General features: G+C 69.2%; 55 protein-coding genes, 1 tRNA gene and 5 pseudogenes (1 of these 61 cut by a window edge). 20 read left to right on the forward strand and 41 right to left on the reverse strand.

The features are described 5' to 3' along the window. Positions 1-117: 117 nt before the first annotated feature. Positions 118-327 (reverse strand): hypothetical protein, encoded by a 210-nt coding sequence (locus ACIPUC_RS00665; RefSeq protein WP_446585999.1) that lies wholly within the window; start codon positions 325-327, stop codon positions 118-120. A gap of 39 nt (positions 328-366) precedes the next feature. Continuing rightward, entirely contained in the window at positions 367-741 is a 375-nt protein-coding gene (locus ACIPUC_RS00670) for a hypothetical protein (RefSeq protein ID WP_446586000.1), read from the reverse strand. 417 nt (positions 742-1,158) lie between these two features. Between ACIPUC_RS00670 and ACIPUC_RS00675 the strand changes: the two genes are divergently transcribed. Both ACIPUC_RS00675 and ACIPUC_RS00680 read left to right on the forward strand, forming a co-directional pair. Continuing rightward, positions 1,159-1,446 carry a hypothetical protein gene (locus tag ACIPUC_RS00675; protein WP_446586001.1) on the forward strand — a complete coding sequence of 96 codons (288 nt, stop codon included), beginning with the start codon at positions 1,159-1,161 and terminating at the stop codon, positions 1,444-1,446. 760 nt (positions 1,447-2,206) lie between these two features. Beyond that, on the forward strand, positions 2,207-2,332 hold the full coding sequence (locus ACIPUC_RS00680; protein WP_446586002.1) for a hypothetical protein: 126 nt from the start codon (positions 2,207-2,209) through the stop codon (positions 2,330-2,332). A 4-nt stretch (positions 2,333-2,336) separates the two neighbouring features. On the opposite strand, the gene ACIPUC_RS00685 is transcribed toward ACIPUC_RS00680, so the two are convergent. Together ACIPUC_RS00685 and ACIPUC_RS00690 are read right to left on the reverse strand one after the other, a co-directional pair. Next, positions 2,337-3,098 carry a maleylpyruvate isomerase family mycothiol-dependent enzyme gene (locus tag ACIPUC_RS00685; protein WP_446586003.1) on the reverse strand — a complete coding sequence of 254 codons (762 nt, stop codon included), beginning with the start codon at positions 3,096-3,098 and terminating at the stop codon, positions 2,337-2,339. Between the two features lie 388 nt (positions 3,099-3,486). Beyond that, entirely contained in the window at positions 3,487-3,927 is a 441-nt protein-coding gene (locus tag ACIPUC_RS00690) for a GNAT family N-acetyltransferase (RefSeq protein ID WP_446586004.1), read from the reverse strand. Positions 3,928-4,710: 783 nt separating this feature from the next. On the opposite strand from ACIPUC_RS00690, the gene ACIPUC_RS00695 reads away from it, so the two are divergent. After that, the gene (locus ACIPUC_RS00695) at positions 4,711-5,067 is read left to right on the forward strand and encodes a hypothetical protein (RefSeq protein ID WP_446586005.1); all 357 of its coding nucleotides are present in this window, start codon (positions 4,711-4,713) and stop codon (positions 5,065-5,067) included. Positions 5,068-6,162: 1,095 nt separating this feature from the next. Here ACIPUC_RS00695 and ACIPUC_RS00700 read toward each other — a convergent pair. From ACIPUC_RS00700 to ACIPUC_RS00715, 4 genes and pseudogenes are all read right to left on the reverse strand, one after another. After that, a complete protein-coding gene (locus tag ACIPUC_RS00700; protein ID WP_446586006.1) occupies positions 6,163-6,828 on the reverse strand; it encodes a hypothetical protein in 666 nt (221 codons plus the stop codon). A 286-nt stretch (positions 6,829-7,114) separates the two neighbouring features. After that, the gene (locus ACIPUC_RS00705) at positions 7,115-7,291 is read right to left on the reverse strand and encodes a hypothetical protein (protein ID WP_446586007.1); all 177 of its coding nucleotides are present in this window, start codon (positions 7,289-7,291) and stop codon (positions 7,115-7,117) included. Positions 7,292-7,828: 537 nt separating this feature from the next. Then, positions 7,829-7,921: pseudogene (locus tag ACIPUC_RS00710) on the reverse strand (site-specific integrase); the annotation flags it as partial. 139 nt (positions 7,922-8,060) lie between these two features. Next, entirely contained in the window at positions 8,061-8,717 is a 657-nt protein-coding gene (locus ACIPUC_RS00715; RefSeq protein ID WP_446586008.1) for a DUF4190 domain-containing protein, read from the reverse strand. A gap of 736 nt (positions 8,718-9,453) precedes the next feature. Here ACIPUC_RS00715 and ACIPUC_RS00720 point away from each other — a divergent pair. After that, entirely contained in the window at positions 9,454-10,293 is an 840-nt protein-coding gene (locus ACIPUC_RS00720) for an aldo/keto reductase (protein WP_446586009.1), read from the forward strand. 191 nt (positions 10,294-10,484) lie between these two features. Here ACIPUC_RS00720 and ACIPUC_RS00725 read toward each other — a convergent pair whose 3' ends face one another. The 4 genes from ACIPUC_RS00725 to ACIPUC_RS00740 form a co-directional block, all read right to left on the reverse strand. Beyond that, on the reverse strand, positions 10,485-10,607 hold the full coding sequence (locus ACIPUC_RS00725; RefSeq protein WP_446586010.1) for a hypothetical protein: 123 nt from the start codon (positions 10,605-10,607) through the stop codon (positions 10,485-10,487). Between the two features lie 99 nt (positions 10,608-10,706). Beyond that, positions 10,707-11,255 carry an MOSC domain-containing protein gene (locus ACIPUC_RS00730; RefSeq protein WP_446586011.1) on the reverse strand — a complete coding sequence of 183 codons (549 nt, stop codon included), beginning with the start codon at positions 11,253-11,255 and terminating at the stop codon, positions 10,707-10,709. Further along, positions 11,252-11,797 carry a Clp protease N-terminal domain-containing protein gene (locus ACIPUC_RS00735; protein ID WP_446586012.1) on the reverse strand — a complete coding sequence of 182 codons (546 nt, stop codon included), beginning with the start codon at positions 11,795-11,797 and terminating at the stop codon, positions 11,252-11,254. Before ACIPUC_RS00735 ends, ACIPUC_RS00730 begins: the two co-directional genes overlap by 4 nt. Positions 11,798-11,799: 2 nt before the next feature. Beyond that, entirely contained in the window at positions 11,800-12,042 is a 243-nt protein-coding gene (locus tag ACIPUC_RS00740) for a hypothetical protein (protein ID WP_446586013.1), read from the reverse strand. A 328-nt stretch (positions 12,043-12,370) separates the two neighbouring features. Here ACIPUC_RS00740 and ACIPUC_RS00745 point away from each other — a divergent pair, with 328 nt between their 5' ends. After that, positions 12,371-13,102: a hypothetical protein gene (locus tag ACIPUC_RS00745; protein WP_446586014.1), complete on the forward strand. Its 732-nt coding sequence runs from the start codon at positions 12,371-12,373 to the stop codon at positions 13,100-13,102. Positions 13,103-13,186: 84 nt separating this feature from the next. Here the strand turns inward: ACIPUC_RS00745 and ACIPUC_RS00750 are convergent, their stop codons facing one another. The 4 genes from ACIPUC_RS00750 to ACIPUC_RS00765 form a co-directional block, all read right to left on the reverse strand. Next, the gene (locus ACIPUC_RS00750; RefSeq protein ID WP_446586015.1) at positions 13,187-13,528 is read right to left on the reverse strand and encodes a hypothetical protein; all 342 of its coding nucleotides are present in this window, start codon (positions 13,526-13,528) and stop codon (positions 13,187-13,189) included. A gap of 314 nt (positions 13,529-13,842) precedes the next feature. After that, entirely contained in the window at positions 13,843-14,241 is a 399-nt protein-coding gene (locus ACIPUC_RS00755; protein ID WP_446586016.1) for a tyrosine-type recombinase/integrase, read from the reverse strand. Beyond that, entirely contained in the window at positions 14,241-14,912 is a 672-nt protein-coding gene (locus tag ACIPUC_RS00760) for a response regulator transcription factor (RefSeq protein ID WP_446586017.1), read from the reverse strand. The genes ACIPUC_RS00755 and ACIPUC_RS00760 overlap by 1 nt, the downstream gene beginning before the upstream one ends. Positions 14,913-14,916: 4 nt before the next feature. After that, positions 14,917-16,071, reverse strand: a complete 1,155-nt coding sequence (locus ACIPUC_RS00765; RefSeq protein ID WP_446586018.1) for a sensor histidine kinase — start codon at positions 16,069-16,071, stop codon at positions 14,917-14,919. A gap of 112 nt (positions 16,072-16,183) precedes the next feature. Between ACIPUC_RS00765 and ACIPUC_RS00770 the strand changes: the two genes are divergently transcribed. After that, positions 16,184-17,716, forward strand: a complete 1,533-nt coding sequence (locus tag ACIPUC_RS00770) for a hypothetical protein (RefSeq protein WP_446586019.1) — start codon at positions 16,184-16,186, stop codon at positions 17,714-17,716. A gap of 607 nt (positions 17,717-18,323) precedes the next feature. On the opposite strand, the gene ACIPUC_RS00775 is transcribed toward ACIPUC_RS00770, so the two are convergent. Together ACIPUC_RS00775 and ACIPUC_RS00780 are read right to left on the reverse strand one after the other, a co-directional pair. Then, a tRNA-Gly gene (locus ACIPUC_RS00775) sits at positions 18,324-18,442 on the reverse strand. Between the two features lie 389 nt (positions 18,443-18,831). Beyond that, positions 18,832-19,809 carry an ArsR/SmtB family transcription factor gene (locus tag ACIPUC_RS00780; protein ID WP_446586020.1) on the reverse strand — a complete coding sequence of 326 codons (978 nt, stop codon included), beginning with the start codon at positions 19,807-19,809 and terminating at the stop codon, positions 18,832-18,834. Between the two features lie 84 nt (positions 19,810-19,893). Between ACIPUC_RS00780 and ACIPUC_RS00785 the strand changes: the two genes are divergently transcribed. Continuing rightward, the gene (locus ACIPUC_RS00785) at positions 19,894-21,027 is read left to right on the forward strand and encodes an alpha/beta fold hydrolase (protein ID WP_446586021.1); all 1,134 of its coding nucleotides are present in this window, start codon (positions 19,894-19,896) and stop codon (positions 21,025-21,027) included. 490 nt (positions 21,028-21,517) lie between these two features. On the opposite strand, the gene ACIPUC_RS00790 is transcribed toward ACIPUC_RS00785, so the two are convergent. Further along, the gene (locus tag ACIPUC_RS00790; protein ID WP_446586022.1) at positions 21,518-22,162 is read right to left on the reverse strand and encodes a DUF4360 domain-containing protein; all 645 of its coding nucleotides are present in this window, start codon (positions 22,160-22,162) and stop codon (positions 21,518-21,520) included. Positions 22,163-23,355: 1,193 nt separating this feature from the next. Between ACIPUC_RS00790 and ACIPUC_RS00795 the strand changes: the two genes are divergently transcribed. Further along, positions 23,356-23,796, forward strand: a complete 441-nt coding sequence (locus ACIPUC_RS00795) for a hypothetical protein (RefSeq protein WP_446586023.1) — start codon at positions 23,356-23,358, stop codon at positions 23,794-23,796. 292 nt (positions 23,797-24,088) lie between these two features. Here ACIPUC_RS00795 and ACIPUC_RS00800 read toward each other — a convergent pair. Beyond that, a pseudogene (locus ACIPUC_RS00800) lies at positions 24,089-24,172 on the reverse strand (histidine phosphatase family protein); the annotation flags it as partial. Between the two features lie 497 nt (positions 24,173-24,669). Further along, positions 24,670-25,296, reverse strand: a complete 627-nt coding sequence (locus tag ACIPUC_RS00805) for a hypothetical protein (RefSeq protein ID WP_446586024.1) — start codon at positions 25,294-25,296, stop codon at positions 24,670-24,672. 263 nt (positions 25,297-25,559) lie between these two features. Here ACIPUC_RS00805 and ACIPUC_RS00810 point away from each other — a divergent pair, with 263 nt between their 5' ends. After that, positions 25,560-25,958, forward strand: coding sequence for a hypothetical protein (locus ACIPUC_RS00810; protein WP_446586025.1), 399 nt, complete (start codon positions 25,560-25,562; stop codon positions 25,956-25,958). Between the two features lie 222 nt (positions 25,959-26,180). Here the strand turns inward: ACIPUC_RS00810 and ACIPUC_RS00815 are convergent, their stop codons facing one another. Beyond that, a complete protein-coding gene (locus tag ACIPUC_RS00815; protein ID WP_446586026.1) occupies positions 26,181-27,089 on the reverse strand; it encodes an NAD(P)-dependent oxidoreductase in 909 nt (302 codons plus the stop codon). A gap of 84 nt (positions 27,090-27,173) precedes the next feature. On the opposite strand from ACIPUC_RS00815, the gene ACIPUC_RS00820 reads away from it, so the two are divergent. Beyond that, on the forward strand, positions 27,174-27,545 hold the full coding sequence (locus ACIPUC_RS00820; protein WP_446586027.1) for a winged helix-turn-helix transcriptional regulator: 372 nt from the start codon (positions 27,174-27,176) through the stop codon (positions 27,543-27,545). On the opposite strand, the gene ACIPUC_RS00825 is transcribed toward ACIPUC_RS00820, so the two are convergent. The 6 genes from ACIPUC_RS00825 to ACIPUC_RS00850 all read right to left on the reverse strand — a co-directional run bounded on the left by ACIPUC_RS00825 (position 27,534) and on the right by ACIPUC_RS00850 (position 32,762). Further along, entirely contained in the window at positions 27,534-27,749 is a 216-nt protein-coding gene (locus ACIPUC_RS00825) for a hypothetical protein (RefSeq protein WP_446586028.1), read from the reverse strand. The two genes, ACIPUC_RS00820 and ACIPUC_RS00825, sit on opposite strands and share 12 nt — an antisense overlap. A gap of 187 nt (positions 27,750-27,936) precedes the next feature. Beyond that, the gene (locus ACIPUC_RS00830) at positions 27,937-28,158 is read right to left on the reverse strand and encodes a helix-turn-helix domain-containing protein (RefSeq protein ID WP_446586029.1); all 222 of its coding nucleotides are present in this window, start codon (positions 28,156-28,158) and stop codon (positions 27,937-27,939) included. Then, positions 28,158-28,649, reverse strand: a complete 492-nt coding sequence (locus tag ACIPUC_RS00835) for a DUF2975 domain-containing protein (protein ID WP_446586030.1) — start codon at positions 28,647-28,649, stop codon at positions 28,158-28,160. Before ACIPUC_RS00835 ends, ACIPUC_RS00830 begins: the two co-directional genes overlap by 1 nt. 1,050 nt (positions 28,650-29,699) lie before the next feature. Continuing rightward, positions 29,700-31,208: a DUF4246 domain-containing protein gene (locus ACIPUC_RS00840; RefSeq protein WP_446586031.1), complete on the reverse strand. Its 1,509-nt coding sequence runs from the start codon at positions 31,206-31,208 to the stop codon at positions 29,700-29,702. 316 nt (positions 31,209-31,524) lie between these two features. After that, positions 31,525-31,848 (reverse strand): hypothetical protein, encoded by a 324-nt coding sequence (locus ACIPUC_RS00845; RefSeq protein ID WP_446586032.1) that lies wholly within the window; start codon positions 31,846-31,848, stop codon positions 31,525-31,527. A gap of 371 nt (positions 31,849-32,219) precedes the next feature. Further along, the gene (locus ACIPUC_RS00850; protein ID WP_446586033.1) at positions 32,220-32,762 is read right to left on the reverse strand and encodes an ArsR/SmtB family transcription factor; all 543 of its coding nucleotides are present in this window, start codon (positions 32,760-32,762) and stop codon (positions 32,220-32,222) included. 56 nt (positions 32,763-32,818) lie between these two features. Between ACIPUC_RS00850 and ACIPUC_RS00855 the strand changes: the two genes are divergently transcribed. Then, positions 32,819-33,724 carry a S41 family peptidase gene (locus tag ACIPUC_RS00855; RefSeq protein WP_446586034.1) on the forward strand — a complete coding sequence of 302 codons (906 nt, stop codon included), beginning with the start codon at positions 32,819-32,821 and terminating at the stop codon, positions 33,722-33,724. Positions 33,725-33,904: 180 nt separating this feature from the next. Here the strand turns inward: ACIPUC_RS00855 and ACIPUC_RS00860 are convergent, their stop codons facing one another. The 4 genes from ACIPUC_RS00860 to ACIPUC_RS00875 form a co-directional block, all read right to left on the reverse strand. Further along, positions 33,905-35,080: a HEAT repeat domain-containing protein gene (locus tag ACIPUC_RS00860; protein ID WP_446586035.1), complete on the reverse strand. Its 1,176-nt coding sequence runs from the start codon at positions 35,078-35,080 to the stop codon at positions 33,905-33,907. A gap of 332 nt (positions 35,081-35,412) precedes the next feature. Further along, positions 35,413-35,736 carry a DUF427 domain-containing protein gene (locus ACIPUC_RS00865; RefSeq protein ID WP_446586036.1) on the reverse strand — a complete coding sequence of 108 codons (324 nt, stop codon included), beginning with the start codon at positions 35,734-35,736 and terminating at the stop codon, positions 35,413-35,415. A 64-nt stretch (positions 35,737-35,800) separates the two neighbouring features. Beyond that, positions 35,801-36,112: an NIPSNAP family protein gene (locus ACIPUC_RS00870; RefSeq protein ID WP_446586037.1), complete on the reverse strand. Its 312-nt coding sequence runs from the start codon at positions 36,110-36,112 to the stop codon at positions 35,801-35,803. A gap of 105 nt (positions 36,113-36,217) precedes the next feature. Next, a complete protein-coding gene (locus ACIPUC_RS00875; protein WP_446586038.1) occupies positions 36,218-37,096 on the reverse strand; it encodes a trypsin-like serine protease in 879 nt (292 codons plus the stop codon). 479 nt (positions 37,097-37,575) lie between these two features. On the opposite strand from ACIPUC_RS00875, the gene ACIPUC_RS00880 reads away from it, so the two are divergent. Both ACIPUC_RS00880 and ACIPUC_RS00885 read left to right on the forward strand, forming a co-directional pair. After that, positions 37,576-38,430: an SAM-dependent methyltransferase gene (locus ACIPUC_RS00880; protein WP_446586039.1), complete on the forward strand. Its 855-nt coding sequence runs from the start codon at positions 37,576-37,578 to the stop codon at positions 38,428-38,430. After that, a complete protein-coding gene (locus ACIPUC_RS00885) occupies positions 38,427-39,524 on the forward strand; it encodes a terpene synthase family protein (protein ID WP_446586040.1) in 1,098 nt (365 codons plus the stop codon). Before ACIPUC_RS00880 ends, ACIPUC_RS00885 begins: the two co-directional genes overlap by 4 nt. Positions 39,525-39,578: 54 nt before the next feature. Here the strand turns inward: ACIPUC_RS00885 and ACIPUC_RS00890 are convergent, their stop codons facing one another. From ACIPUC_RS00890 to ACIPUC_RS00915, 6 genes are all read right to left on the reverse strand, one after another. Beyond that, positions 39,579-40,961 (reverse strand): cytochrome P450, encoded by a 1,383-nt coding sequence (locus ACIPUC_RS00890; protein WP_446586041.1) that lies wholly within the window; start codon positions 40,959-40,961, stop codon positions 39,579-39,581. Continuing rightward, the gene (locus ACIPUC_RS00895; RefSeq protein ID WP_446586042.1) at positions 40,958-41,578 is read right to left on the reverse strand and encodes a GTP-binding protein; all 621 of its coding nucleotides are present in this window, start codon (positions 41,576-41,578) and stop codon (positions 40,958-40,960) included. Before ACIPUC_RS00895 ends, ACIPUC_RS00890 begins: the two co-directional genes overlap by 4 nt. Beyond that, a complete protein-coding gene (locus ACIPUC_RS00900; protein ID WP_385340231.1) occupies positions 41,559-41,918 on the reverse strand; it encodes a DUF742 domain-containing protein in 360 nt (119 codons plus the stop codon). The genes ACIPUC_RS00895 and ACIPUC_RS00900 overlap by 20 nt, the downstream gene beginning before the upstream one ends. Further along, positions 41,915-42,319, reverse strand: coding sequence for a roadblock/LC7 domain-containing protein (locus tag ACIPUC_RS00905; RefSeq protein WP_446586043.1), 405 nt, complete (start codon positions 42,317-42,319; stop codon positions 41,915-41,917). The genes ACIPUC_RS00900 and ACIPUC_RS00905 overlap by 4 nt, the downstream gene beginning before the upstream one ends. A gap of 6 nt (positions 42,320-42,325) precedes the next feature. Further along, a complete protein-coding gene (locus ACIPUC_RS00910; RefSeq protein ID WP_446586044.1) occupies positions 42,326-43,801 on the reverse strand; it encodes a sensor histidine kinase in 1,476 nt (491 codons plus the stop codon). Positions 43,802-44,441: 640 nt separating this feature from the next. Beyond that, positions 44,442-46,838 carry a SpoIIE family protein phosphatase gene (locus ACIPUC_RS00915; protein WP_446586045.1) on the reverse strand — a complete coding sequence of 799 codons (2,397 nt, stop codon included), beginning with the start codon at positions 46,836-46,838 and terminating at the stop codon, positions 44,442-44,444. 863 nt (positions 46,839-47,701) lie between these two features. Here ACIPUC_RS00915 and ACIPUC_RS00920 point away from each other — a divergent pair. The 3 genes and pseudogenes from ACIPUC_RS00920 to ACIPUC_RS00930 all read left to right on the forward strand — a co-directional run. Further along, positions 47,702-47,971: pseudogene (locus ACIPUC_RS00920) on the forward strand (IS110 family transposase); the annotation flags it as partial. A 125-nt stretch (positions 47,972-48,096) separates the two neighbouring features. Next, complete coding sequence (locus tag ACIPUC_RS00925; RefSeq protein WP_446586046.1) at positions 48,097-48,477, forward strand: FKBP-type peptidyl-prolyl cis-trans isomerase; 381 nt, start codon at positions 48,097-48,099, stop codon at positions 48,475-48,477. Positions 48,478-48,856: 379 nt separating this feature from the next. Continuing rightward, positions 48,857-49,750, forward strand: a complete 894-nt coding sequence (locus ACIPUC_RS00930; protein ID WP_446586047.1) for an AraC family transcriptional regulator — start codon at positions 48,857-48,859, stop codon at positions 49,748-49,750. A 182-nt stretch (positions 49,751-49,932) separates the two neighbouring features. Here the strand turns inward: ACIPUC_RS00930 and ACIPUC_RS00935 are convergent. Further along, positions 49,933-50,104, reverse strand: a pseudogene (locus tag ACIPUC_RS00935) (transposase); the annotation flags it as partial. Between the two features lie 131 nt (positions 50,105-50,235). Between ACIPUC_RS00935 and ACIPUC_RS00940 the strand changes: the two are divergent. The 3 genes and pseudogenes from ACIPUC_RS00940 (at position 50,236) to ACIPUC_RS00950 (ending at position 52,828) form a co-directional block, all read left to right on the forward strand. Beyond that, positions 50,236-50,646: a RidA family protein gene (locus ACIPUC_RS00940; protein WP_446586048.1), complete on the forward strand. Its 411-nt coding sequence runs from the start codon at positions 50,236-50,238 to the stop codon at positions 50,644-50,646. Between the two features lie 117 nt (positions 50,647-50,763). Continuing rightward, positions 50,764-50,905: pseudogene (locus ACIPUC_RS00945) on the forward strand (NF041680 family putative transposase); the annotation flags it as partial. 414 nt (positions 50,906-51,319) lie between these two features. Continuing rightward, on the forward strand, positions 51,320-52,828 hold the full coding sequence (locus tag ACIPUC_RS00950) for a non-reducing end alpha-L-arabinofuranosidase family hydrolase (protein WP_446586049.1): 1,509 nt from the start codon (positions 51,320-51,322) through the stop codon (positions 52,826-52,828). A 465-nt stretch (positions 52,829-53,293) separates the two neighbouring features. Here the strand turns inward: ACIPUC_RS00950 and ACIPUC_RS00955 are convergent, their stop codons facing one another. Next, the gene (locus ACIPUC_RS00955) at positions 53,294-54,154 is read right to left on the reverse strand and encodes a hypothetical protein (RefSeq protein WP_446586050.1); all 861 of its coding nucleotides are present in this window, start codon (positions 54,152-54,154) and stop codon (positions 53,294-53,296) included. A 160-nt stretch (positions 54,155-54,314) separates the two neighbouring features. On the opposite strand from ACIPUC_RS00955, the gene ACIPUC_RS00960 reads away from it, so the two are divergent. Next, complete coding sequence (locus ACIPUC_RS00960) at positions 54,315-54,926, forward strand: class I SAM-dependent methyltransferase (RefSeq protein WP_446586051.1); 612 nt, start codon at positions 54,315-54,317, stop codon at positions 54,924-54,926. Here ACIPUC_RS00960 and ACIPUC_RS00965 read toward each other — a convergent pair. Beyond that, positions 54,898-55,543, reverse strand: the 3' portion of a protein-coding gene (locus ACIPUC_RS00965; RefSeq protein ID WP_446586052.1) for a DUF6454 family protein. 239 nt of this gene lie beyond the right edge of the window; the window shows 646 of its 885 coding nt (coding positions 240-885); its start codon lies off the right edge, out of view; it ends in the stop codon at positions 54,898-54,900. The two genes, ACIPUC_RS00960 and ACIPUC_RS00965, sit on opposite strands and share 29 nt — an antisense overlap.

Raw genomic sequence — 55,543 nt, forward strand, 5'->3', positions numbered from 1 at the left:
CCGGGCCCCCCCCTGTGACCCCCCCCCCCCGGGGGGGGGCGCGCGGGGGGGGGGGGGCCCCCCCCGGGGGGGGGGGGGGCCCCGCACTGCTGCGCCGGTCAACGGCTCCGCCAGGCTTTAGGACTCAGCCGCCGCGCGCAGGCTCATCACGTACATCTCGGAGTCGTCCTCGAACAGGGTCACCCGCTCAGCGCCACCATCGAGAAGCTCCTTCCACACCTCACCGATCCACGCCTCGGCGTCCCCCTGCGTCGTGAACTCCTCCGGCTCCACCGCAGGGGACGTCTCCGTGCCGTCGGCCTTCTCAAATCGCCACGACCAAGCCACGATTCTCCTCCACCCAAAGATCCACTGGTGCAGCCGAGACTAGCGGTGGATAACCGCGCACGGCTCGCCTTGCACGACGTTGAACTCCACGCACAGCTTCGTGCAGTGGGGGAAATTCTTCCCGCCCTTCCACTTCCACCCGACCGTGTACAGCTTGGTCAAGGCCGCCGTGACGGGGGTGGCGTCCCTCCACCCGGTCAGCTCGGAGCGGTACCCCTTCGGCATGTACGTGATCAGGCGGCCCCGTACCCCGGTCCCGTGGCCCTCCAGGTGGGCGCCAACGTCATCGACCCGCAAGCCCTTGCCGTAGACGGACAGCCCAACCTTGCCGTCACTGGCCTTCGCATCCGCGCGCGCGGGGGCGGCGACGGCCACCAGGGCCGCCGCCGTAAGCATGTGGATCGTCTTTCGCATGACCGGTCGACCTGGTGGAGGGCCAGATGGTCACCCGGCCCGGCCGACAGCTTCGGGTTCACGTCGCATAGCGCCGGTACACGCGGATCGGCCGCTCTGCCACGCACACCGCCCCGGTGCGGAGGATCAGCGTGCGGGTCGCCCCGTGCCGGTAGCGCAGGTCGGCAATCGGGACCAGCCAGCCCCGGCCAGGACGTAGTCGCCGATCCGGAGTTCATGGGGCGGGCAGTCCAGCGGTGCCGTTCCCGGCGGGATCGGCACCGTGGTCTGCGGGGCGGCCGGGTGCTCGCCCAGCGACGCGCACGCGGCGGTCCGGGCGATTCACTGGAAGCCGCCCGCGTCCATGAGCCGCAGCACCAGCGGCGACGGGTACCCCTTGACCACCTCGTCCCCGCGCCTCCCGCGGGGAATGAGTACATGTACACGGGCGCAGCCGACATCCAGCGCCGCGTCTCCGGCGAACTGGTCGTCATTCAGCAGCAGCTCGACAATCCGCGCCTGTGGTCGTCGAGAACAGTTTCCCCCACCCGAAAGCCGGTCACCGGTGCGCCTCCGGTATCCCCGACACCCTGCCGTCGGTCGCCGCGGCCCTGGCCGCCGCCGGTGGCCTCGCCCGCGTCACGGCCCTGCCGGCCGTCGAAGGCCCTGCTCGACCGCGTCGGCCTGGGCCTGCTCGACGACGCGAAGGGGACCGACGGCCGGTGACCCTCCCCAACCCTCCGAGACGGCCGCGGTGGCCGTCGAGCTGGAGCGGATCCGCGGCACGATGGAAACCGGTTTCGCTCCCGCGTCGACGGCGCGCTCGCCCTGCTCGTACACCGCAGCGCAGCGCAGCGAGCAAACCGACAAGTAGCTCGCCGACCATGAGGCCCGCTTCGACACCCTCGAACGCAACCGGTGGCCACTCCACAAGGTCGCCGCCCTGGTCGCCGCCCTCGACCTGCTGCTCGCCCTGTGGCAGGCCGGAGCAGCCCACTAAGCATGGCCTGTCTGCGTCCTCAGGATCGCCCTTCCGAGCGACATCGCGGCGCGCCCCGTGCGGGATTCACCAGGCAGAGGGAGAGCACGGTAAGGCTGTTCGGACGCACCCCTGCTCATGGAAGAGGATGAAATGGTTCTCGGCCCTACCCTTCCCCTTGGCCTTGGCATTGCCGGCATCCTCGGCCACATCATCGCAGCCCTGGGCTTGCTCCGTTAGATCAGAAGCAGGCCGGACGAACCACGCTCCCGTACGGCCTGAGTGGCCGTACGGGGGGCGCTTTCTCACGTTGCTTGGCACCTACACAGCAGGCCGCGGTGGTGGCGGAAACTGCTCAGGCCATACCGCCCGAACCGCGGTTCACCCTGCCGTTTCCACCAGCCCTTGTCCTCGACCGCGCCCACAACTCCGCTGCCTCGTTGGGCAGGACATGACGACCAGCTAAAGCCTGGTCGTGGCCATATCCCCTTCCTGGCTGATTCGGCAGTGCTTCGGGAGGCGCTCGGGCCCGAGCTGTACGAGGCCGTACTGGCCGTTCGCCGCGTGGAGGCGGAGCTGTTCGCGATGTTCACCGACGCGGACGTCATCGAGGCCGTCCGCTGGCGGTATTGACCGGCTACTCCTCGGGCTCCCAGGCGATCAGCTGCTCGAACACCTGCTTGTTGCCCTCGATCTTCAGGTCGCTCAGGGTGAGGCGGCCCCAGACGAAGAGGAGCAGCTGCTCAGCCGTGCCCGTGGCCGAAGCGGAGGCGGGCGCGGCGTCGTCCGTGAGGGGTGCGGGCCAGGCGCCGGTGCCGTCCAGCGTGAGGAGCCAGGAGCGGCCCTCGGTGGCGTGGTAGTGGATGGTGGCGGCCTCGTGCGGCCAGGCCGCCGGGGTGGAGTTGCAGGTGTCGAGAAACTCGGCCACGCCGTCGATCGCGGCGTCCGCCGGCATCGGCTGCACGGCGCCTGCGGCGAGCTGGGCGTCGTAGGTGTGCACCAGCACCTCGTGCACCCGGCGCCGGGCGACTCCCCAGGCATTGGCCGACGACACGCCGGCGCCCCACCACGCCCAGCACTCGCGCTTCGGGCCAGCCTCGCGCAGCGCACTCAGCAGCAGCTCGTTCGACTCGGAGTACCAGGCCAGCAGCGCCTCGAGCTCGCGGGGCACCTCCGCGGCATTCTTGGCCGGCGGAGCCTCGGCCGGGCCCGCGGCGACGATCGCGGCCCACCAGCGCTGGCCCGTACCCAGGTGCTGCACCAGATCGAACAACGTCCACTCGGGGCAGGACGGCACCGGCGCGTCAAGGCCGGGCGCGGCCGCAACCGCACTCCGGAACGCGGCCGACCGCTCGTCGATCAGTTGCAGCAGGGCGGAATACTCAAGACTCTCTGTCACATCGCTTATCCATCAACCCAGTTCAGCCGACCGCACCCTATTTTCCAGGCCGTCAGCTGCGGGAGTCAGAGCACCTGGTACAAAGCCTGGTCGTAGCCATATCCCCTTCCTGGCTGGCGCGTTGAACGATTCCTGGGGCAGGGGGAACGGTCCTCCGTGGATGGTGCCGGATGACCTGTCGGGGCGGATCGAGCCGTTGCTGCCGGTCAGGCAGCGGCGTCCGCGCCATCCCGGCCGGCTGCCACTGGACGACCGTGGTTGCCTGCAGGGCATCCTGCTTCGTGCTGCACACCGGGATCCAGTGGGAGTGGCTGCGGATCCGCGGAGTGACCGGTCGCTCCCATCACCGGCTGCGGCAGTTGTTCGCCGACCGGGGCTACGACTCTTCTTATGCCAGCTTCTTGAACATGTGGACATCCTCAGCTCCGCCTGGGATTCCCAAGGTCCGCCCGGTCTCGACATATCCGTGACGCTGGTAAAACCCCGGAGCCTGAAACGTGAAGGACGATACGCAGGCGCGGTCGCAGCCGCGCCGCCGCGCCTCTTCCTCGGCGGCCATCAGGATCTTCGATCCCCACCCGTCCATGCGGCTCTTCTCACGGATCCAGAGCATCTCGATACCGAGCAGCCCGCCCCACGTCCAAGCGGCAAGGCCCCCGATAAGCTCGCCGGCGTCATCGACATACTTCACGGACAGTGAATTTTGATCGGCTGCAGTGGTTCCTGTTGCCGGGAAATTGACCTCGTCCAGGCCTCGGGACAAGCGCTCGTTCAGCTCCGCGTCGGCCTGGCCGACACTCAACGTTCCACCGGTGTGATCATGTGCCATGCCGCAGAGTGTGACACGCAGGCCGCTGCCCCCGCGTCCGGATTCTGGTGCAGAGAAGGTGGCAGCGCGCACACGGTTCGGACTGGGAAGGAGCCCAGGTCGTGACAACCGAGGTGCGGGGAGTGGGGGTGCTCATGAGCGGGCTCCTCTCGGCTGGTGAAGAGGCTGCCCGTTAGGGAACTTGGACATCCTTCTGGTCCAGGCGATCGTGCCAGCCTTCGTCACCGCACCTCGGACGCCGCGAGCACATGGACGACACCCTCCAAGCCGTCGCGGTCTGCTCGCCCAGCAGCAGACCGCAGACCGGATCCCGGCTCGGCAGACGTGAGCACTGAAGCGGCACCGACGCCTTCGACGTCTCACCGCTAACCGTGCACGAGCTCGTTAGGTGGTGGGGAGGAGATCGGCGACGAGGACGGCGAATTCTTCCGCGAGGCGTACGGAATCAGCCCCACCGAGTTCCGCGCGCTGAGCGTCAACGATTCCTGCACCGAGCGTTCAGCGTGACGATCGATCCCGGCCTAGATTCGACGACGTCAGATCCCTGGTCGAGCGGCCTGTACGGCTGGATCCTGACGGTGCCAGTGCGCACGCGGGACGCGTCCTCGGAGTGTCGAAGCACTGACCACCGCAACGGAAAACCATGCTGAAAATGCCGACCCACCGCCCGACCTGCGGACGGACAAGCCCTCTCCAAACAGATCATCAAGCAGCCTTCCAGGCTATCCGATCAACACGCAAAATCGTCAATACTAGTCATTTGGGGGACTCGTGATAGGCACAATGAAGAAGATGCTCATGGGCGTGGCGGCCGCCGGTCTGGCCACAGCTTCCGTCGTCGGTACAGCCAGCACCGCAGCCGCCGGAACCAACGGCCAGCAGATCGTCTACCGCAACACACCGGGCGGCGTCCTCCCCTACTCGATCCGGATCACCGGGACAAACGAGAGGGGCCAGTCCGTTTCACAGTGCTTCTACACCGGCGGCAACGAGTGGACGAACCTCACCGGTTATTGGTGGGTCGGCAGCGTCTCCTACACCGCCTACTACAACTACAAGTGCACCGCTGCCGCGATGTATTCCGGCAGCATTTGGGTCCCGAAGGAGCGGACCGGCGACTGGGTGCAGATCACGACCTGAGGCTCCTTGGCGAAACCCGGAGGCCGCCGCGGCCTCGCCCAAGGCGTAGACCCGCGGCGGACCGACCTCTTACTGGAAGAATTGTGACGTCCTGGAGTACATCGACAGCGCGGGCGCCCGAAAATCCGGCACGAAGATCGAGAGGCCCGGTCACCTCATCGACCTCCTCGCCAACAGGGCATCCGGTGAGACCACCAAGTTCCAAGTCAGCCCCAACGGCAAGGTCCCGTCTACGTCGACATCACGATCAACTGACGCTGATGGGCGGCGGAAACCCGCCTCCGGCTGCACGCCGGCCACTCCGGAGCTGGCCTTCCGACATCGGCCTCGGCCTCGGACCAGCCTGGGCAGGAGCGCGCCTCGCCGCTGTCGGCACTGCCTGCGGGGCCGGCGCCCGCAACCGTCGCAGCCCCTGCAGCTGTCGCGGCGGCCCCGCCGAGGAGAAGCCGGTATCGGCACGACCCCAGCAGGTGACACGGCTGGTGCAGCAGGACGACCGCCCGCACACCCGGGTCCGAGTCGAATGGAAGAGGACGTCGTCGGCGAAGCCCAAGCAACCGCGTTCGACGGTTCGCGCTCCGAAGACCAAGCCGAAGGCGAAGAAGGTACGGCCGCCGGTGCCCTCGATTCCTCGGCGGTCACAGCCCAGCCCAGTGCCTGGGGAAGCTGGACATGGCCGAACTCTGCCGTGCCTCTCACGGCGTCACGAGTCCCGCGATCACGCAGTTCTGCGGGTCCTCGCTCTGGTAGCCGGACCCCTCGCCACTCAGCCGGACGGCTCGGCGCGACGGACACGGGCCAGGACGAACACCGTGTCTTCGGCCGGCGGCTGCGATGGCAGGGGGTCAGGATGTGGTCCGCCCTCGACTCCAACGTCCCAGCTGCGCGCCTCGACCAGGCCGTCCGCGTACAGACAGGGCCAGGACCGCGTCGTCGGGCAGTGCGATCTCGGCCGTCCGGAAGCGAAAGTCCCCGCCACCCCCGACGCCGAGCGGGAGTCCCCGACCGTCCCGACGGCGCCGCGCTGCGACAGGCGGCGCCACCTGCGAGCGAAAGCGGGTTCAGGCGCGCCATCGTCCGCGCGCCGTGTCCGCGTCAGTCTGCTGCAGGGGACTCGGCATCGGGGAAGCGGATGCTGGAGCGGACCCGCTCCTGGGTCTGGGCCACCGCCTTCTCCTTCGACCCGGCGCCGAGGGTGAGGACCTGAACGAGGTGGTCGCCGTCACCGATGTAACGGGTGAGGGCGACGGCGTGGTCGCCCCCGTCCTTCGGGACGAGACGCGCGTCGAGGACGGGACGTCCGTCGAGCGTGCTCTTCTTGACGTCCGTGATGGTGAGGGCGCTGCCGCCGAAGTCGTCCTCGAGCACCGCGAGGAAGGCCTTCAGGTAGTCGTCGAGGGGCCGCCGGCCGCCCGGTACGTCATGGACGATGAAGGCAACGATCCCTTCCGGGGTGTCCAGTTCGTACGCGCGCATGGTGACGGTCTCGCCGTCCACGGGCAGTTCGTCCTCCTCGAGCGTCGCCCTGCCCGGCAGGTCGGCCGTGATCCCGCTGGGGAGGTCCTTGGTCTCCATCCAGTCCCGGGCGGGTACGACGGTCTCGAGGGGATCGCGTCCTGCGGCGGTGGCGCTGTGCGATGTCGCCGCCGCGGGGAACGCCGGGGTGGAGGGCAGCAGACCTCCGCCCATCAGCGCCGTCGAAGCGGCGAGCACCAGGAGACACCGCGAGCGAGCGCGGCGGGGCTTGCGCAACGTTTCCATTGGTCAACCCTCGCAACGGGCCACACCTGGCGGGGCGGGCCGACCGCCATGGCCGGCGGAGCCTCTTCGGCAGATCAGAGGCCGCCTCCGCTCATCGTCACGCGCGTGCCAACGCCCCGCAAACCGGGCCGCGGGGGCTCGGTCGGCACCCGGCGCGGTGGGGCGGGGGCGGCCTGCCCTTCCCTCGACCTAACCACCGAGGAACCGCAGGCCCCGGTCAAGACCCGCCACTTCACCAGCTTCAGCCGCCGCCAAGGGATGTTGTCGCTGCCGAAGACACGGCGGATCAGTAGAGGTCGTACAGCAGCTCGGTCATCGCGTTGCGTGCGTCGACTGCTGCGGGAGCCTGTGGTCCGGCCGGGGGCGGGGCCGGCCCCTCGCGGGAGGGGCGAGTACGGGTGCTGCGGCTCGCCGAGAACATCGGCTTCCCCGTCACGGGGTCCTGGGCGACGGGGAGCCGCACACGGACTCCTTCGCCCTGGACCAGGTCGGCTGCATCCTGCTGTCCGCCCTGCGGGATTGGACGCGCGACTCCCCCACGACGGCCGTACTGGGCATCGCCCGCAGCATTCCGCTTCGGCCCGCACGGCCGTCAGGTCGAGCACCGGCTTGTCGTCCAGGCGGTCCGGCTCCGCATCGGGGTCGGTGTCCGGGAACGGCACGAGGAGCTGCTCGGGCATTGCGGCCTGCTGGTGTGCGGTGACGTCGCACATCGCCTGGCCCGTGCGGCGGGCGGTGCGCAGCTGGGCTGCGAGCATCGTGGAGGCGATGACCGCGCGGGTGTAGCGCAGCGGGACGCGGGGGATGTCCCACTCTCCCGTGTCCCGCGGCAGGTGGGGGCGTCAGGGTCGCGGGGGCCGGCCGGGGACGACTGTTCCGGGTCGGGTGCGGCCGTGGGGGGCCGCCGACGGGTGGGAGGTGGGTCGGCCAGGCCCAGGCGGGCGGTGTAGAGGCGCTCGTCCGACATGAGGCCGCGCATGGTCTTGGGTTCGGTGATGTTCGGGGCGAGCAGGCTGGTGAGGTCGGCGATCGCATCCGGGGGCGGCTTGAAGTAGCGGCGTACGTTCTCCGGCTTCTCGTGCCGGGGCCGGGCTTGCGGTGGACGCATGCCGCTGGTCGAGGTCGCTGACGGCTTTCGCTGCACCCGCCGCGGGGCCCGCCCGGCCCGACATTTCGAGACCATCACGCGCGTGACCGGTCAGCCCGTGCGCCGGATCCTCGGCTGAGGCGGCTCAGGAGCCGGTGGCGCGGACCGAGCCGGTGCTCGTGCCGCCGGGGTGGCCCAGGAAGCAGGTGACACGGCGGTCGTCGGCGTCCCAGTTGCCGGACCGCGGGTAGTAGTAGTAGGTCTCCAGGTTCGACGGAATCTTCGCGGCGCCGCCCACGTAGTCGTTGAGCGCCGCGCCTCCGCACCTCTCGTCGGCGATCGAGATGATCTTCTCCTTGCCCGGGTACGGCCCCTCTTCGAGGTCGAAGACGGCGTACGCCTCCCCCTCATGGGCCTGCTCGCAGGGCACGATGGTCACCGAGAAGGCGGCCTCTGCCTCTTCCTTGTCGGAATCCTTCAGATCCTTCAGGCTGTCATCCGTGTTGAAGCAGTCCCCGACGCGGATGTCCGCCACTTCGCTGGTGCCCGATTCGGTCACCTTGCCACTGCTGTCGCGCTCCGGGCCGTCCACGAGCACACCGGTGACCCCGACGGCCAGCGCGAGCAGCATGGCCGCACAGTTGATGGCGATGGCCGCGATGGCCAAGCCCCTGCCCTGCTCGCCGCGCTCGCGGATCTGTTTGAGGGCGATGAAGCCGAGGACCAGCGCGACGAGCGGGATGCAGGTGAGCGACAGGACGAACGCCACGATGGCCAGCACGTTGGTCTTCTGTGACGGCAACGGCCCCTGTGGCGGCGCGTTCCACCCCTGCGGCCCACCGTACGGACCGGGCTGCCCCGGCCGCCCGTACGGCCCCCACTGCGGATCGGGCTCGGGGGAAGACGGCGGTTGCGGAGGTCTGGACATGCGCGGACCCTCCTTGCACAGAGGATGAAACGCAACGAACAGCCGGCCGGTGGCTTTTGCCCCTCCTACGCTACGCCCGGCACCCGGGGGAGCGCCTGCGGACACCGGCTCGAACCGCATACACGTTCGAGTCCAGGCGGATGGCCGCTCGTACGTGTGTGCCGGGCGATGCGAAAGCTGGCGGAGCAGGGTCTGGCAGATACGAACGGCAAGCAGGGCAAGGAGCTGTCAGAGGCTTCCGCCGATTCCGAGCAACCTGTCCACGTTGTTGCCAACGGTGTGTGGGACCGCCAGGCCGAGGGCGTGCGCCAGCTCGCGCTGGCCGGTGACCGGATAGGGGTCCTGCACAACGACGGCAACGCGAGGCTCTCCATTGCGAACACCACCCCTCACGGCACCGCAGACGCGCCAGGCGGCGCAGCGGGAGTGTCACGGCGAGACGGGAAGTTCCGTACGCTGCCGGGCCGGGCTCGTCAGCGGCTTCCGCCGCCGGGGTGCCAGTTCGCTCAGGTACCTGTTGTTCCGATCGGTGGGCCCCTTGCCCGTGGACGCCTTTTCATGGCCAACTGGGCTGTTAGCGTTGCTGATTGAGCGAGGGGGAAGACAGTACGTGACATCGACTGCGTTTCGTATCGGCGGGGATCTGAAAGTACGGCGGCTGGGGTTCGGGGCGATGCACTTGCCGACGGAACCCGGTCCGGCCCGCGAGGCCTCTCTCGCGGTCGCCCGGCGGGCCGTCGAGCTGGGTGTCACGCTGATCGACACCGCGTATATGTATGGCGCGGGAGCCAATGAGGCACTTTTGGCTGAGGCCCTGCACCCTTATCCGGATGGACTGCTGATCACCACCAAGGTCGGCGTGGCGCGATCGGGCTCCTCAGGCGAGTGGAAGCTCGACGGGCGTCCGGCCGTGCTGCGGGAGCAGGTCGAGCATGCGCTCCGCCGACTGCGTGTCGAGCGGATCGAGCTTCTTCAACTGCACCGCATTGACCCCGAAACGCCGCTGGTCGACCAGGCCGGGACGCTGCGGGACCTGCAGGCTGAGGGCAAGATCGGCCGAATCGGGCTGTCCGAGGTCACTGCCGACGAGCTCAACCAGGCGCGGCAGATCGTCGAGGTCGTGAGCGTGCAGAACCGATATAGCCTGCTCGACCGTGAGCACGAGCCGGTGCTCAGGGCATGCGAAGCGGAAGGTATCGCGTTTCTGCCGTGGCGCCCCGTCGCCTGGGGGCAGTCAGGGGCGCAGGCCGAGGTCGCTGCCGTGGCGAGCGAGCTCGACGCCACCCCCACTCAGGTGGCGCTCGCCTGGCTCCTCGGCCACTCACCCGTCATCCTCCCCATCCCTGGCACTGCCAGGATCGATCACCTGGAGGAGAATCTCGTTGCGGAGCGTCTCGAAATGACTCCGGCGCATCGCGATCGCCTCGACCGTCTGTCCGAAGTGGCGTAGTGCTCCGCCCTTTCTGTCATGACCGAAGCCGGCAATCGACGAGATGCGCCTTCGTTCGCGGGATGAGCGGGGACTTCAAGACGCTTGAGCAACCCGGAGCTCAGTGTCGGGTGACGCCGGTTTCCTCGGGCAGCTGAGAAGTCGACGACAACCGGCGGGCGACCGCTGCTGCGCCAGTTACGGGGGCGGAGTCACCGCGCACGATGGTGACCGAGCAGGCCGCAGTGGTCCAGCAGGGGCCATCGCGCGAGCAGCCCGCACGCCAGGCCCGGGGTGCTGCGGCCCATCACCGACGCCCAGGTCGAAGAGGTCATCGTCCACACTCCGGAAGAGATACCGGCGGGCGGAACGCACCGATCCAAGCGGGCGCTGGCCCAGGGTGTCGTCCAGGTATGCAACGACCCAGCTGCTTCCTAGACGCGCTCCAGCGCGCGGTGCGGATGAGCTGGGAGTTCCACCACTACGGAGTCATCGGGACGGATGGTCCCGGTCTGGCGGACCACGGCCATGACGCCGCATTTGAAGGTGAACTCGTCGGAGAGCGGGTCCAGGGCGAACATCTCTCCCAGGAGACCTGTCCGGAAGTCGTTGATCTTCGAACACGGGTTGCGCAGTCCGGTCACCTCGACCACCGCTTCGGCTCCGAGCCGCAGCAGAGACCCGGTGGGCAGGCCGAGAAGGTCCACCCCTCGGGTGGTGATGTTCTCGCCCAGCCCGCCCGCTGACACGTCGAACCCCTTGAGCGCGAGTTCCTCGAAGAGTTCTTCGTGCATCAGGTGGACCTGGCGCAGGTTGGGCAGGTCCGGCTCGTAAGTCATGCGGAACTGGTGGCGGATCGTCGCGCCCGCGTGGACGTCCCCCTCCACACCGAGGCCGGCGAGCAGGGTGATGAACGGATGGTTGGGCTTGCTGAACGAGTACGAGGCGTTGCGGCTCACCGCGGTGATCCGGCCTGCGTTCACGGCCCCTCCGGCGCGGCCTGGGTGAGGACCGTCTCGCGCAGGGCTGCGGGGTCGACCTGGAGGGCGGCCAGGACCTTCAGGGCGTGGCCTTCAGGCACGGTCAGCAGGCCGAGCAGGATGTGTTCGGTGCCGAACCTGTCGCGGCCCAGTGCCTGGGCCTCGCCCAGGGTGTTCTCCAGTGCCTTGCGGGCCTCGGGGGTGTAGGCGGGCCTGGGGAACTGGAAGGCGCCGGGTCCGAAGGAGGTATCGGCCTGGCGTTGGATCTCCGCGACGTCGATGCCGATCGACGACAGGGCATCGCGTGCGGGCTGCCCGCCCACGGCGACGATCCCGGCCGCCTCCAGGACGCGCACGGTCTCCTGCCGGGCCCGCGCCAGGCCGATGTTCTGCCCGCGCAGCACGCCGGCGGCCGTCCCGCCCTCCGCGGCAAGCAGGCCGAGCAGGAGATGCTCGGTGCCGATGAAGTCGTGTCCCAGGGCGATCGCCTCGTCCTGGGAGGCCGCAACGGCCTGCTTCCCGCGATCGGTGAAGAACTCGAACACTGCTACTCCTCCATGCCCATGGCTTTGCGCCTGCCCGCGTGCTTTTCGTGCACCGACTGCCTACTGACGTTCAGGTGCGTGGCGATGCTCTGCCACGACCAGCCGTGCCGGCGGGCATTGTCGACGTGCAACCGCTCCAGCTCCTCCAGCAGACGGCGCAACGCGACGACGGCCTGCAAACCGACAGCGGGATCCTTGTCGGTGACCATTCCGGCCAGCGAGGCCGGGGTGTCCTCAGCTCCCATACCTGTCAGGCTGCCCTGACAGAGCCGGGCTGTCAAGGAACCCTGACAACCAGGAGGCGGCGGCCAACGACCCCACAAACGCCGGCTGTCGGCGCTCGACGCGAGGGCGGATCTCTTGAGATGAGCGCACGGCGAGCAAGCCCGTGTCACCCCGCCCTGCGCCGCTCAAACAAGGATCCCCTCTATCCCGTGACGCTCGGTGATCAGCACACCTACCTTGTGCCGGAACCTGAGAGGTGACGGCATCAAGGTCTCTGCAAAAGGCGGAAAGCCACGGGCAAGTCGGGCGTCGAGTCGTTGTCAGCGGCCCGGCCTATGCTGCTGACTCATGATCGAGAACAGGCTTGGTGCCTTGTTGGAAGCCGGATTCACCGACCGTCTGGACGAGCGCGACAGGATGCTGCTTGCACGCCGGGCTCTTCTCAAGTCCTGTTACGAGAAGCCCTCCCCGCTTCTCGCGGACAGTTGGTGGTTCGCGGTGCCAGGCGAGCGCTACGAGGGCCTGTTCACGGCCCTGGACCTGCACGACCGGTTCCCTGTCACGCTCGACGAAGGGGCAGAAGTCGTGCGGCTGCCGCACAGGCCAGGAGCGTTTCCGGTGTTCGTCACGCCGGAACTCGACGGCTGGCGGCTAATCATCGGGAACCTGGATGTCGCGGTCGGCGTCGACTGGGACGAGTGGATGAGCACGGTGGAACGGCTGAGCGCCCAGTGCGGCGAAGCGCAGATGTTCTTCGAGGACGAAGCGGGTGGATCGAACGTCTGGGTGGTCGCCGAGCATGGACGCATCCGGCGCCGGTATACGCGCGAGGACGATCCCGAGTGGGTCGGTGAGCCACTGCCGTGGGAGGACCTGCGCGTCGACGACGAGGACTTCGATCCGGAGTATGACGAGGCCGAGCCCAACGAGGGCACGGCGGACGCCAACACTGCTTGCAACCATCTGTCGGTGGATCCCACCCAGATCGGCGCCGACACCGAGATACGCGGCCACGGCTGGCTGGTGCTGACCGCACCGGGAGTCGGCCACAGGGACTTGGGCAGCCTAGTCCGCAGCTGAGGGCTGTCCGGCGGCTCTCGGTCTCCCAGAACCCCTGGAAGCGTCCACGCCGGCCACGGATGACCAGACCGGCGCCGGCGGCTGTCAGATGGCGTCCAGGAGCCAGGGCTCCAGGCCCGTCGTAGTGCGGATCAGGTGGGTGAGGGCTTCGTCGGAAGTGGCGGTGACGCCGGCGTGTCGCGTCGAGGCTGCCGTCAGGTAGCTGCCGGCGTCCCAGACGGCCAGCTGGCCGCGGCTCAGCCGGGCGGAGAGCTGATGCCCGCCGAATGCGTTGACTTGGGCTTGGCCGTTCTTCACCTCCAGGGTGCACGGGATCCAGGCACCATCGGCGTTGCTTTCGAGCTCCACGGGGATCGTGGTGTCCAGGTGGGCGGGCCAGCCGCGCAGCCGTACCGCCTCGGCCGGACGAGGATGCGCAGCATCCACGGGTGCCACGCCTCCGCCGTCGGCTGGTAGCGGTGGAGGTTGCCGAAACCGTGGTAACCCAACCCCGGCAATAGCAGCCCGCACCGGCCCGTCGGACCATGGCAAAGCCCCGGGACGGGGGGCGCCCCGGGCCGGTCGCGGCACCGCAAGGGGGAGCGGTTGTGCATCTGACGCGACGATTGGTCGACGTCAGACGGAATAAGCGATTCAGCAGCTGCCCGGTCACGGCCGCATGCAACCGGCGCGCGCCATCGCGGCCGCGACCGGTCAGCCGCTGGAGGGCTGTACGCCCTCGCCGAACCCCGGCACGTCGGCTACAGGGACGTCCAGGCGCAGTCGTACGAAGCCCAGTGGGTGTCTCCACACCCCGCGGTCGGTGGCGGTGTCGGCGCTGATCTCCGCCACCAGCTCGGGGGACGATCAGGACCCATGCCGCGCGGTGACGGCACCCGCTCGACCGCCGCCCGTACCCGCCTGGGGTCCGGGAACACGTACGGGGCCTGCGAGTCGATGCTCTTCTGCCCGAGCACCACCTGCACCTCATCCGGAGCACCGCCGGCGTCGGCAACGTTCGACGCGAACGCCCGGCGCGCCATGTGCGCGCCCAACCTCCGATCCAGGCCGGCCCGGACGCTGAGCCGTTCCAGCAGCTCCCCGATCGCCTCCGGCGACATCGGCTCACCCAGCGGCTCGCGGAAGAGATCAGGGTCCATCAGACGGTCGGAGCGTCGGTGATGCGATACCCCACGCCGGGCGTCGTCGTGATGACCGGCGGGCTGCCCAGCTTGCGGCGCAACCGGCCGATGGTGACGGTCACCGTGTTGGTGAACGGGTCGGCGTTCTCGTCCCACACTTGTTCCAGGAGATCCTCGGCGCTCAGGAAACCTGGACTGGCACGCAGCAGCGCCTCCAGGACGGCGAACTCCTTGGCGGAAAGCTCCTGCGGACGGCCGTCGCGGAGGGCGGTGCGGCGTACCGGGTCGAGTTCGAGACCGGCGGCACGCAGCGTGCGGGCCTGGGCGGTCGGCCTGCGGCGGGCCAAGGACCGAATGCGCAGGATCAGCTCCGGGAAGTGGAAGGGCTTGGCAAGGTAGTCGTCGGCTCCGAGGGTGAGACCGCTGACCCGGTCGCCGGGCGCCCCGGCCGCAGTCAGCATCAGCACCATTGCGCGGTCGTCCCGCTCGGTGATCATCTGGCAGAGCGTGTCGCCGTGGATGCCGGGCAGGTCGCGGTCGAGGACCACCACGTCGTACGCGTTCCGGTCGAGCTTGGCGGCGGCGGCCAGACCGTCATGCGCGACGTCGACGGCCATCCCCTGATCCCGCAGTCCCTCGGCGACGACCTCGGCGAGCGACCGCGCGTCCTCCACGACCAGAACCCTCACCGTGTCACCCTTCCGAACCGGCTGCCGACGGCAGCGCCGCCGCAACGCACAGGCCGCCCTCCGGCCGGGCCAGGAGGGAGAGGTGGCCTCCGTGCGCTGCGACGATCGCTGCGACGATCGACAGCCCCAGGCCGGAACTCCCTTCCGATCCCGTCCGGTCGGCGCCGAGCCGCTCGAACGGCTCCGTCAGCCGGTCCACCTGGCCCTGGTCGAGGACGCGCCCGCCGGTCTCGACCACGAGGCGTGCCTCGGTGTCGTCGTGCGCGGTGGAGATCCGGATCCAGCCGCTTTCCGGGTTGTGCACGATCGCGTTGTCGACCATGTTCTCCACCATCCGGGACAGCAGCGCCGGACTACCCCGCGTCCAGGCGTTCACCGGCACCTCGTCGTCGACGGTCAGCGTCTTCGCGGCAATGTCGGCGGCCCGGGCGGTCAGCGCCTCCCGCGCCAGCTTGCCGAGCGACACGGGGGTCCGGTCGGCGAGGGTGCCGTGCTGTGCCCGTGCAAGGACGAGGAAGCCGTCCAGCAGGTGATCCACCCGGTCGAGCTCGGTCCGCAACCGGCCGGCGAGCGCGACGGTCTGCGCCGCGGGCTCCGGTTTGGCCACGGCAACGTCCAGCGATGCCCGCATCGTCGCCAGCGGCGTACGCAGTTCGTGCGAGGCGTTGCCGACGAACCGGCGCTGCGCGACGAATGAGGCTTCGAGGCGTTCCAGAAGACCGTCGACCGTGTCGGCGAGCTCCTTGACCTCGTCGACGGGTCCGGCCACGGCGAGCCGCTGATGCAGGTTCTCCGCGGAGATCCGCCGTGTCGCCGCGGTGATCAGCCGCAGCGGGCGCAGGACCCGGCCGGCCAGGACCCGGCCGAGCAGGAGCGAGACGCCCACCATCACCACCAGCGCGATAAGAGAGCCGACCAGGAGCTGGCGGTTCTGCTGCGCATGCACGTCCGAGAGTTGCCTCTCCAGATCCCGGATCTGCTGCTCGGCGGCGGCGAGGTCGACCCGGCCGCTCGGGGGCTGTTCGGCGGCGACGCTGGTGATCCGGCCACCGGACATCAGGTAGGTCAGGGCGAGCAGTACGATTCCGGACCCGAGGAACCCCGTAGCGTACAAGATCGTGAATCGCCGTCCGACGGTCCCGCTCCGCAGCTTGCCCATGGTCCTCTTCCCGCTCAGTTCCGGTCGGACTCAGGATGCCCCGCCGCACCTAACAGCGACATGACAAGGGCCGTTCGGACCACGTTATGGCCGGTTCCGTAGAACCGAGTCCATGCTTACGACCAACGAACCACTCCGGCGGGAGTGGAGCAGATTCCGACGTCCGGGCCGGCTGATCGCGATGGCGGCCGCGGCTCTGGCCATCGTCACCCTCGGCCTGTTCTACGCGTTCGGCAACCACGCGTCCTGCGACGGCCCTTGCCCGGCCGAACCGACCGGGCCGGACGGCTCCCTCGTCAGCGATCAGTTCTACTTCCTGCATCGGGATCTGGGCGAGAACGGCAGCATCACGGTCCGGATGACGTCCATGACGGGCACGATCACCTACCCGCCGCCGAACCATGACCAGATCGTCCCGGGCCTGGTGCCGTGGGCGAAGGCCGGGATCATCATCAAGGACGGTGTCCGCCAGGGGTCCTCGTACGCGGCGTTGATGCTCACCGGCAGCCACGGCGTGCGGATGCAGTACGACTACCGTCATGACATCGCAGGCAGCGACGGCGGGGTCTCGGCCAAGTCGCCGCGCTGGCTGCGGCTGACGCGGTCGGGCGACACCATCACCGGCTACGAGTCCGCCGACGGCCAGCGGTGGGCGAAGGTCGGCACGGCGCAGCTGCCCGGGCTGCCCAAAACAGTGCAGGTCGGCCTGTTCGCCACCTCTCCCGGAGACCTTACGCTGCGGCCTGTCGGCCTCGGCGGCGCCACGGAACAAGTGCGCTTCACGCAGGCCAGCGGTGCCTTCGACAACGTCGACCTCAAGGGCGCACCCGCCGCTGACGGCTGGAGCAAAGACGCCGTCGGCGAGATGAACCGGAGCGACTGGGAGAAGTACCACAAGGCATCCGGGGCGGTGGAGGAGAACGGCACGATCACTGTCACCGGCATCGGCGACATCGGGCCGGGAGGTACCGAGGGTGGCGGCCGCCCGGTGGAGCGTACCCTCGGCGGCCTGCCCCTCGGACTGCTCATCGTGCTCGTGGTCGCCGTGCGGTTCGTCACCTGCGAGTTCCGCCGCGAACCCACGGGCGGCGCGCCAGTCACCCGCCGGGTGCTCACGGCGAAAGCGGTCGTCGTCGGAACCGTCACGTTCGTGACCGGTCTCCTCGCCGTGGGCATCGTGATACCGGTCGGCGTGGCGATCCTGAAGGGGAACGGGATCTCCGTCATCGCAGTGTCCGCGCTCACCGGAGTGCGGGTCGTCGTCGGTACGGCCGCCGTGCTCGCCCTCGCCGCCGTACTCGCGCTCGCGCTCGGCGCCCTGCTTCGGCGCGCCTGGCTCGCGACCCTCGTCGCCGTCCTGGCGATCGCGGTCCCGTACGTTGTGACTTCCTTCCCGCTGCTGGCCGACGGCCCGTCACAGTGGCTGCTGCGGCTCACTCCGGCCGCCGGCTTCGCCGCCCAGCAGACCCTCATCGAATATCCGCAGGTCATCGCCCACTACACGCCATCCGCCGGATACTTCCCGCTTCCGTGGTGGGCCGGGATCGCTGTGCTGTGTGCGTATGCGGTGATGCTTCTGGGGCTTGCTCTGAACCGCCTGCCGCAAAGCGGTGAACGGGCAGAGCAACCGGTGGACCACAGGTAACCCTTGACGGCGCAGGAGCCCGCGAGTTCCTGCGCCGTCGCGGGCTGCCGGAACGCGGCGACGTTGTGCTCATGAGCGGGTTCCTCTCGGCGGACGGCACTGTCGTGAACCGTTTCATGCGGCTGACGGGTCACATTGACCTTGGTCATCCAGCTGCGAATGCGGCCAGCAGGGTGTCCGCCCGGACTTCCAGTTCGGGCGTCAAAGTTCCCTTCACGGCCACCATGAGCTCGTCGCCGCCGACAGCGCGGGCAAGCCGAGCCTCGACCTGTCGATGCTCACCGACCAAGGGATACGAGTACCAGCCGTCGGGCCGCTCGTCGTCGGTCGCCCCGACCGCCAGGGCACCGTCTCCCAGTCGGTGCCGAAGCGCTCCCCGGTGGCCGCTCTGGCCCCGGGCGAAGGCGCGGCGCGCACAGGATCGCTCCGACTTCGCCGACGGCTGGCTGCACCGCATGTAGCTACACCCCTCGCGTAGCTGCGGCTCGGCACGGAGCAGCATTTCCGCCAGCCGTGGCTCTATTCACGGGTCGCGGCTCTGGCACAACTTCTGTGGACCCGGCGCGGTGCGGCAAGTCCGCGCGCTGGACCAAATCCAGGTCGGTTGCAGTGCCGACGGGATTTGAACCCGCGGACAGATGGAAGCAGGTCCGCTCCGTCTCCGTCAGTCGCCGCGGGAGGGACCTCGCCCACGGCGATCGCAATGGGCCGCTCTGCCACGGCACTGCAACCTGCGGGAATGCGCGCACCCCCGCTGCGACTCAGGGTAGAGACACCGTTCGCTGCGGACGAATCTTTATCCGGGAAGCCGGAGGCCACTGCCATGGGTCCACAGAAGTTGTGCCAGAGCCCGGGTCGGGGAGTCAGTTGATCACGGGTCTGGGAGGCACCCAGATGCGCGCTCAGGTGATGTTCACCAGTTTTGGAGTCCCTGCGGTTCTTGCCAGGACATCCTCGGGATGCTCCTGGCGTCGAGATCGGCACTCAGGGGGCTCGAGGTGCGGCGGAGGGGCTGCACTTGACGCCCTGCCGATCGGCTGGGCGGCCGTTGCTGCGACGGACGGACAGGAATGGTGCACACCGGGGCGTGCGGCAAGCGCGTCACCCTGCCCGGGTCAGCCGTCGGCGGTGCCGCCGGTCAGCAGCAGCTCCGCCAAGGGCGTTCGCGCGTGGTGCACCGAACGGCCTGTGCGCGTGGTTGTGAGGAGACCAGCGGCGCGTAGGGCCGATGCGTGGGCTGAGGCCGTGGCGTTGCTGACGCCGATGCGGCGGGCCAGTCCTGTGGTCGTACGTGCTTCGTCCAAGGAGCGCAGGAGCGCGAGCCGGGTGCGCCCGAGGACTCCCGCGAGGGGCTCGCCCGCTTGGCCGCCCCTCTCCGGGACGAGCGGCAGCCCCCGGCCTGCCGGGTAGGTGAGCACCGTCGGGCGGTCCGGCAGGTGCTGAACGAGCGGGTCGCGACGCCAGTGGAATGTCGGGCGCAGGATCATTCCCCGTCCCCCGAGGTGTATCTCTCGCACACCCCCGGCGCCCGGCCTGGGCCATTCCCAGACTCCGTCGCGCAGCCGTGACCCCGGTGCCAGGTCGGTCAGGGTGGCGCCGAGGCCATGTTCGGCGACGGCTAGGGCATGGCGGGTGAACTCCCGCCTGTGCAGGTCCTGGACCAGGGGCCAGACCGGCGCGATTACCGTCTCGTGGGCCGCCCGCTGTGCTCGGCCGAGTGTCCGCCAGGCGTCGGCGTCCCCGCCGTGCAGGGCACGGATCCATGGTGGGGCCGGTCGTCGCGCGTACACCTGTTCGATCCCGGCCCGCACGGACTCCGGGCGGGCGGCCCTGATCAGCGCGACCCCCTCGTCCAGCGTGTCGCCGAGGACATCGAGAAAGGCGGGGGCCAGCCCGTCCGGCACCAGGTCCGCGAGCGGTCCGACCGCGCTCGGCAGGCTCCGCAGCAGTCTGTTCCGCCAGCGCCCGAACAGCAGTTCCTCGTGCGGGGCGCCCAGCATCATCAGGGCAGCGTGCAGCTCGGGTACCGGCGAGGGCCGCGGCGCGAACCGTACCCGGGCGAAATCGTCCGCCGTGAAATGGATCCGGATCACGCACGTCTCCCTGTTCCAAGCAAGCCTTTCGGGCCCGGCCGCAAGCTTCGCCCCAGCACCGCGCCCGCCCCCAGGATGCCGTCCATGACCATTTCCTTCACACCCGGCCGCCGTTCCTTCGCCAAGGGCGCCCTCGCCGGCGCCGCCGCCCTGTTCCTCGCGACGGCCGCCCCCGGCTCCGCCTCGGCTACCGGGCGTCCCGGCGCGCCCCTCCTCCGGCTGCCCGCACCCACCGGCCCGTACTCCGTCGGCGCCCGGGTCCTCCACCTCGTCGACCGCTCCCGCAACGACCCGTGGCAGCCAGAGATCGGCGTACGCGAGCTCATGGTCACCGTCCTGCGGCCGGCCGTGCCCGGCCGGGGCTTTCCGCGCTTTCCGCAGTTCACGCCCGGCGCCGCCCGAGAGTTTGCTTTTCTCGCCCACCTGGTCCGTCCGCACCTGCCGGCGACGGGGGTCGACTGGGCGGCGACCCTCACCCATGCCCGGGCCGGGGCCCCGCCGTTGCCCGGCCGGCGCCCAGTGCTGCTCTACAGCCCCGGCGGCGGCGACGCCCGCACGATGGGCAGCTCCCTGGCGATCGACCTCGCCTCGTACGGCTGGACCGTCGTCACCGTCGACCACCCCGGAGACGCGAGCGAGGTGGAGTTCCCCAACGAGCGGCCGGGACGCGACCGGATCCGGACGACCGTGCTGCGCCCGGACATGGACGCGGCGACCTTCCGCACCGTGATCGACACACGGGTCGCCGACCTCCGCTTCGTCCTCGACACCCTCGGCCTGGACCGGGTCGGGGTCTACGGGCACTCCGCGGGCGGCACCGCGGCCGCGCAGGCGCTCCACGAGGACCGGCGGATCACCGCCGCCGTCAACCTGGAGGGGTACCTCGACCAGATGGACGGCGAACTGTTGCCGGTGGCCAGGCAGGGGACGGACCGGCCGCTGCTCCTGGCCGGCACCGACGGCTTCCGCGACGCCAGGCTGGACCGGTCCTGGGCAGCCCTCCTCCCTCACGCGGGCCCCGTCACCCGGCGGCAGCTCGACGACACCGCGCACTGGGTCTTCACGGACTATGCGGCGCTAGCTCCCCAGCTCCACACGGCCGGCCTGATGACCGATGCCGGACGCGCCGCCATGGTCGGTGGGGCAGGCCCGCGCGTCACCGTGCCCGCCGTGCGCGACCTCGTACGGTCGTTCTTCGCCCGTCACATACCAGTGTGAGCACGTCCCCTCCCGTTGAGGGTTGGTCGTTCGCCGTGTGCCGTGGGTGACGTACGCCGGACGGGTCCGCCTCAGTCGGCACGGCCGTTTTCCGCTGAACGAATGAGGACCGACTTCCGAAGCAGATCGGCGAGGGGGTCACCGGGAAGGAGACACTGCCCTCATGTCCCGGGTTCTGGCTCCACTTCCGTGGAGCTGTGCCATGAGCGCTCGCGCCTGCGTCGGGCCAAGCCGCTGACCTGCCGGATTCTCCCGTCCGCTGCCCGGTGTACCGAGCACGGAGGCGGCACCACAGAAGTTGGGCCAGAACCCGAGTTGGTTCTGACACGCATTCCGTGAGTAGCAGTCTCTCAACCAGCCCCGACCACGAGTCCTGTCACCTACACGGGTGGGGCCGGCGGGGGAGGAACATAAGCGCGGGTCCGCGGCATCGTGGGCATGAGGAAGGCCGGTTGAGGGGTGCGCACGCCTCAACCGGCCCGGAATCGGCCTACTTATGGCACTTCTTCCAGGAGAAGTGGTATGTGGTCGTGATGCTGGTATCCGTCGAGTCCATCGCGATGTAGCTGGTGGTCGCCGGATTGGCTTGGCCGGCGTCCACCCGCAGCTCGGTGTTGATGTTGAAGTTACGCCGGTCGCCGCACGCCTTGTGGACCACGGAGCCGACCGGTGCCCGGTCGGTCACCTGCCAGTTGTCGTCCTTGGGCCCGTTGATGCGGTGCTTGCGGTGTGCCGTCTTGGACATGCCTTGGAAGTAGTAGTTGGCGACCTGGGTACCGAACGCGCCCTTGGCGAGGTTCGCATAGCCGCGGTAGTCGGCCGTGGCGATGCCGTAGGTGTAGCCCTGCGGGATGTGCACGTCCAGGGCCAGCTGGCAGTTCTTCCGTTGGTCGGTCAGCTGGGTGCCCTTGCCGGCCTTGGCGAGGTATTCGCTGTAGGTGACGGTGAAGGCCGTGTTGTCCGGGGCGACGGCCACCGTGGCGGTGCCGGGCCGACAGCCCGAGCCGTTGACGGTGGCGAGCTTGATGGTGACCGGCTCGGTCGGCTTGAGGGCGTTCTGGGCTCCCCCCGAGGGGGCGAAGGCGGAGGCGAGCAGGGCCACGGCCGTACCGCCGATGAACACCGTTCTGAACATGGGAGGTCCTCTTCCTGTCGCTTGGCGTGGTCGCGAATGGTGCGGGCCGGGCGGGACGACGGGGCGGCCGATGGCGTGTGGAGCCAGTAGCCCCGTCAGCCACCCTAGTCACAGTGAGTACATCATGCTTCTACCAGCTGTAGTTGCTGCCGGTCCGGCTCGCCTCGTCTGTAGGGCAGCAGCAAGACGGGCCCCGGCTCGACCTGCGAGGGCAACTGCAACGAGGCCGGGACACTGCGCGAAGCAGGAGTCCGTCTCCCGTATCTGAACGTCAGCCCCGTGAGCGCAGGCTGGTCACCGACCGGAGTATCAGCCAGCCGAGCTGGTAGCAGCTGTGCAGACGGTTCGACGGAAGCTAACAGTCCGGGCACGAGGCAGGGCCGTCGTCTCGCCACGGTGTGCACCACACCGCACTCCGTGAACACCCGCTCCACCAGAACTGGCCTGGAGTGCGGAAACAGCACTGCTATGAGGTCATCACACCGCCACCGTCCCAGATGACGCGACGTCACCGTGGCAGCACACCGCTGTTCGTCCTCACGGAATGTGTGCCAGAACCATTTCCCGTGAACATCCAGAGTGCTGATGATCACTCAACGCCGCCGGAACCGACGAACAAACGCTGTCGGTCGAAGGGTTCTGGCGCAAGTTCTGTGGTGGCGACCCGAGGCTCGATACATCGGGTTGGCGAACGCGGTAACGCCGCAGGTAAGCGCGTTGCCTCGACGCGGACACGAGCGCGCACGGCACAGCTACAGAGAAGTCGAGCAGAACCCGAGTTTTGACGTCACTGGGGACTTGCCAAGGGAGGATTGCCCTCTTGGTGAGGCCCGGGCGCATCGCAGACGTTGAAGGTTGAGCTGTCCGCCAGCGGTTCGGTGTGACCACCACGACGGCATGAAGACTCGGAGATCGAGCGCTGGTACAACGTGCCGTGGCCGACGGCTAGGAAGGTCACGGACTCGGTTTGACCGAGCCCCGGAGAGAGCTCCCGCCACGGGCGACACCGCTTGACCCGTACAAGCCGGCGATCGACGAGATCGGGCCTGGTGGCGTCGGAGCAGGAGCGTGGCCGAGGCCGTACGGGGGAAAAGGTGCACGTCGCAGCGCGCCTGGCCTTCGTGCGGCGGCCGACGTCGCCATTCTGAGGCTTGACGCGCAGGCTTTCGCACCACGAACGGAAGGTCGGTCGAGTGAAGCTCACCAGGCGGTTTGCCACGATCGGCGCCGCTGCCACGGCAGCGGTGCTCCTCAGCGCCGGCAGCGCCCAGGCTCAGGACGGCCCAGTTCTCTTCTCGCTCCTGGGGCTGCCCCTCATCCAGATCGGAAAGGGCGGCGATGGCGGTGGGGGCGTGACAGGTGCCCAGCAGATCAGCGCCTCGACTGAGATCGCCCCGGGCGCGTTCGGCTCTATCGGCGCGGTCTGCCCCGAGGGACAGATCGCCACGGGCGGGGGCTTCGACTCCAGTGAACCCGGCGATGCCCAGCCCGGTGGCTTCCGGCCCACCATTAACCAACCGGTTTCGGTGCTCGGTGAGGAGGAGCCCACCTCGTGGCACGCCGGCGGCTACAACGAGAGCCAGGGCGAGGTCTTCCTGAGGACGTGGGTAGTCTGCGTCGACGCCGCCGAGTAAGGCCGTTCCACCGCGGGCCTTCGTGTGGTTCGCGAGGGTCTCCTGGCAGTACGGCAACGCACCGCGGACGCCGTCATGCAGTTCGTCAGCGGCTTGACCGCCTCGACGCTTCTGGCGTCGCGTTGCCACGGCGATCGCCGGCGACGCATGGGCCGAGGAGCACAGACTGGCACCAGGTCGGCAGGAGGCAGGTCCGGCCCCATTTGGCCATTCTCCGAAAGCAGATGCGGGTCAGGCGATGCTGGTGAAGGCGCGAAAGTCGCAACCGCTCGACATCGGCGACGGGCCGCCGCGGACCGGCTCCGGCGCCTGCAAGCCAGTGACCGGCAACGGGTGCGTCCTTGCGGCCGCAGTCCGCGAGCGGGCGCTCGTGATTCCCGCTCCCGAGCAGGACCACCTGCCCGGCCCCCACCACCCCGCCATAGCGGACCGCGAAAGCACCGGAAAGGCCCGGCACATCGCACCCGAGCCCACCGGACGGCCGATATGGATAAACGATTCAGCAGCTGTCCGTGCGGACACTGAGGCGAGTTGAAAGCCCGCACAAACCGCGTACGTGTACGCGAGGTACGGATTCATCCGTCCGGTCCCCTGGAGGAAGCCGGACGACGCGACGAGGGCCCGCCACCCCCGAAGGACCGAGTGGCGGGCCCTTGCCCTGCAGGCGGCCCGGCTACGGGGCGGGCGTGCACTCCGCATCGGTACTCCCCCAGCCGGCCTCGCTGTCCAGCAGCCGCTCCCGCTCCGCCGTCGACCGCCAGGCCCCAGCGGATCTTGGCCGAGGTCCACTCGGCGCCGTACCGGCACAGCGCCTCCGGCGACGGCGGTAACCCGCTGCCTGCCTCCGCTACTGCGGCCGTACTCCGGGCAAGATCACGCCAACTCTTCCCGGGCGGGTTGGGCGTGCCTCAAGAGGAACTCGGTCGCCCCCGCGATGGCCTCCGCGGAGGTGTTGTAGACGGCCTCTGACTCCTCGTCCCGACGGTTCGCGGCGGTGGCGGCGTACCACCAGGCGTCGGCATCCGGGTCATGATGGATGACGGCGGCGCCGCCTGCGTAGCGCAGCGGGATGGACTGGCTGGCGGACTTACTGGCCACCGCGTGGGGCCACTTGAGGCGGGCGGACTGACGCTTGATGCCTCCCCAGGCCGCGCCGAGCTGGGTGTAGCTGGCCCCGCTGCGGCCGGCGACGGTGGCAGCGCTCTCCGCCAGCCGGTCGACAGACCGCTTGGCTTCGTACAGCGCCCGTAGCAGCGCCAGTTGTACATCGGGCGCGGCCATCAGTGCGGTGTCGAAGGGCTTGCCAGCGGTGCGATAGGCCAGCGCACGCGTCGAGATCCGTTCGGCCAGCGCGCGGACCGCGTCGAGCACCCTGTCGTCCATGGTGAACGCGTCATCCTCGGCGGGCTCGCTCCAGGCGGGGTCCACCTGAGTCATGACGGTAGGCCAGAAGTTGTCGTCGTTCTTGTCGGGGGTGGGGATCGCCACTGCATCATCCATGCGACAAGTTTACCTGCCAGAAAGCCTGAGCGACAGGGAAAACTGTCAGCGCGACGTACGAGTAGTTACTTCTGGCGTCGCTCGTTTTTGGTCTCAGGCCGCGACGGCAGAGCCGGTACGTACCGGGCTCCCGCGCGCTCGCCCGGTACCTGGACGACCTCGTGGCCTGGGACGAAAACCCGACCATCGCCGGCACGGTTCCGTGCCGGCCATGGTCAGACGGCGGTTGCACCCCTGCCATCACCGAGCCGATGCTGCGCGCCATGGTCGACACGTGTGACCTGCGCACACCGCCCGGGCTACGGGACCGGCGTGCGCTGCTGGTGGGCCGCGGGGCTCTGAACCGCCGTATCGAGCTGGCCGATCTGGGCATCGACGACGTCGAGGTCGAGGACTCCGGGGTCGACCTGGGGTTCGCGTACTCCAAGACCGACAAGGCGGGGAAGGGCGAGAGCACCTTCATCCCGGCCGACCCGGGCGACCCGCGCTACGACCCGGTCGCGGCCGTACGGGACTGGCTGAACCGTCTGCACCGGATGCGGGTGTACGACGGCCCGCTGATGGGTGCCCTCACTTCCAAGGGCAGGCTTCAGAACCGCGCAGCGGCCACCACTCGCGGCGACTACGTCACCGGCGACGCCCTCAACGACTGGGGCCAGTGAAACGCGAGTACCCCGACCGCGCCCAGTCCCGGGCCCGGAATCCTTGGCACAAGGTCCGGGCAGCACGCCGCAGTGCCGCGGCAGGCTCGCCGTAGGCGGTAAGCCCCCACCCGCCCTCAGACGGCTGCCCAACCGCCCAGCATCTCCTCCACCCGCGTCCTGCACGTGGACCGCCTGCCGCCACTCTGCGTCAGCAGGTGCCGTGATGTGCAAGGCGTTTGGTCAGCGCGGTCCTCTGATGCTGTCGATGATGCGGGTCCAGTTTTCGCTGCCGTGTCCGTTCTTGATCGCGTGCCGGTAGTGAGCCTGCACGGCCAGGGGGAGCGCGAGGTCGAGGCCGAGTGACGTGCTGGTCTCGACGATGTGGTCGGACGTCGCGCCCATCATGGTGACCGTGCTGAGGTCGCCCGGATGCTCTCCAGCATCAAGCGCGGTGCCGGGGTTCTCTTCACCAGCCCTCAGGATGTCGCCGATCGAGTCGGCGGAGGAGAGCAACTCTGGCAGCGCTTCCTTGGCCTTCATTCCTGCGGTGCCCAGCATTGCGGTGGCGTGCATCAGTCCGGACAGGGTGGTGAGGAACACCGCGAGTTGGGCTTGGTACATCATCTGGGCGAGGCCCGGGTCCTCGCCCAGGTGCTTCGGTGTGCCGAGCAGTGCCAACGTCGCCCGGTGGTTCTCCATCACCTGGTCGGGGCCGCTGTAGTAGACATGGGCTGCCTCCGTGCCGACCATCGGCGCGGGGACCATGACACCTCCGGTGAGGAAGGCGGCGTCGTGGCCCGCTGCCCAGGTTGCTGCCTCGCGTGTGCGGTCGGGAGTGTCAGAGCTCAGGTTGACCAGCGTCCGGCCGGCGAGCGATCCGGTGGCGCTGTCGAGAACGTCGTACATCGCCGGGTAGTCGGTGAGGCTGAGGATCACGACGTCACTCGCCTCGACGGCCTCGCTGGGTGTCGCTGCGAGTGTTGCTCCGTCGGTGACGACGCCGTCGGCCCGACTGGCGGTGCGGTTCCAGACGGTGACCGGGTGGCCGGCGGTGAGGAGGGTGCGGGTTATCGCCTGGCCCATCGGGCCAAGCCCGATCACGGTGACAGCGCTGTTGTGCCTGGTGGTGTGGTCCTGTTGTTCGTTCACCCCTCCATGCTCGTAGAGCACCACTACTCTCGGAAGTACCCACTACTTTCTGCGGTACTTACCTTTTCGTAAGGGGGATCGGTGATGGCCAAGGCGCCGAGAAACGGGCCTTACATCTGCGGCATCGACGCCGCGCTCGACGTGGTGAGCGGCAAGTGGAAGGGACTGATCCTCTGGGAACTTGACGCCCATCGCGTACGCCGCTTCGCTGAGCTCCGTCGCGGTCTGCCAGGAGTGAGCGAAAAGATGCTGACGCAGCACCTGCGCGAGATGGAGGAGGACGGTCTCGTGCACCGGGAGGTTTATGCCGAGGTGCCGCCGCGGGTGGAGTACTCCCTGACTGAGCACGGGCGCACGCTCAATCAAGCGCTCGGGCCGCTCGGCGCCTGGGGGGTTGAGCGGATGCATCGCGAAGGCTCCGAAGCGGTCGACGTAGCCGAGGCCTCACACGGCTGAGCATCCCGGCTCGGTGCGGCGGATCTCGCTGCGGCCGTGGCCGGTGTCGCGGGTGCGCCTGGAGGGGGTCTGCTTCCACGGAAGGGACTTGAGCTGCTTGCGGAGCTTCTTCTGGTTCCCTTTCGCGATGACGATGTAGTGCGCGCCTCGGCCGAGCAGGTAGCTGGCGTGCTCGCGCTGGGTGCGCATGGTGTCGCTGGTCACGACCACGCCCGCCAGGTCGGCGAGGGTCTCCAGCAGAGGCTGGAAGCAGGTGAGCCGGCAGGGAGGCCGCTCCGGCCAGAACCGCGCACGCGGTCAGCGCGAAACGACGACCAGAGCGTGCCGTATGCCCAACGGGGTCAGGACGGTGCTGCGGGTGATCGGCGATCCACGGCCAGCCTGGCGCACGTCATCCGCCCGCGGCATCCTCGGCCTCCCAACGCAGCAGGTCGCCCGGCTGGCATTGGAACACCTCGCAGAGCGCGGCGAGCGTCGCGAAGCGCACCGCCTTGGCGCGGCCGTTCTTGAGTACCGCCAGATTGGCGGGCGTGATCCCGACTCGGTCCGCGAGCTCGCCCACGGACATCTTCCGCCTGGCCAGCATCACGTCGATGTCGACGACGATCGGCATCAGATCACCTCGTCCAACTCGGCTTGCATCTGCGCCGCTTCGGCGTCGCGCGCGACGGCTTGGGCGAGCAGCATCCGCAGCACGAGCACGATGAGCGCGATCCCCAGGATGGCCACGCCAGCCCCGCCCATGATGACGGTGACGCCCGGGTCGTCCCGCTGGCCCGGCGCATTGAGGACCGTGACCGCGAGCCACAACAGGGCGGCTGCCACGATCGCGCCGATTACGCCGTCCACGTACCGGAAGGCGGCGTGGGAGAACACGGTTCCGCGTCGCGCCATCGTCGCCAGCCGCCATACGCAGACCAGGGCGAACTGGGCCGACACCATGCCCAGGATCGTGATCACGCGCAGCGGGGTCAGCGGGAGCGACCCATCCTCCGGGTCGCTCCCGCTGACCAACACCCACACCATCCCTGCCTGTACGAACACGGTGCCGGCGAGCACCACCACGAGCACGGCACGAAGCGCACGCACTGCCAGCTTTCGCATGACCCACCCTTCCATCGAGTTGCGATGGGAATCTATCGAATCTCGATAGATGGAGCAAGGGTTGGGACGACGGGTGGACGGCGGTTTCGCCCCGCGGTGGGACGCCGCCCCCTCCCATGGCATGACGTTCGCGCGAACCATCTTGATCTTGCCGAAGCCCTGACCTGCACAACCACACCTGGTGTGAACAGGCACGTCCATGACAGCTGCCATCTTCGGGATTGGCGCCCAACGGCAGGTCGTCAAAAGCACGCGCCATCCGCAGCCGCCAACGGTGGTCGGCCGTCCGCGTAAGCGGAGGCAGCCGATCGAAGACCTCCCACGCCGCGGCCTTCGCCCTTGCAGGGGGAGTCCTGGGTGGCGAAGAGCGCGGCGAAGTTCGGGGTCCTGGCCTCGGCCGCAGGCCTGGTTCGCTGCTCTCGCAGACGCCAGCCGTGAGTGAACCGTGTGATGACCGGTCGCGTGCTCCAGTCAGCCAACTCATCTCCGTCCTCGACGGAGAGGAGCTCCGCAGAACTCTGGTCCTCGAGCGCCTCGGCTCCGGCAACATCCGGATCCTCGGTGAGAGTCATCACGGCCCCCGATCAAGTCCCGCGGATCGTCATCGCCGAGTTCGGACGCCGGCAACGGCTCCCATCCCCGGTCGACCGCGGCGCACAGCAGAGGGTCCTCGTCGGTGATGTGGAACTCGTGCAGGTGCGTGATCCGCACGACCTTGCCGGGGAGATCCTTCAATCGCGGATGGCCGACGGACCAGGCAGTGCCTCGGTGGCAGGGTCACCCTCGGACGTGTCCAGCTCCGGTTCCGGTACCACGAACAGAGCACCGGCGCCTGCCCGTCCAGCTCCCGCGCACGGGAGCTGGACGACGGCCTGGCGCAGCGAGTTCGCCGGGGCCTCCGCCATCTCAGCGGTGAGAGCGAATCGACAAGGCCCGCAGTACCATCCCAGCCACACCGACGGACCTTGCACTTGAACCGTCACAATCCATGGCCGCCGGGAACCGAGCAGATGCGCTTCTCATGTCAGCAGCTTGGTCACACCGACACGTTCAGTGCTCGCAGAGGGAGAACTCCCTTTCGTAGAGCTGCTCGTTGTGTTCGTCGACGAAGAACTTCCTTTCCTTCATGAGTTCCTCGCGGTACGTCTGGGCCTGCTCCAGCGTCATGGTCGATGTGTCGGACCAGGGCTGCTGCGGCGGTACGTCGGAGGTCGAGACGATCTGCTCCGCCGGGTCGACCAGGAAGAACGCGAGGATCTTGCGGTGTCCCGGGCGGGTGGGGTCCGCGAGGCGGAACGCGTCCACACGGTGCTGCAGGACGTTGGGAAACACCAGGCAGCGGCCCGACGGGGTCGGTACCGAGCCCAGCACCTGGTTCAGCGCGTCTTCGTCCTCAAGGCCATAGACCTCGCGCAGCCCGGCGTCGTCGTTCTGTTCATAGTTCGGGTCGTCGAGTGCCGTCCGGAATCCCAGCCGGCTCTCGGTGATGTTCTCGCTGTCCCAGTAGTAGATGCCGGTCGAGACGATCCGCTCGTTCAGCATGCCCTCGACGTGCCAGGAGCCGCCGGGGTATTCGGGCTTGTCCGGGGTGAGGTGGACGGTGGCGAGCTTGACGATGACCTGGAGCCGGCGGCCGCGCAGGTCGACCCGGGCGGAGGCGTCGGGCAGTGCAGGCGGGCTGAAGGCCGGGGCGTCGGGGATGATCGGGTGGCGGTTCTCGAACCAGGCGTCATAGGCCTCTCCCCAGGCAGCGCGGGCATCCATGTAGGTCGCGTTGTCACTGTAGGACGACTGGTGCGGATACTCCGGTTCCGAGTCGTACCAGCCGTAGGGATCGGCCTCGATCCGCAGGGGCCGCGGGTGGCGCAGATCGGTGAGCACATTCTCGAACAGCGGGCGCAGGCGCGCGAACACGTCCGGCAGGACGGACGCCAGTGCACGATGCGCCTCGGGGTGGACGTTATTGACGTACGAGCGGAAGGTGACGGCCCCGTCGTCACTGACGTCGACGTCCGTGGGCAGCCACTGGAACCTCTCCGACAACTCGTACTTCGAGTAGTGGTTCGTCGGGTTCTGCCAGGCCCGCTCGGGCCCTCCGCTCACCTCCCTCACAAGGCAGAACAGTGAGGGGTGCACGAGATCCAACACCTGGCCGTCGGATCCGGGATGCCAGTCCCGCTCCGCTTCGGGGACGTCTTCCAGGACCCGGACCGCCTCACGCAACCGGGACCTGAGCTGCTCGTCGACGAGGGTGTCCGACTGCCAGACCCCGTCGACCGCGGACACCTCGATGCCAGTGCGCGCGTCCCGCAACGCGGCGTAGTGCCCCAGCTCGGCGAGAACGTAGCGCACCTGCGCTTCGGTCAGGCCCTGCGCCACCGCTTCCTGCGTCCAGCGGGCGACGATGTCGGCGTTGTTCATCTTGTCGAACCACAAGGGCTTCGCGCGCAGGTGCGAGCTGCACTGCATCATCTGCAGCTCCCGCAGTGTCCGGGGCGTCGCGAACGCCGGGGAACGGGTGGTCTGGAAGGGCAGCGGGAAGGCGGACAGGCCGGTCACTTCTGGTGGTCCTCACGATCGGTGTGCGGTGCCCGGAAGAATAGCCCGGCCCACTGACACCACAGCCACGACCCCCGCGCGGATCAGGCGTTGTCGCCGGTGAGGCCAGCATGGACCTCGCAGGCGGCAGCCCCAGGCTCGCAGCGCCACTACGCCTACCTCACCCAACTCCTGGCCGACGGCGCCCCGCCCGGCTGCCACGACGAGCAGCAGCGGCGGCTCGGCAAGCTGGGCGTGAAGAGGCCGCACGGGCGGGCAGGGTCCCGGCGAAGGCGGCCGCGGCCGCAGGGCGGCGGGTGGAAACGGGGGCGGGCGGCTACCAGCTCTGCCACGCCGGGGCGGGGTACCGGGGTGCGCGCCGCTTGCGGGCTTCGAGCCCGAGGAACAAGGCTCCCGAGGTGAGGGTCGCGAGGAACGACACCAACATGGCCAGCGGAAGCAGGACGCTGGCGGGTTCCCCCAGGCCCAGCCACAGCGCCGCCGTACCCATCGCCAGAGCCACCAGCAACGAAACCCTCGCCGCGAGCGGCAGCTTGCCGCTCACCGCGACGCAGGCATACCCGACGAGCAGGCCCGGCACGACGGCCGCTATCAGGCCCAGGAACAACAGGAACAAGAAGACGAGCAAGGCGATGATCATGTCGTACCGACCTCCGGATCTCATGGCCAACTCGTCCCGAAGGCAGACGGATCCACGTCCCCCCGGTCTGGCAGGCCCTTTCGGACGCCATGCTGTCAGATTTTCTGAACACGTTCAACACAGCTCGTGGGCGATGCCCACGAAGGCGCGGACCCGGGCCGTTTCGTTTCGTTTCGATCACCGTGCGGACAGGGGAAAATGCCTGCTACATGCAGTCCTGCCAGGTGGATGGTCGCTGTCTTCTCGTAGCGGGTGGCGATTCCGCGCCACTGCTTCCAGCGGTTGATGCATCGTTCGACGTGTTGCGCTGCTTGTAGCCCTCGCTGTCAAAGAGGGGCGCTCCGCGCTGGTGGTGACCGAGGTGGCCCCCGCTAGCCGGAACTGGTGGTGCTGGTCGGCCGAGCCTGCTGATAGAGCGCCACCAGCACGCCGTGCACGGGCCGGTCCTCTGCATCTTCGTCGGCCTCGTCGACCAGTTGGGCGAGGGCCTCGCCGAGTTCTCTTGCCTTCGTGGGGCTGAGATGCAGGTGGCGCAGTGTCAGGAGGGTCTCGGCGGGCGAGCGGTCCAGCTCCTGGGCGACCGCGGCGAGCATCGCGGCGGTGCCTGCCGCTTGAGGTTCGGCGACGACCATGTGGCGGGCCGTGCGCTGGTAGTACTGCTCGGTGCCGCCGCGGACCTGGCGGGTCTCGGCGATGCGGACCAGCCCGGCTTCGCGGAGCACTTTGAGGTGGTGGGCCACGTTGCCCTTCTTCGCGTCGAGCTGCGCCGCAAGCCCTCTTATGGTGGCAGGCCGTTGGCCCAGGGCGAAGAGCAACCGCTGACGCAACGGGTGGGCGAGCGCCGCGAACTGCTCGGGCGCGCCGATCTCCAGAACATCCTCGGGAGGGGGCAAGTACGAAGGCTGATCACGCATACCGAAAGTGTCTAAACTCGTTGACGCTTTCGCAAGGGCAGTGCTCTACTCCAGCCATGACGACTGTGACGAAGCTTCGGCCTGCCCCTTTCATCGACGAGACAGCCCGGCTGCTGACCGAGCACTACGTTTTCCCCGAGATAGCCGAGCAGGTGGCCGGCCTGCTGCAACGACGCCTCGCCGAGGGCGCCTACGACGTCGATGACGCCGAGGAGCTCGCCCGTCTGGTCACCGCGGACCTGCAGTCCGTCAATGGCGACCGACACCTCAGGCTGAAGCACCACGCCGAGCCGGTGTCCCCGAAGCAGGGGGCGGCCACCCTGGACGCCATGCGCCGGGACTTCGACACCTCGCTGGGCGGTGCGCCCCGCGTGCAGTTGCTCGACGGAGGGGTCGCCGTGCTGGAGCTGGCACCGATGTTGTTCCCGCTGGAGTGGGCCGCCGAACCGCTGAGCGCCGCGCTCACCCTGGCCTCCCGCGCCCGGGCACTGATCGTGGACCTCCGCGCCAACCGGGGCGGCGACCCGGACACGGTCGCCTTCGTCTGCAGCTACCTCCTGGACAAGCGCACCCACCTCAACACCATGCACTGGCGCGGCGGCGCGCACAGCGAGCAGTCCTGGAGCCTGCCGCACGTTCCCGGCGCCTGCTTCGGTGGCAGCAAGCCGTTGTATGTGCTGTCCAGTGACAGCACCTTCTCTGCCGCTGAGGAGCTGGCGTACGACCTGCAGCAGCTCGGCCGCGCCGTCGTCGTCGGCGAGCGCACCCGCGGCGGCGCACATCCGTGCAAGGGCTGGACCGTGCACCCACACCTGGAAGCCACCATCCCCATCGGCCGCGCCATCAACCCCGTCTCCAGCACGAACTGGGAGGGCACCGGCGTACAACCGGACGTCCCTTGCGCTGCTGCCGAGTCCCTCGACAAGGCGCACGCACTGGCCCTCACCCGACTGGCAGGCTGACGCAGTCCAGCTCGTCGACAGCACTGCGCGCAGTGCCTCCGCGATCCAAGTCGGCGGCCTACTTCGGCGGCGGAGGCCTCACGCTCCGGCGGCCTCCAACGTGCTCACCCCGCACGGCTGGTTCACGGTGCGCGTAGGCGGCGAAAGCCGCTTGCTGCCACGCTCAGAGTCCACGTGGTGTCAGCGGCCGTCGCGGCGCCACTCGTATCGCCACACTGCGTCGAGTTCGTACTCGTGCGGGGTGCCGGGCGGTGCTGGAGGAAGGCGGCGTGCCGCTTCCACGCACCGCTCGTCGTCGTGCAGCGCAAGCCCGTACACTGCGGTGACCTGGACTCGGCGGTCCGTGTCGTCCAGCAAAGCGGCCATGGCGTTGGCGAAGACGGGATCGTGGTCCCTTCCCTCGGCCACCGTGAGGCAGGCAGCCCGCCGGACCACGGTGTCCATGTCCGTCATCAGCACCAGCAGCGCCTCACGAACAGCGTCAGTGAAGGCAGGTAGCTCGGACCATGTGCCGAACCCGCGTGCCACCGCACACCGTACCCCCGCGTCGGGGTGGCCGGCGTAGGGCATGAGGGCCGCGTCGGCGCGCGGATCGCCGTGTTCTCCGAGCGCGACCAGCACCTCGGTGAGCACGGCGAGGTCCTCTTCTTCGGTCGACCAGTCGGTGAAGAGGTCCAGGGCAGGGCCGGCGAACGCGTCCTCGTCACTGTCGTCGAAGAGGTGGGTCAGCCGTAGCACCTCAGCGCCGAACAAACGGCGGGACGGATCGGAATGTGTGCGCAGCGCCGCGGCCGCCGTCCAGGTCTCCCGGTCGCGACGGTTGGCCAGCAGGATGGCGGCATTCCCCCATGCGGCATGGTCCTGGTAGTGGTTCAACGCGCGTGCCATCAGCTCCTCGAACGAGGTGCGGCTGCCCAGCAGACGCTCCAGATGCGTGAGAATCGCCGCGTGCCCATCGCGAACAGTCATCCCCCCGAGGAAGTACTCGTCGACGCTGTAGTACTCGTCGTCCTGGACGCGGGTACGGACAAGAGCATCCCGGGAGCCCGTGAGGCGCCGCAGTTCGGTGTCCACGCCCGCCTCGTGCCAGCGGCGCGCGAGGTCCCGCGTCTCCAGGAGCTCGGACTCGCTGTACCTGCCCCGACTCCTGTCGTACAGGAGCGCCTCGACCAGCGCGGGCGAGCCCGAATCCACCGCTTCGCGCAGTGGTAGCAGTTCGCCCGGTCCGCACCGGCTGGGGTCGGCGCCGTGGTTGAGTAGCAGTTGGGCGATGGCTCCCGAGTACGTTCCGACGGCCAGGCAGAACGCGGCGTCCCTGAAGTCGGAGTCAACGTCCTGCAGGAGCAGCCTCTTCACCAGGGCGGTATCTCCGGCTCGGACCGCGGAAATCAGGGGAGAACTGCCGTCCGCTGCACCACTCGCACCACTACCCATGTCTCTGCTCCCCCGTCGCGTTTTCGCAGCTCGTGAAGTCTAGGGCCGTCGACTGGGCACCGGCGGGAGGTGGCGGTCGTGCACGGTCGAGGGCCTCGACGATCAGTTACCTCGCAGCGGGTACTCCCCCACTCGACTGTGGGGTCCAATGCGACATCGTGGCGTCAGATGTGCCGCCCCAGGCCAGACCTTCCACTCGAGCCAGTCAGCGGCCAGGCCCCCATGGCGCCGGAGGTGACCGCAGCGGAGGGGCCTCAGAGGACCTCGGTCTCGTAGAAGCACAGACGGTTCTTGATCGCTGCGACCTCGGGGTGCGGGTCCGGGTACTCCCAAGCGATGTCCGCCCCGCCGGGCACGGACCAGTAGCGGGCATCGCCCTTGAACGGGCAGTGGGTGTGCGTGGTCGACGGCGTCAGCAGATCGGTGCGTACGTCCTCCGGCGGCAGGTAGTACCGCACGGGGCAGCCCGTCTCGCGAAGCACCAGCGGGCGTCGGCTCTCCGCCAGCACCAGCCCGTCGCGAACGACCCGCACGTGCCCGCTGCCCTGCTCGATGGTGATGCTGTGTCCAGGTGTCATACGTCCTCAAGCGCCCGAGCGGCGTCGGTTCTTCCCACGCCGGCCCGGGGCGCAACGGAGCGGATCAGGAGCCGCCGTCCAGCGGCCGCAGGAAGCGGCGCTCGTACCGCTTGATGCAGCGGGTCTCGCGGGCCAGCTCGAACGCGGCCTGGCACTCCGGATCGGACAGGCTGTCCGTCCGGTACTGCTCGTACGTGGCGAAATCGGGAAAGGAGAAGAGGGCGTAGGCGATGTCGCTGTCCCCCTCGCTCGGCAGGAAGTAGCCGTGGTGGGTCCCGCCGAAACGGTTGACCAGCCCGACCCAGCGGCGGCCGTACTCCTCGAAGTCGGCCAGCTTGTCAGCGTCGATCTCGTACTTCAGGTGAATGGTGATCATGCCCTCATCATGCCCGGTGCGGCATGGCGGGGGGCCGGGTGGTCGAGCCCGGTCGGGCTGTCCCCGGCCCCCTGCAATGTGGGGGTGCGGGTTTCGGGTTGCCGGCTACGGCAGCTTGGCGAAGGGAGAGAGGAAGGCGCGGGCGCCCGGCGTGTCCAGGCGGTACGACACGTTGGTCGCATAACACGGGCCGTCACCCGTGATGGTGGTGGCGACCAGGGTGAACTTGCCGCCGATGACGGCGAAGTTCGGGCCGCCCGAGTCGCCGTAGCAGGCCCCGCCGTTGCCCTGGGGCGCGGTCATGGCGAGGCGGACCCAGGCGTTGTTGAGGGCGTCGAACGTGACGGGGGCCTTCATGCGGACGCCGCCGCCGGGGTGGGTGTGGCCGCCGGGGCCGCGTACGGCCTCCTGCGTGCCGTATCCCGTGACGGAGAACGGAGCGGCGCGCAGTCCTTGCGGGCCGAGTGCGTCGAGCGCTCCGGCCTTGGGGAGCACGGCCGGGGTGAACGCCCAGCGCGCCTTGACCTGGGCGGCAGGCAATTCCACAACCGATATGTCGTGGTTGTCCGATGCGGGGCCGGCGTACGCGGGATGGTTGTGGGCGACGCCCTGCACGGCGACGTCCTGCGCCACGGCGGTCGGGTCGCCGGGGTGTTCGGCTGCGGCCTTGTCGAGGCCCGCCTGCACGTCCTGGTCGAGGGAGACGTAGAACTTCACGTTCGCCGGCCAGTCGGTGGTGCAATGCGCGGCAGTCAGGAAGGTGTCCGCGTCGATCATGGTGCCGGAGCAGACCCAGTCGACCCGGTCCGGGGTGGTGGGGTCGTCGTCGTTGTCCCAGGTGGCGACGAGGGCGCCCACCTCGGTGCGCTCCGGCGCCGGCGTCGCGTTGTACGAGTTGATCGCCGAGGACGGCAGGGCCGCGCCGAGGACGAGGGCACAAGCGGCGGCGGTGACGGCACTCAGGCGTACGGGTACGGCAGTCAAGGGAAACCCTTCGATGTCGTGGGGCGGGGGCTCTCGTGCGGGGTGACCGACAGTGAAGCGCGCGTGAGGGCGTGCGGCAAGAGTGGCGGGATTCTTTGGGTGTTGCTTGACCCGTCTCCTGTCGCGGACGCGAAGTACGTGAGGATTTGCGGTCAACCGACGGGCCGCACGCCCTGTTCCGCACCGCATGCGGGACCTCCGCGAGCACCCGCGGTCGCGCTGGTCGAAGTGCCGGAACAAGTACGAGGCCCGCAACTGCCCTCTTGGGCAGCTCCCTGCTCCGCGTTGGTCCAGTGGGCTGACGTGACCGCCCACGAAGTGCCACGATGATCCGTGCTTCAACAGTGTGCCGGTCGGGACGCGGTGAGAGCAGCAGCGCGCCCCGGAGAGCCCTACCCCACGAAAGGGCGGACCCCATGCGCGTTACACCACTCGTATCGTCCTTAGGCAGCGACCAGGGCTCAGCCGGGGACGACCCTGTGCAGCTCTACTACAGCCGCAAGACTCAGGAGATCCTCCACAAGTACGGCCCGGGCCCCCGCGTGCACTTCCACGTGGGGCTGTACCCCGAGAGCCCGCCGGACACCACCGTCTCCCAAAGCACGCTGAAGCAGCACCTGCTCGACGCGCAGGAGCGGATCGTCGAGCACGCGGCCCGGTCCTGGGGCGCGTACGAGGCGCCTCCCCGGCGGCTGCTGGACATCGGCTGCGGCCTGGGCGGCACATCGCTGTACTGGGCGCAGGAGCACGGAGCCTCAGTCACCAGCCTCACCGTAGCGCCGGAACACATCGCGATCGTGCGGCAGTTCGCACGACAGGCAGGGGTCGAGGGGCGGGTGAAGTCCGTGCTGGCGGATGTGCACGACCTGGACGAGACCCGTGCGTACGACGCCGTCTACGCCAACGAGAGCAGCGGCTATACCGACCGGACCCGTCTCTTCGAGGTCGTCGCCAAGGCACTGGAGCCCGGTGGATGGTTCGGGATCCAGGAGCATTTCGTGGGCCGCTCCACGTGGCGCGAGTTCATGGACGGCTACTACAGAACGCGGCTGGGACGGTGCTCGGAATACCTGGCCGCGGCCGAGGCGGCCGGCCTCGAACTGGTGCAGGACGAGGACGTGACGGACTCGGTGGCGGAGTTCTGGGTCCAGTCCATGGCGTGGAACACCGCCGAGCTCGACCGGCTCCAGGCGGGCGCCGACGTCGAACCCGGCGCCTGGACCGGCGAACGGCTCGAGCAGTCGACGATCGCGCACAGCAGGTTCTTCCGTCTGTGGCGGGACCACGCCGTGCAGACGCGGCTGCTGCATTTCCGGAACGGAGGCGGCCGATGACCGAGTCACCGCGCCCCTCCCGCCTCGGTACGCGCCTGCCGCCCTTCTACTGTCCCCTGGAGCGCGACCTCGTCCACCCCGAGGCGAAGCAGGTGGAGGCCCGGGCCGTGGAATGGCTGGACGCCTTCGGCCTGTACCCCGATCCGGTCGAACGCGCATGGGGGCTCGCCACCCACAGCGCCGACTTCTCCTGCCGCATCATTCCCGAGGGGAACGTCGAGGCCCTCCTGCTGTTCACCGAGTGGAACTACTGGGCCAACGCCGTCGACGACTGGCAGGACTCGGGTTCCGACGAGGTGGGGACGCGTGCCGTCGTCGAACACGGGGCACGGCTGCTGCGGACCATCGAGGACCCCGGGGTGTCGGTGCTGCCGGACGGGCCCATGACCCGCGCGCTGATGGACCTGGTGAGCCGTACCCACGCCATGCTCACGCCCTACGAGCTGCACAGGTTCGTCGAGGGGACGCGCGACTGGCTGCTCGGGGCGGCCTGGCGGGCCGCTCAGGCCGAGGCCGGGACCATGCCGGGGCTGAACGACTTCGTCGCCATGGGGCCGCTGGCGAACGGCACGCGCTTCTCGTTGACCTGGTCCGACGTCGCACGCGGGGACCGATTGCCGGCGGACGTGCTCTGCTCCCCCGCCGTGAGGGCGCTGACGGACGCGGCAGGGTTCGTCGTCAGCTCGGACAACGACCTCTTTTCCTACGACAAGGACGACCACCTGGTGCCGCAGGAGGTGAATCTCGTCAACGTCCTCGCCCATCAGGAGAACCGCTCCCCCGCCGAGGCGGTGCCGCTCGCGGTGGCCCTGCGCGACCGGGTGATGGTCCTCTTCCTCAGGCTGCGGGCCCAGCTGGAGAGCGCAGCGGACGCGGAACTGCGGCGCCATCTGGCGGCGTTGGAGCACTACGTGGCCGGTTCCATAGCGTGGCAGAGCCGGGCACCGCGGTACACGAGTCCGCGCAACCGATACGAACTGCCCGTCCTCGACGCGCAGTTCGATCTCCGGTTCAGCAACGCCCCCGGCGTCGCCGGAAACAAGCCGCCGGTTCCGCCGGCCCTCGCGTCCTGGTGGCAGCAGGTACGTGGCTGAGCGATCCGCAGGCCCCGGCCGGTGCGGCCGGGGCCCCAGGCGCGGAGGGCCGGCTCAGCGGCGGCCGAAGAGCCGGCGCCACCAGCGGACGCCACGGTCGCGAGCACGGACCGCAGGTGCTGCCGTCGGCTGCGGTGGGATCAGCGCGTGCCCGGGGTGCCCGGACGGCTGCTCGGGCCAGGGCCCGGGGTTCGGCACGGAGCGCGGGGCGAACCGTACCGGCAGGGACAGCAAGTGGCGTGACATGAGGGTGCCGCGCCATTGGAGCTCGCTCGGATCGATGGCGAGCTGGACGTCGGGCAGCCGGTCGAGGAGCACTTCGATGCCGGTGTCCGCGATGGCCCGTCCGATGTCCTGGCCCGGGCACTCGTGCGGTCCACTGCTGAAGGCCAGGTGGGAGCGGTTGCCGTGGATGGATACGTCGGGGTCCGGCCGGATCTGCGGGTCGGCGTTGCCGGCGGCCAGGCCGAGCAGGATCATGTCGCCGGCTTTCACCTGCTGGCCGCCGAGCAGGGTGTCACCGGTGGCCCAGCGCCCGATGATCGTGTTGATGGGCGGGTCGTCCCACAGGACTTGCTCCAGCGCGTCGGGCAGGGTCATGTGGCCTCCGGAGAGGCTCGCCCGGAAGCGCGGGTCGGTCAGCACGGTCCGCAGCGTGTTGGCGATCAGATTGGCGGTGGTCTCGTAGGCCGCGATCAGAACGACGCGCAGGTGCATGAGCACTTCGGTGTCGCTCAGGTTCGCGGGGTGCTCGATCAACCACGAGGCGAGGTCGCGGGCGGGCCTTGCCTTGCGCTCCAGGACGAGTTGTTCCAGCGTGGCAGTGACGTAGCCGTCGCTCTGCAAGGCCGTTTCGGTTCCCTGGAGCATGTCGCGTGCCGCGTTGACCAGCAGGGGGCCGTGTTCGTCGGGTGCCCCGATGAGCTGCGTCATGACCAGCATGGGCAGCTGGTCGGAGAAGCCGGAGACGAGGTCGGCGTGCCCCTCGCCTGCGATCTGGTCGACCAGCTGGTTGGCGAAGCGGGTCACGTAGCGGCGGATGCCGCGCTTGTCGAAGCGCTCCAGGGACTCCACCACGGCTGCGCGCAGCCGCTCGTGGGCGGGCCCGTCGGTGAAGTTGCACACCGGCACCCAGGACACCATGGGGCCGAGCGGGGTGTCGGCCGGTACCCGGCCCTCTCTCATGTCGCGCCAGCCCCGGGGGTCGCGGGCGAAGCGCGACGACGTGCGCGCCACGTCCAGGTTCTCCCGGTGACCGAGGACCAGCCATGCCGGGAGGTCCCCGTTCACCAGTACGGGGGCCACCGGCCCGTGCTCGGCCCGCAGCTTCTCGTACAACGCAAGGGGGTCCCTTTGGGCTTCCTCTCCGTGGAGGCGGTACAGGCCGCCCACCGTGTGGGCGGGGCACTCGGGCGGTGGGGTGGGGCTGGTGCTCACATTGCCTCCTGGGTGGCTGCCTGGGAATGCAGGTATCGCATGAGGGTCAGCAGGACGTCGCGGGACGACTCCCGCCGTCTGGCATCGCAGACGAGGATCGGGATGGCGGGGGGAAGGTCGAGGGCCTGGCGCAGTTCCTCCAGCGGGTGCTCGGGCGCGTCGGGAAAGGAGTTGACGGCCACGACGAACGGGACGCCCCGCTCCTCCAGCCGTCCGATGACATCGAAGCTGATCTCCAGCCGGCGGGTGTCGAGGAGTACGACCGCTCCGAGCGCTCCCTCGAAGAGCCCGCGCCACAGGAACCAGAAGCGCTCCTGGCCCGGTGTGCCGAACAGGTACAGCACGAGCTCGTCGTTGATGCTGATGCGCCCGAAGTCCATGGCCACGGTGGTGGTGATCTTGCGGGCCACACCCCAGGTGTCGTCGACGCCGACGCCCGCCCTGGTCATCGTCTCCTCGGTCGTCAGCGGCTTGATCTCGCTGACCGCACCGACCATCGTCGTCTTGCCCACGCCGAAACCGCCGACGATGACGACTTTCACTGCGGCCGCCGCCGTTTGCGGCAGTGTGTCCGCGGGGCGCGGCCCGGCGGGCGGGTCAGAGCTTCTGAAGTCCATCGATCACTGCCTCGATCAGAGCAAGGTCGGGTAGCTGCGCGGCTGGAACGGGCGGACGGACGTACACGCGCTGTGCGGCCATCAGATCTCCGACCAGCACGGTGACGACGCTCACGGGCAGGCCGGCGTACGCTGCGATCTCGGCCACCGACAGCGGTGACTGGCACATCCGCAGGATGGCTGCCTGCTCGGGCTGCATCTCGGGCCGGGCGGTCCCCTTGGCCACGACCAGGGTCACGAGGTCCAGATGGACGGCGGTGGAGGGTCCGCTGCGTCCGCCGGTGATGACGTAGAGCCGTTCGGGGCTGCCGTCCTCCCAGCTTGCGGGCGGCTCATTCACGCGGGCTGCCCGTCGTGTCGGGGCGGGCTGCTCAGGTGGTCCCCCATTCGGGTCACCAGGTTGCGCATCTGCGCGCCCATCAGTCCCGCGTCGACACCCTCGTCGGCGAGGACCGCAAGGTAGGAGCCGTTTCCTGCGGCCATCAGGTAGAAGAACCCGCCGTCCATCTCGATCACGACCAGGCGCATCCGGCCCTCCGAGCGGGGCAGTTCCGCGGCCACGGCTCCGGCGAGGCTCTGCAGGCCCGCACAGGCGGCTGCCAGGCGGTCGGCCGTGTCGGTCTCGGCCCCGTACTGCGCCACGCAGAGCCCGTCCGCTGACAGTACGATCACGTGCCGCGTCTGCGGCACTCCGGCGGCGAGGTCCTTGAGCATCCAGTCCATGCTGCTTCGCTGAGTCATCACTGCTTACGCCCCTTTGGTCGCTGTGTCCGACGCGCCTTGGGCGCCCTGCGTGTCCTGGGCGGTCTCACCGGACAGCCCGCTGTGGAACGCCTCCAGCCACATTCCGGGGCCGCTGTCGTCCGTCGGCTGCGGGCCCGCGGGCGACCGGGTCTCGGAGGTGGTGACACGGTCCTTCCGGCGTCGCTGCGGCAGGCCGGTCGCGGTACGCTCGGCGGTCGGCCCGGCGCCGACGGGCACCGGCCCGGCCGCCGCAACCCGTGCCGGCCGGGGCGCGGACACGCCGGCCGCGGAGCGATCTGCGGGGTACTCGCGCAGTGTGGCGGCCACCGCCCTGGGCCCCGAGGAGGAGCCGATGCCGTGGGCGAGGCCGGTGGCCGCGGACACCGTTGTGATCAGGTGCTGCGGCACGATGACCACAGCGCGGACACCTCCGTACGCGGAGGAACGCAGGGACACCTGGAACCCGTACGCCTGCGCCAGCCGGCCGACCACGGCCAGGCCCAGCCTCGGCGTCTCGCCCAGGTCGTTGAGGTCGATGCCGGACTGCGCCTGCGCGAGCATCTTCTCGGCGCGTCCGCGGGCCTCCTCGCTCATGCTCAGGCCGCCGTCCTCGATCTCCACGGCGATGCCCGACTGCACCTCGACGGCGGTGAGGTGGACCCGGGTGTGCGGCGGCGAGTAGCGGGTGGCGTTGTCCAGCAGCTCTGCCAGGGTGTGGATCAGCGGCTCCACGATCGGGCCGACGACAGCGACCTCGGAGACCGAGTGGAGTTCAACCCGCTGGTAGTCGATGATCCTCGACATCGCACCGCGCATCACGCTGTACAAGGTGACGGCCCTGCTCCACTGGCGGCCGGGGCGTGCACCGCCGAGGACCGAGATGGAGTCGGCGAGCCTGCCGATCAAGGCGGTGCCGTGGTCCAGGCGCAGAAGGTCGCCGAACACGTCCGGGTTACTGCCGTGCCGGTCTTCCATCTCACGCATCTCGTGGGCCTGCTGATGGACGATCGCCTGCACGCGGCGGGCGACGTTCACGAAGGCCCGCTGCGCCGAGTCGCGAAGGCTCTCCTCGTTGTCGACCGCGTCGATGACGTGGGCCAGCACGGCCTGCAGGGCGGATCTGAAGCGCGGGGTCAGGGCTTGGTCGTCGCCCCAGCGGTTGCCGTCTCCGGCGCGGCCTCCCAGGGAGGTCAACACCTCCTCGGCCAGCTCGCCCTTGCGCAGCCGCTCGATGGCCTCGGGGAGCACCAGCGCGGACAGGCGGACCGCCTCGGCCTCCTGCCGTGACAGGGCGTGCTCGAGCGCCGCGACCTGGGCGCTGCGGGCGTCGAGCGCGCGGCCGCGCCGTAGCGCTTCGACGAACGCCGCCGCGGTGCACGCGGCGCCCGCGGCGATCAGGACGGTGCCGCCCGGTTCCGAGGAGGTGGCAAGCGCCCCGACCAGGCAGGCGGCTGCCAGGGCCGCTATCGCCGGCAGCATCCGGCTCTTTCTACCCGCCGGTTGGGGGGTTTCGGGTGGAATGCCTCTTTGCTCCATCGGCGTCCTCGAACTATCGAAAAGGGTGACCTTCTGACCGGTGGGCGGGAGCATAACTTCGTCCAACTTCACTTATGCAGGCTTTCGTTGGAGTTCATCGGACCGGAGGAACCGTTATGCGCCATCGGCTGCCTCGAAATCCGGCACGGGCGGGGCACCCGTCCACGGCGAGCGGCGGCGTAGGTGAAGGTCGACGGCGTGTCGACCAGTTCGCGGCGATGGGATCCGCACTCACACGGCGGATTGCGACGGCCGGATTGCATCGGTCGTGAGTGGTGTCGCGGACGGAAATGCGCTAGAAGCGCAGTGGCGCAGGACCGACTGCTTCGTGAAGGGGCTGCGGGCGTTTCCCTGCAACGGGATGAACTTCCAGGGGCTCCGGCCGACTGCCTGCCGGTCCCGGGGCCATGCCGTGACCCCGGGGCCTTCGTCTTGCCCTTCGGGCGCCGCGCAGCGTACTCCGCCGTCCACATCGAGGGGTGCGACCGCTGGGAGGGGTGGCGGCTGAGTGTCGACCGCGGGGTTGGACGACCTCGCGCGGACGGTCGGCTCGTCACCGCGCCACCTGAGCGGTACGGCAGCGCTACCCGGCATGGCCCTCGGTCGTCGGCTGCTTCACCGAAGGAATGGCCTGCTCGGCCCAGATGACCTTGCCCGTGGCCGTGAAGCGGGTGCCCCACTGTTGGGTAGTCTGCGCCACGATGAACAGGCCCCGGCCGCCCTCGTCGTCACCGGCGGCCTGCCGCAGGTGCGGGGAGGTGAGGCCGCTGTCGGAGACCTCGCAGATGAGCGTCTGGTCGCGGATCAGGCGCAGCTGTATCGGGCCTGCCGCGGCATGCCGAATGGCGTTCGTGACCAGTTCGCTCACCACGAGTTCGGTCGTGAAGACCAGGTCGTCGAGTCCCCAGGCACGGACCTGTTCAGACGCCGCAGCCCGCGCCCGGCCGACGGCCTGGGGGTCGGCGGTCAGCTCCCAGAGGGCCACCTGGTGCCGGCCGAGGATCCGGGTGCGGACCAGGAGCAACGCCGCGTCGTCGTCGGCCGGGCGCGGGAGCAGGGCGTCGACCGCCTCGTCGCCCAGGTCGTCAAGGGGACGCGTCGAGTGGCTCAGGACCGCGCTCAGGATGCCCAGTTGCTCGTCGACATCGCGGTCACGACCTCGCACGAGGCCGTCGGTGAACAGAGCGAGCACACTGCCTGGCGGAAGGGTCAGTTCCGCGGACTCGAAGGGCAGGCCGCCCAGCCCCAGCGGCGGAGCCGACGGCAGCTCGGGAAACGTCACTGTGCCGTCGTCCGGGTCGACGACGGCGGGCAGCGGATGCCCGGCCCGCGCCATCGTGCACGTCCCGGACACCGGGTCGTACACGGCGTAGAGGCAGGTGACACCGAGGGCCTCGTCTTCCGGCAGTTCCTCGCCTTCGATGCGCACCGCGGCCCGTTCGTTACCGCCCTGGGTGACGAGGTCGTCGAGACGGGCGAGGAGTTCATCGGGGGCGAGGTCCATCCGGGCCAGCACGCGCACGCTGGTGCGCAGCCGGCCCATGGTGGCGGCGGCGCTCAGGCCGTGCCCGACCACGTCCCCCACGACCAGTCCCACCCGCGTTCCGGACAGAGCGATGACGTCGAACCAGTCGCCGCCCACCCCGGCCCGGCTGTCGGCAGGCAGGTAGCGGTACGCGAGCTCCACCGCGGACAGTTGCGGCAGCAGCCTGGGCAGCAGGCTGCGCTGCAGCACGAGGGCGGCGGCGTGCTCGCGGGCATACCGGCGGGCATTGTCGATGCAGACCGCGAGCCGCGCCACGAGTTCGTCGGCCACGGCCAGTTCGCCCTCGTCGAACGGATCGGTACGGTGTTCCCAGGCGAAGGACACGATGCCCAGGTCGGTCCCTTCGGTGCGGAGCGGTACGGCCAGCGGGCCCGGTTCGCGAACCGGTCGTCCGGCGGCCGGGGCACGGTCATCGGCGGAGACGGCGGAGCGTACAGCGGGGGGCTCCTCGTGAGGCCATACCCGCACCATCCGAGTGTCGGGCACGGCACCGGGACGCGACCGGTCGCCGTGGAGCACCGTCTCCAGCAGGTCCACCGTGACCGCATCGGCGAACCACGGGGTCGTCACGGCGGCGAACTCGCGGGCCGTGCGGCTCATGTCAAGCGTCGTACCCACACTCCGGCCGGCCCGGACCAGCAGGTCCAGGCGCTGTTGGGCGAGGTAGCGCTCGGTGATGTCGACCGTCTCCTCGCACACGCCCAACGGTGATCCGGCCGGGTCCTCCAGCCGGTAGTACGAGCACGACCAGACGTGGTCGCGGTCTGGAGCGGAGGGCGGGCGGCCCCGGTAGTGCAGTTCGATCACGGGCTCGCCGGTGGTGAGCACCTCGCTCATGACCTCCTCCAGCGTGTCCGGCATGTCGGGAGAGACGATCACACCGTGCGTGACCATGTCGTCGGGGCCGACTCCGGCGTAGTCGGCGGGCCCCATCTCCTCGTAGAGAGCGGCGTTCGTCCACACCACGCGCAGCCGGGTGTCGTAGATGGCCAGGCCGACGGGCGACTGGGTGGCCAGCCCACGCAGCATCGACTGCAGGGCGTTCCACTGCTCGGTCTCGCCGGCCTCGGCCATGGCGAGCAGGCACGCCGGTCGCGTCCCGACGCCGCCGCTCAGGCCACTGGCGCCGTCAGCGCCCGGTTCCTCGCCGCCGGGCGACAGGGGGAGGACGGCAGCCGCAGCCCGCTCTCTGTGCCCGTCCCGGTGACGCAGCCACAGCACGCGCCGCATGCCTGGCGAGAGTTCCGGCGCCGCGGCGTCGGCCACGAGGTCGGCGAACTTCCGGCCGAGGACCTCGGACGCCCCGTACCCGAGCAGCGCCGCGGCCGCCGGGCTCCAGCCCACCACCCGGCCCTCGCCGTCGAGCACCGCCGTAGCCGCCCTGGACACATCGAGGGGCCCCTGCAGTTCACCGAAGCCGGGGATCTCGCTCACGACGCCTCCCCTCACTGCGCGGGCCGAGTCGTGTCCGGCGGCGCGACGCCATCGGGGCCTGTGGCCTCACCGGCCCCGCTCGGGGCGACGGCGGCCCGCAGCGCCCGATCTGCGGGAAGGGTCCCGGGCCCGCTCCCGTCCGGGCAGCGGCGGCAGGATGACGCCCGAAGCGGCCCGCGACCGCCCGCGGAGGTGGCGCAGACGGCTTCCGCCATCTCCCTGGCCCGTCGTGCCGGGGGCCGACGGGCACGCAGCCGGAACCGAGCGTGGGGTAGCGTCGCACACCCGTCTCGACATGGGCACGAGGGACGGCCGACGTGTACGGAGCCCGTCCACCGTCGTCCGGCTCCCAGGTCACGCCTCTCTCCCGGTCACACAGCCAGGATGCCCCTCCCCCCGCGGCTGCCGCATCCGGACGACCGTCGGCTGCTCCCGGACGCCGTGCCGCAGCACCGGACGAACGTCCGGCAGGGCGACGCAGCCGCGTCGCGCGCCGGACCCGCGCTGGGCGGCCGCGGCCGCCGGGAGGGACGCTCCGGGAGGGGCGCTCGCGACCGGGACGCGTGGTGTCTGCTGCACCGCGGATACGAAACTGAAGGTGACCCCGGCAATAGCAGCCCGCACCTGCCCGTCAGACCATGGCAAGGCCCCGGGACGGGGGGCGCCCCGGGGCCGGTCGCGGCACCGCAAGGGGGGAGCGGTTGTGCATCTGACGCGACGATATGGATAAACGATTCAGCAGCTGCCCGGTCACGGCCGCACCGCCCACCAGGTTCCGCGGAGAGTTCTCGGCCCCCGTTACCCTTTTCGTGGCTCCGCAATGGGGCCTCCGGCCTTCAGGTGCGGCATGACTTCCCCCCCTTGTACTGGGGCCGCGGTTGCGGCACCCGGCCGTCCTGGCCCTCCTGGAGCGGCTCGGATCACCGGCCCAGATCCGCAAGGCCCGCCGACGCCGCCTGGTCACCCCGTTACGGCCGAAGGCACCGCGGATGGCCGAACGGCTGGTCGAGGACATCTTCACCGCCCTCGACGAACAGACCGTCACCGTCCCCGGCACCCGGGCGGCCGCACTGATCGTCCCGAGCCCGGCCGGCTCACTGACCGCCGTCCTCGACCAGCGCAAGATCCTGGCCTGGCGGACAAGGGGAATTCCTCGACGGGATCAGCATTTCGGTAGCCTGATCATCTACTGCATGGGGTGACCATGCGCCCGGCTGGTCCGTACGAGGGCTTCCGGCGGAGGGTGAATGAGGCCGCAATGAGTGAACCGACGAAGCCCGAGATCAACCTTCCGGAGGGTGATGCTCCCCAGGAGCTGACAATGCGGGACCTCGTCGTCGGGGACGGGCCTGAGGCGAAGCCGGGCAGGGTTGTCCGGGTTCACTACGTCGGGGTCACCTTCGAGTCCGGAATGGAGTTCGACGCCTCCTGGGATCGGGGCCAGCCGTTCAAGTTCGCCGTGGGCGGTGGCAGGGTCATCAAGGGCTGGGACCGGGGGATCAGGGGGATGAAGGTCGGCGGTCGGCGCGAGATCATCGTTCCCCCGCGCCTCGGCTACGGCAACCAGTCGCCCTCGCCGTTGATCCCGGCGGGCTCGACGCTCGTCTTCGTGGTGGACCTGCTCTCGGTCTCGGTCTGAGGCCTGCTGCTGCCCGCCTCCCCGGGAACCAAGGCCGGGTAGCACCTGCTCGGCTGACCGCGACACCACACCCGTGCGCCCTTCGGGCGTAGCCACGGAGAAGGCGCTCGCCAGTGACAGCACGCATCAGCGTTCGGGGTCCACAAGCGGCAGACGCCACGGCAGTGGGCGTCCATGTCGGCCCTTCGCCGGGGCTGGTGGTTCCGGCCCCGCACGAAGCCGTAGCAGTTGACGTGGCGTACACCGCAAGTCCGACGCGCGCCCGTCGCTCCGGGCTCGTGACGCCATCGGTCACCCGATCGTTCCGGGCACGGATCATCGGGCCCTGGGCGGGAGGTGATTCATACGGTGAAGACATCAGAGGGAAGGACACGCACCCGTGCTGGAGCAGCTCAACGAGGCGCTCGACCACATCGAGCACTGCCTCGAAGCGGAGGCCGGCCGGGAGGTCGACATCGTCGAAGTCGCCCGGATCGCGATGACGTCGGAGTACCACTTCCGGCGCCTGTTCTCGGCGCTCGCCGGGATGCCGCTCTCCGTGTACATACGACGCCGGCGCATGACGATTGCCGGGGCCGAGGTGCTGGGCGGGGAGCGGACGCTGCTCGACGTGGCCGTGCGGTACGGGTACGGCTCGGGCGAGGCGTTCGCCCGGGCGTTCCGGTCGGTGCACGGCATCGGGCCGGGCGAGGCCCGGCGCACGGGTGCGACGCTCACGGCGCAGTCGCGCATGTCCTTCCGTGTCGTCGTCGAAGGGAGTACGACCATGCGGTATCGGATCGTCGAGAAGGAAGCGTTTCGGGTCGTTGGCAGGAAGGCGCGGGTCCCCCTCGTGCACGAGGGGGTCAACGCGGCGGCCGCGGCACACGTGCAGAGCCTGGACGAGCAGGCGATCGTAAGGATGAAGAAGCTGGCCGACGGGGAGCCGAAGGGGGTCCTGTCGGCGGTGGTGCACCTGACCGACAGCCGGGAGGAGGGCGCCGAGGTGGACTACTGGATCGGCGTGGTCACCGGCCCCGAGGTGGCCGCGGAGGAGCTCGACGCCCTCGACGTACCGGCCGGGGCCTGGGCGGTCTTCGACAACCACGGGCCGTATCCGAGCGCCCTCCAGGAGCTGTGGCGGGACGTGTTCACGCAGTGGTTCCCCTCGAACCCGTACGCGAGCCGGCCGGGTCCGGAGCTGCTGCGGACACAGCCGGTGGAGATCGGCGCGGAGACGGACTCCCAGCTGTGGATCCCGGTCGAACGGGTCAGCGGGAGCAACGGGGAGTGAAGACCGAGACCTGGACGTCGTCTTTCGGGCGGAAGGCGACGTTCAGGTCCAGGGTGCCGGGTGCCATCCCCCGCGCGCGCGAGGAGCAGGCCGCGAGGCGCGCTCGGGAGCCTGATCACCGCAGCCCGTCAAGCGGCCGCCGCGTCGCCAATGACGCTGCCTCTTCGGGATCGTTTCCCGAAGCGGCCAGGCGCACCCGCTGACCAGGACGTAGATGATCGCGGCGAACAGCGTCTCATCAGGCGTGTCCTGCGTTCCACCGCCCTGCGGCCGCACCCTCGCCGGCGGGATCAGCGGCTCCGCGATATCCCACAACCCGTCCGGAACAATCCAACTCCACGTCCCCCGCCCCATACCGAGGCCAACGACACCTCACCACACAGGACACGGTCTAAGCTTGTTCCTCAACCTCACGTCACTGCGGAATGCTTGCCAGTGGAGAAAATGCGGTGCGTGCTGGCACCACGCTGGTCAGACTCGCTGACATGACTCAGAAGATCACCCGCATCAACCCCGAGCAGCTGCATGAGACACCCGGCTACCACCACATCACCGTGGTGGAGGCAGGCCGTACCGCCTATCTGGCGGGGCAGTGCCCGCTTGATCGGAATGGTGACCTCGTCGGTTCCGGTTCCCTCGAGACGCAGGTCGACCAGGTTGTCGCGAACGCGCTCGCTGCCCTGGCAACGGTGAGTGCCCAGCCTGAACATGTGGTGCGGTCAGTGATCTACGTGCGGAGCGATGAGAGGGACATTCTCGGAGCCGCATGGCGTCGGCTCACCGATTCTGCCCTGGGTCCGGCGTTCACCACCGCCAGCACGCTCTTGGGCGTCGCCCAGCTGGGCTTTGCGGGACAGCTCGTCGAGGTGGAACTCACCGTGGCGCTGCCTGACTGACTTCGAACGGCGTATCGAACTGGGTGGCCCAGCCGGGAATTCCCGGGACGCTGGGGCGGCCTTCGTCTGATCATGTGCTCCGACCAAGGTGCACCGATCAAGACGAAGGCCGTGAAGGTGAGTCCGCTGCCTGACTCCGGTCCCGGGGAAGCGTTCGCGCAAGCGTCACGTTTCCGGGAGGACCGATTCGACTGCCTGACCGTGCGCGGGGACGAGCTGTCTGACGCTGGTGGCCGAGCACCGGCGTCGGCACGGTTCCAGCCGCACCCGGTGACGCTGGAGGTCGACCTCGGCGACGTTCACCGTGATCAGCTCGCCTTCATCGACAAGCTGATCCGGGGTCTCGCCCGGCTCGTCACTGCCGCCCGCGCCGAAGAGTGTTAGCGCTAACGTCAGCCCCCGTCAACAACTCTGAGAGGACGAGATTTTGATGACGCCTCAGTAACGGACAGGTTGCGGCACGGTACTTGACGACCTCTCATGTCCCATGGTCTTCTCCCTGCACACGCTGGATGTTCGACTTTCAAGTTGTTAGCGCTAACAATACGCCGGAGACCCGGTGCCCCCCACCCCGCAGGGGTCACGTCTTGCCGCCGCCTCGGACGTGCCGTGCCCGGTCCGCACGCACCGAGAAGGACCGACCCCTGCCCAAGTCACCCCTAGGAGGGTGCAGATGAACGCTCTCGGTACAGCTCCACGAACCTCGACACGGCGAGGATGGCGGTCACGGGTGGCCACCCTGCTCTCGATGGTCTTCGTGGCCGGCTTCCTGGCGATGGTGAACCCATCGGCGGCCTCGGCGGCCTCGGTCGACACCGGCAAGTGGTACGTGCTGGTGAACCGCAACAGCGGCAAGGCGCTGGACGACTACAACTTCGCCACCGCCGACGGTTCGCCCGTCGTCCAGTGGACTCGGTCCAGCAACGAAGCCCAGCAGTGGCGCTTCCTGGACTCCGGCAGCGGCTACTACCGCCTGCAGAACCGCAACTCCGGCAAGGTCCTGGACGACTACGGCTGGTCCTCGGCCGACGGCGCCGACGTCGTCCAGTGGAGCGACCTCAACGCGACCAACCAGCAGTTCCGCCTCGCGGACTCCGCCGACGGCTACGTCCGCCTCCTGAACCGCCACAGCAGCAAGGCCCTCGAGGTCCAGAGCGCCTCCACCGCCGACGGCGGCAAGATCGTCCAGTACGCCGACTGGGGCGGCAGCAACCAGCAGTGGCAAATCGTCCCCGTCGCCGACGTCGGCACCGGCACGTGCGCTCTTCCGTCGACCTACCGCTGGACATCGACCGGCCCGCTGGCGAGCCCGAAGTCGGGCTGGGCCTCGCTCAAGGACTTCACAGGCGTCGTCCACAACGGCAAGCACATCGTCTATGCCACGACGCACAACACCCTCGCCGGTAACGACGGGCGCTGGGGATTGACGACCTTCAGCCCCTTCACGAACTGGTCCGACATGGCCACCGCCACCCAGAACACGATTCCCTTCGATGGCATCGCGCCGACGCTGTTCTACTTCGCCCCGAAGAACACCTGGGTGCTCGCCTACAATGGGGCTTGGCCATACAGCTTCTCCTACCGCACCTCGAGCGACCCCACCAACCCCAACGGCTGGTCCGCGCAGCAGGAGCTGTTCACGGGCACCCTCCCGAAGGGGGGCCCCCTCGACGTGACCCTCATCGGCGACGACACGAACATGTACATGTTCTTCGCCGACGATGAGGGCGGCATCTACCGCGCCAGCATGCCCATCGGCAACTTCCCGGGCACCTTCGGTTCGTTCACGAAGATCATGAGCGACACGCCGCTCAACCTGTTCGAGGCGGTTGAGGTCTACAAGGTCCAGGGTCAGCACCAGTACCTCATGATCGTCGAGGCCCAAAATTATACAGGGAGTGGTCGCTACTTCCGCTCGTTCACCGCGACCAGCCTGGACGGCACGTGGACACCGCAGGCCGACACCCTGAGCAACCCCTTCGCCGGCAAGGCCAACAGCGGCGCCACCTGGTGGACCAACGACATCAGCCACGGCGATGTGGTTCGCACCAACCCCGACCAGACCAAGACCATTGACCCTTGCAACCTGCAGTTCCTCTACCAGGGGCGCGACCCCAGCACCGACGGCATGGACTACGGCCTCCTGCCTTACCGGCCGGGGGTACTGACACTGCAGCGCTAGCCGGTGGCGTGACGCAGGTCCTGGTGTTCCTGACGTTCGCGGGCAACGACGTACGCCGAACCGGCTGAGCGTCACAGCGAGCGATCAGGAACGGGTGGAGTTGGAGCGGCGGGCTCGGTGCAAGGCCGAGCCCGCCCGTGCCCGCGGAGAACCTGGATAGTGGCGGCCTATCCCTCGTCGACCACGAGACGCGGAACATGTCAAGCCTGGTGAGTCGGTCGGTTTCAGGGTCTGTCGAGTGAGCCGGGTTCGCCCGAACGAGGCCGCGGGCAGCTGCTGCCAAGTACAACCCGTGCTGGCGACAAACACGATCGGCAGTGAGACAAGCCCGGTGGCACCCCGCGTCCGGTCGGGAAAATAAGGATTGGACCCGGCCCGGCTCACCGTCGCGGTGCCGCTCCGTACGCAGCGTGCCCCGCCACCGCCACCGCCGCCTCCGGCACCTCGGTGGGGTGGCTCCTCGTGCTACTCCGCGGGCGTGATCCGCCAGGTGCCGTGACGTACGTCGAGCGTCGCGGTGAGGTCGGCCTGCTGCGGGAACGGGACGCCCAGCCGCCACAGGTCTTCCAGGGCAGCCAGACCGATGGTGACCAGATCCTCGGTGACGTTGCCCAAAGCTCCGATCCAGTGGGGTGCGGTGGCGATCAGCTGCTCGGGGAGCCAGGGCCCGGGCTCGGGAACGCGTGAGAAGGGCTCCTCCGCGAGTTCGGCGAGGGCGGAGCCGGCCAGCAGGGTCAGCAGCCGCGCCAGGACTGCGGCAGGCAGAGCGGGGTCGCGGGTCTCCAACATCACGTAGCAGTCATCGTGGCCCGAGAACCAGACTCGGGAGTCTCCCAGACGGCTCAGGAGCGGCTCATCAATGCCGGTCGTGCCGAGCACGAGGGCGAGCTCGTCGAGCTGCTCCGCGGTCACGTCGGCGGGCACGTCGACCAGAGTCAGCTCGTACGGCGACCAGGTGCCGTCGAGCAGACGGGGCAGGAGGTCGCGGTCCATCACCAGGAACTCCTCTGCGAGTCCGTTCGTGCCGGACGGCCAGGATCCGAGGGAGTGGACCGTGCACGGCACGCCGAGCTCGGCCGCGATCAGCGAGGGCCGCAGAGAATGCCAGTCCTCATCCAGATAGGAGTTGGTCTCCAGCGACACCACCGCCACCGCGTCGTTCGCCATGGCCACGAGCAGGTCGACCAGCTCGCCCGCCTGGGCCGCACCCGCGCGCACCCGCCACAGCCCCTCGGCTTCGCGAACGCTGAAGCTCAATGGGAACGGCCGGCGCTCCACCCCGACACTGTTCACGCTGAACGCGCCCTGCTGCCCGACCTCGATCACTGCCCCACCCCCGAGAACCCGCCGGCCGCTCTGCCCAGCCCGCACGCATCAATCATCGCCGGTCAGCAGGGCACGCCAGCCAACGGGGCCTTCCGGCCATTTCTCCGTGTGAGGACGCCCGTTGTTTGCCCGGTGTTGGAGCAGGGGTAGCTGTCGGGCCATGCGTGACTTAGTGCGGGAGCAGTACTACCGGCATCGTGCCCCGGTCTACGACGAGACCAGCTATCGCGGCGACCCCGTGGTCAACGCCGGGCTGGACCGGGAAACCGCCGACATCGGGAAGCTGCTCACCGCTCTGCCCGAAGGCCGGGCCCTCGACGTGGGGTGCGGAACCGGCGTGTGGACCCAGTTCCTTCGCGGCCCGGTCGTCGCCCTGGACCAGAGCGCGGAGATGCTCGAGCTGACCGGTGCCCGGGCACCCCGGGCGCAGCGCGTGCGGGCGCTGTTTCCGCCCCTGCCGTTCGCCACCGGATCCTTCGACCGTATCGTCACGGCGAACTTCTACGGGCTGCTGCGGCCGGCGGAGAGGGACGTCTTCGTTGCCGAGGCACGTCGTACGGCGCGCGAGCTGATCGTGATCGACCTGCGCAGCGACGGCGACCTGCACGAGGAGAAGATAGAGGTGCGCTCGGTGGCCGACGCCACGTACCCCATCTACCGGCGCCGGTTCACCCCGCGGAGCCTGTGCTCGGAGCTGGACGGCGAGGTCATGTACGAGGGGCTGTACTTCCTCGCCGTCCGGGTCAGGTGGCCAGCGGTGTCTCCAGGGTGATCAGGTGCGACTGGCCGGCGGTTTCCCCGTCGTCGGGGACGGCGAACATCCGAAGGACCTGTCCGTCGGTCTCCAGGTGCACCGCGTTGTAGGTGACCACTCGGCCGGCCGGTGACAGCACGGTGACCGGCGCTTCGTGCTCGATGCGGCCGGATTCGATGTCGACGACGGCGATCCCGCCGAGGCTGAAGACGCCGCCCCCCGCCAGGGGGTATTCCGCGATGCCGGTGCACACCATGTGGCCGCCGCCCGCGGTCACACAGGTCTGGTAGTCGACGAAGTGGCTCTTGTTGTCGACCCGGTGGAGGAGCTTCCCGTCGACCGTGAAGGTGAGCAACCGCCGGGAACCCCAGGTGACGGCGTGGAGCAGGCCGCTGTGGCGGTCGCGCACGATCCCGCCGATGTGGTCGTCGAAGCGGAAGGCCTCCCGCACGTCCAGGGTGTCGGGGTCCACCCGGTAGACGATGGAGTGGGAGTCGGGACGGTATTCCGCCGTCGGCACCCACAGCGATTCGCCGTCGAAGTCGATCCCACCGGGGTGGTAGATCGTGCCCTCGCCCACGCTCACCCGGCCCAGCGCGGCACCCTCGGCGTCCGTGACGAACACATGCCCCTGG

This window comes from Streptomyces sp. LARHCF249 (assembly GCF_052871255.1).

Excerpts from the sequence above, each read along its gene's own strand:
- ACIPUC_RS00820 (WP_446586027.1), top strand. The coding sequence starts at position 27,174 with ATGGCCAAGGCGCCGAGAAACGGGCCTTACATCTGCGGCATCGACGCC.
- ACIPUC_RS00885 (WP_446586040.1), top strand. The coding sequence starts at position 38,427 with ATGACCGAGTCACCGCGCCCCTCCCGCCTCGGTACGCGCCTGCCGCCC.
- ACIPUC_RS00700 (WP_446586006.1), bottom strand. The coding sequence starts at position 6,828 with ATGGAAACGTTGCGCAAGCCCCGCCGCGCTCGCTCGCGGTGTCTCCTG.
- ACIPUC_RS00740 (WP_446586013.1), bottom strand. The coding sequence starts at position 12,042 with ATGGGAGCTGAGGACACCCCGGCCTCGCTGGCCGGAATGGTCACCGAC.
- ACIPUC_RS00870 (WP_446586037.1), bottom strand. The coding sequence starts at position 36,112 with ATGATCACCATTCACCTGAAGTACGAGATCGACGCTGACAAGCTGGCC.
- ACIPUC_RS00765 (WP_446586018.1), bottom strand. The coding sequence starts at position 16,071 with ATGGGCAAGCTGCGGAGCGGGACCGTCGGACGGCGATTCACGATCTTG.
- ACIPUC_RS00805 (WP_446586024.1), bottom strand. The coding sequence starts at position 25,296 with ATGGATGATGCAGTGGCGATCCCCACCCCCGACAAGAACGACGACAAC.
- ACIPUC_RS00745 (WP_446586014.1), top strand. The coding sequence starts at position 12,371 with ATGATCGAGAACAGGCTTGGTGCCTTGTTGGAAGCCGGATTCACCGAC.
- ACIPUC_RS00940 (WP_446586048.1), top strand. The coding sequence starts at position 50,236 with ATGACTCAGAAGATCACCCGCATCAACCCCGAGCAGCTGCATGAGACA.
- ACIPUC_RS00695 (WP_446586005.1), top strand. The coding sequence starts at position 4,711 with ATGAAGAAGATGCTCATGGGCGTGGCGGCCGCCGGTCTGGCCACAGCT.
- ACIPUC_RS00755 (WP_446586016.1), bottom strand. The coding sequence starts at position 14,241 with ATGGACCCTGATCTCTTCCGCGAGCCGCTGGGTGAGCCGATGTCGCCG.
- ACIPUC_RS00905 (WP_446586043.1), bottom strand. The coding sequence starts at position 42,319 with ATGACTCAGCGAAGCAGCATGGACTGGATGCTCAAGGACCTCGCCGCC.
- ACIPUC_RS00850 (WP_446586033.1), bottom strand. The coding sequence starts at position 32,762 with ATGCGTGATCAGCCTTCGTACTTGCCCCCTCCCGAGGATGTTCTGGAG.
- ACIPUC_RS00865 (WP_446586036.1), bottom strand. The coding sequence starts at position 35,736 with ATGACACCTGGACACAGCATCACCATCGAGCAGGGCAGCGGGCACGTG.
- ACIPUC_RS00835 (WP_446586030.1), bottom strand. The coding sequence starts at position 28,649 with ATGCGAAAGCTGGCAGTGCGTGCGCTTCGTGCCGTGCTCGTGGTGGTG.
- ACIPUC_RS00855 (WP_446586034.1), top strand. The coding sequence starts at position 32,819 with ATGACGACTGTGACGAAGCTTCGGCCTGCCCCTTTCATCGACGAGACA.
- ACIPUC_RS00910 (WP_446586044.1), bottom strand. The coding sequence starts at position 43,801 with ATGCTGCCGGCGATAGCGGCCCTGGCAGCCGCCTGCCTGGTCGGGGCG.
- ACIPUC_RS00810 (WP_446586025.1), top strand. The coding sequence starts at position 25,560 with ATGGTCGACACGTGTGACCTGCGCACACCGCCCGGGCTACGGGACCGG.
- ACIPUC_RS00770 (WP_446586019.1), top strand. The coding sequence starts at position 16,184 with ATGCTTACGACCAACGAACCACTCCGGCGGGAGTGGAGCAGATTCCGA.
- ACIPUC_RS00950 (WP_446586049.1), top strand. The coding sequence starts at position 51,320 with ATGAACGCTCTCGGTACAGCTCCACGAACCTCGACACGGCGAGGATGG.
- ACIPUC_RS00670 (WP_446586000.1), bottom strand. The coding sequence starts at position 741 with ATGCGAAAGACGATCCACATGCTTACGGCGGCGGCCCTGGTGGCCGTC.
- ACIPUC_RS00690 (WP_446586004.1), bottom strand. The coding sequence starts at position 3,927 with ATGGCACATGATCACACCGGTGGAACGTTGAGTGTCGGCCAGGCCGAC.
- ACIPUC_RS00790 (WP_446586022.1), bottom strand. The coding sequence starts at position 22,162 with ATGTTCAGAACGGTGTTCATCGGCGGTACGGCCGTGGCCCTGCTCGCC.
- ACIPUC_RS00675 (WP_446586001.1), top strand. The coding sequence starts at position 1,159 with ATGTACACGGGCGCAGCCGACATCCAGCGCCGCGTCTCCGGCGAACTG.
- ACIPUC_RS00960 (WP_446586051.1), top strand. The coding sequence starts at position 54,315 with ATGCGTGACTTAGTGCGGGAGCAGTACTACCGGCATCGTGCCCCGGTC.
- ACIPUC_RS00845 (WP_446586032.1), bottom strand. The coding sequence starts at position 31,848 with ATGATCATCGCCTTGCTCGTCTTCTTGTTCCTGTTGTTCCTGGGCCTG.
- ACIPUC_RS00830 (WP_446586029.1), bottom strand. The coding sequence starts at position 28,158 with ATGCCGATCGTCGTCGACATCGACGTGATGCTGGCCAGGCGGAAGATG.
- ACIPUC_RS00785 (WP_446586021.1), top strand. The coding sequence starts at position 19,894 with ATGACCATTTCCTTCACACCCGGCCGCCGTTCCTTCGCCAAGGGCGCC.
- ACIPUC_RS00895 (WP_446586042.1), bottom strand. The coding sequence starts at position 41,578 with ATGGACTTCAGAAGCTCTGACCCGCCCGCCGGGCCGCGCCCCGCGGAC.
- ACIPUC_RS00925 (WP_446586046.1), top strand. The coding sequence starts at position 48,097 with ATGAGTGAACCGACGAAGCCCGAGATCAACCTTCCGGAGGGTGATGCT.
- ACIPUC_RS00725 (WP_446586010.1), bottom strand. The coding sequence starts at position 10,607 with ATGACCTCTTCGACCTGGGCGTCGGTGATGGGCCGCAGCACCCCGGGC.